The sequence below is a fragment of the Streptomyces paludis genome (assembly GCF_003344965.1).
GTDB classification, from domain to species: Bacteria; Actinomycetota; Actinomycetes; order Streptomycetales; family Streptomycetaceae; genus Streptomyces; species Streptomyces paludis.
On sequence record NZ_CP031194.1, the window covers coordinates 6,540,565 to 6,597,563 of the forward strand.

Annotated in this window: 50 protein-coding genes (2 of these 50 only partly in view); 23 read left to right on the forward strand and 27 right to left on the reverse strand. The window is 72.5% G+C overall.

Going from position 1 to position 56,999, the window contains the following annotated elements; genetic code table 11:
• Positions 1-846, reverse strand: partial view of a DUF2637 domain-containing protein gene (locus tag DVK44_RS28935; protein WP_114663550.1) — the 5' portion only. It extends 207 nt beyond the left edge of the window; the window shows 846 of its 1,053 coding nt (coding positions 1-846); it begins with the start codon at positions 844-846; its stop codon lies off the left edge, out of view.
• Positions 847-1,056: 210 nt separating this feature from the next.
• On the reverse strand, positions 1,057-1,905 hold the full coding sequence (locus tag DVK44_RS28940) for a (2Fe-2S)-binding protein (protein WP_114663552.1): 849 nt from the start codon (positions 1,903-1,905) through the stop codon (positions 1,057-1,059).
• 152 nt (positions 1,906-2,057) lie between these two features.
• On the opposite strand from DVK44_RS28940, the gene DVK44_RS28945 reads away from it, so the two are divergent.
• Positions 2,058-2,921: a GntR family transcriptional regulator gene (locus DVK44_RS28945; RefSeq protein WP_114663554.1), complete on the forward strand. Its 864-nt coding sequence runs from the start codon at positions 2,058-2,060 to the stop codon at positions 2,919-2,921.
• An 80-nt stretch (positions 2,922-3,001) separates the two neighbouring features.
• Here DVK44_RS28945 and DVK44_RS28950 read toward each other — a convergent pair whose 3' ends face one another.
• The 7 genes from DVK44_RS28950 to DVK44_RS28980 form a co-directional block, all read right to left on the reverse strand.
• On the reverse strand, positions 3,002-3,766 hold the full coding sequence (locus tag DVK44_RS28950) for an enoyl-CoA hydratase/isomerase family protein (RefSeq protein WP_114663556.1): 765 nt from the start codon (positions 3,764-3,766) through the stop codon (positions 3,002-3,004).
• Positions 3,767-3,844: 78 nt separating this feature from the next.
• On the reverse strand, positions 3,845-5,098 hold the full coding sequence (locus DVK44_RS28955) for a cytochrome P450 (RefSeq protein WP_114663558.1): 1,254 nt from the start codon (positions 5,096-5,098) through the stop codon (positions 3,845-3,847).
• Between the two features lie 99 nt (positions 5,099-5,197).
• On the reverse strand, positions 5,198-6,598 hold the full coding sequence (locus DVK44_RS28960) for a cytochrome P450 (protein WP_114663560.1): 1,401 nt from the start codon (positions 6,596-6,598) through the stop codon (positions 5,198-5,200).
• 11 nt (positions 6,599-6,609) lie between these two features.
• Positions 6,610-7,200 carry a GTP-binding protein gene (locus DVK44_RS28965; protein ID WP_114663562.1) on the reverse strand — a complete coding sequence of 197 codons (591 nt, stop codon included), beginning with the start codon at positions 7,198-7,200 and terminating at the stop codon, positions 6,610-6,612.
• Entirely contained in the window at positions 7,175-7,555 is a 381-nt protein-coding gene (locus tag DVK44_RS28970) for a DUF742 domain-containing protein (protein ID WP_114663564.1), read from the reverse strand. The genes DVK44_RS28965 and DVK44_RS28970 overlap by 26 nt, the downstream gene beginning before the upstream one ends.
• A complete protein-coding gene (locus DVK44_RS28975; protein ID WP_114663566.1) occupies positions 7,552-7,962 on the reverse strand; it encodes a roadblock/LC7 domain-containing protein in 411 nt (136 codons plus the stop codon). Before DVK44_RS28975 ends, DVK44_RS28970 begins: the two co-directional genes overlap by 4 nt.
• Positions 7,959-9,107: an ATP-binding protein gene (locus DVK44_RS28980; RefSeq protein ID WP_114663568.1), complete on the reverse strand. Its 1,149-nt coding sequence runs from the start codon at positions 9,105-9,107 to the stop codon at positions 7,959-7,961. Before DVK44_RS28980 ends, DVK44_RS28975 begins: the two co-directional genes overlap by 4 nt.
• 627 nt (positions 9,108-9,734) lie before the next feature.
• Here DVK44_RS28980 and DVK44_RS28985 point away from each other — a divergent pair.
• Complete coding sequence (locus DVK44_RS28985) at positions 9,735-11,471, forward strand: ABC transporter transmembrane domain-containing protein (protein ID WP_114663570.1); 1,737 nt, start codon at positions 9,735-9,737, stop codon at positions 11,469-11,471.
• Positions 11,468-13,396 (forward strand): ABC transporter ATP-binding protein, encoded by a 1,929-nt coding sequence (locus DVK44_RS28990; RefSeq protein WP_114663572.1) that lies wholly within the window; start codon positions 11,468-11,470, stop codon positions 13,394-13,396. Before DVK44_RS28985 ends, DVK44_RS28990 begins: the two co-directional genes overlap by 4 nt.
• Before the next feature lie 10 nt (positions 13,397-13,406).
• Here DVK44_RS28990 and DVK44_RS28995 read toward each other — a convergent pair whose 3' ends face one another.
• Both DVK44_RS28995 and DVK44_RS29000 read right to left on the reverse strand, forming a co-directional pair.
• Positions 13,407-14,189, reverse strand: coding sequence for a hypothetical protein (locus DVK44_RS28995; protein ID WP_114663582.1), 783 nt, complete (start codon positions 14,187-14,189; stop codon positions 13,407-13,409).
• Between the two features lie 358 nt (positions 14,190-14,547).
• Positions 14,548-16,335 carry a PucR family transcriptional regulator gene (locus DVK44_RS29000; RefSeq protein ID WP_114663584.1) on the reverse strand — a complete coding sequence of 596 codons (1,788 nt, stop codon included), beginning with the start codon at positions 16,333-16,335 and terminating at the stop codon, positions 14,548-14,550.
• A gap of 295 nt (positions 16,336-16,630) precedes the next feature.
• On the opposite strand from DVK44_RS29000, the gene DVK44_RS29005 reads away from it, so the two are divergent.
• Genes DVK44_RS29005 through DVK44_RS29020 form a run of 4 tightly spaced genes read left to right on the forward strand, consistent with a single transcriptional unit; the run spans position 16,631 to position 21,705 of the window.
• The gene (locus DVK44_RS29005; RefSeq protein WP_114663586.1) at positions 16,631-17,521 is read left to right on the forward strand and encodes an FAD binding domain-containing protein; all 891 of its coding nucleotides are present in this window, start codon (positions 16,631-16,633) and stop codon (positions 17,519-17,521) included.
• Between the two features lie 2 nt (positions 17,522-17,523).
• A complete protein-coding gene (locus DVK44_RS29010; RefSeq protein ID WP_114663588.1) occupies positions 17,524-18,069 on the forward strand; it encodes a (2Fe-2S)-binding protein in 546 nt (181 codons plus the stop codon).
• Positions 18,066-20,501: a xanthine dehydrogenase family protein molybdopterin-binding subunit gene (locus tag DVK44_RS29015; RefSeq protein ID WP_114663590.1), complete on the forward strand. Its 2,436-nt coding sequence runs from the start codon at positions 18,066-18,068 to the stop codon at positions 20,499-20,501. The genes DVK44_RS29010 and DVK44_RS29015 overlap by 4 nt, the downstream gene beginning before the upstream one ends.
• 58 nt (positions 20,502-20,559) lie before the next feature.
• Positions 20,560-21,705, forward strand: coding sequence for an XdhC family protein (locus tag DVK44_RS29020; protein ID WP_114663592.1), 1,146 nt, complete (start codon positions 20,560-20,562; stop codon positions 21,703-21,705).
• 578 nt (positions 21,706-22,283) lie between these two features.
• On the opposite strand, the gene DVK44_RS29025 is transcribed toward DVK44_RS29020, so the two are convergent.
• Complete coding sequence (locus tag DVK44_RS29025) at positions 22,284-23,330, reverse strand: LacI family DNA-binding transcriptional regulator (RefSeq protein ID WP_114663594.1); 1,047 nt, start codon at positions 23,328-23,330, stop codon at positions 22,284-22,286.
• 273 nt (positions 23,331-23,603) lie between these two features.
• Here DVK44_RS29025 and DVK44_RS29030 point away from each other — a divergent pair, with 273 nt between their 5' ends.
• Entirely contained in the window at positions 23,604-24,872 is a 1,269-nt protein-coding gene (locus tag DVK44_RS29030; protein ID WP_114663596.1) for a VWA domain-containing protein, read from the forward strand.
• Positions 24,872-25,720 carry a hypothetical protein gene (locus DVK44_RS29035; protein ID WP_114663598.1) on the forward strand — a complete coding sequence of 283 codons (849 nt, stop codon included), beginning with the start codon at positions 24,872-24,874 and terminating at the stop codon, positions 25,718-25,720. Before DVK44_RS29030 ends, DVK44_RS29035 begins: the two co-directional genes overlap by 1 nt.
• A gap of 141 nt (positions 25,721-25,861) precedes the next feature.
• On the opposite strand, the gene DVK44_RS29040 is transcribed toward DVK44_RS29035, so the two are convergent.
• A complete protein-coding gene (locus DVK44_RS29040; protein ID WP_114663600.1) occupies positions 25,862-26,374 on the reverse strand; it encodes an FBP domain-containing protein in 513 nt (170 codons plus the stop codon).
• Positions 26,375-26,688: 314 nt separating this feature from the next.
• On the opposite strand from DVK44_RS29040, the gene rsgA reads away from it, so the two are divergent.
• Together rsgA and DVK44_RS29050 are read left to right on the forward strand one after the other, a co-directional pair.
• Positions 26,689-27,819, forward strand: a complete 1,131-nt coding sequence (rsgA, locus tag DVK44_RS29045; protein WP_114663601.1) for a ribosome small subunit-dependent GTPase A — start codon at positions 26,689-26,691, stop codon at positions 27,817-27,819.
• Positions 27,820-27,860: 41 nt separating this feature from the next.
• Positions 27,861-29,192, forward strand: coding sequence for a bifunctional class I SAM-dependent methyltransferase/N-acetyltransferase (locus tag DVK44_RS29050; protein WP_114663602.1), 1,332 nt, complete (start codon positions 27,861-27,863; stop codon positions 29,190-29,192).
• 57 nt (positions 29,193-29,249) lie between these two features.
• On the opposite strand, the gene DVK44_RS29055 is transcribed toward DVK44_RS29050, so the two are convergent.
• Together DVK44_RS29055 and DVK44_RS29060 are read right to left on the reverse strand one after the other, a co-directional pair.
• Positions 29,250-29,801, reverse strand: coding sequence for a GNAT family N-acetyltransferase (locus DVK44_RS29055; protein WP_114663603.1), 552 nt, complete (start codon positions 29,799-29,801; stop codon positions 29,250-29,252).
• Positions 29,802-29,862: 61 nt separating this feature from the next.
• Positions 29,863-30,675, reverse strand: coding sequence for a hypothetical protein (locus DVK44_RS29060; protein WP_114663604.1), 813 nt, complete (start codon positions 30,673-30,675; stop codon positions 29,863-29,865).
• A gap of 196 nt (positions 30,676-30,871) precedes the next feature.
• Between DVK44_RS29060 and DVK44_RS29065 the strand changes: the two genes are divergently transcribed.
• A complete protein-coding gene (locus DVK44_RS29065) occupies positions 30,872-31,735 on the forward strand; it encodes an intradiol ring-cleavage dioxygenase (RefSeq protein WP_114663605.1) in 864 nt (287 codons plus the stop codon).
• A gap of 148 nt (positions 31,736-31,883) precedes the next feature.
• Entirely contained in the window at positions 31,884-32,447 is a 564-nt protein-coding gene (locus DVK44_RS29070) for an AMIN-like domain-containing (lipo)protein (protein ID WP_114663606.1), read from the forward strand.
• Between the two features lie 30 nt (positions 32,448-32,477).
• On the opposite strand, the gene DVK44_RS29075 is transcribed toward DVK44_RS29070, so the two are convergent.
• From DVK44_RS29075 to DVK44_RS29095, 5 genes are all read right to left on the reverse strand, one after another.
• A complete protein-coding gene (locus DVK44_RS29075) occupies positions 32,478-33,617 on the reverse strand; it encodes an aromatic ring-hydroxylating oxygenase subunit alpha (RefSeq protein WP_114663607.1) in 1,140 nt (379 codons plus the stop codon).
• A 100-nt stretch (positions 33,618-33,717) separates the two neighbouring features.
• The gene (locus DVK44_RS29080) at positions 33,718-36,234 is read right to left on the reverse strand and encodes a GcvT family protein (RefSeq protein ID WP_114663608.1); all 2,517 of its coding nucleotides are present in this window, start codon (positions 36,232-36,234) and stop codon (positions 33,718-33,720) included.
• 42 nt (positions 36,235-36,276) lie between these two features.
• Positions 36,277-37,377: an S-(hydroxymethyl)mycothiol dehydrogenase gene (locus DVK44_RS29085; protein ID WP_114663609.1), complete on the reverse strand. Its 1,101-nt coding sequence runs from the start codon at positions 37,375-37,377 to the stop codon at positions 36,277-36,279.
• Positions 37,378-37,749: 372 nt separating this feature from the next.
• The gene (locus DVK44_RS29090; RefSeq protein ID WP_162794090.1) at positions 37,750-38,124 is read right to left on the reverse strand and encodes a hypothetical protein; all 375 of its coding nucleotides are present in this window, start codon (positions 38,122-38,124) and stop codon (positions 37,750-37,752) included.
• A 282-nt stretch (positions 38,125-38,406) separates the two neighbouring features.
• Positions 38,407-39,150, reverse strand: coding sequence for an IclR family transcriptional regulator (locus tag DVK44_RS29095; RefSeq protein ID WP_114665510.1), 744 nt, complete (start codon positions 39,148-39,150; stop codon positions 38,407-38,409).
• Between the two features lie 288 nt (positions 39,151-39,438).
• Between DVK44_RS29095 and DVK44_RS29100 the strand changes: the two genes are divergently transcribed.
• Genes DVK44_RS29100 through DVK44_RS29115 form a run of 4 tightly spaced genes read left to right on the forward strand, consistent with a single transcriptional unit; the run spans position 39,439 to position 41,786 of the window.
• Entirely contained in the window at positions 39,439-39,759 is a 321-nt protein-coding gene (locus tag DVK44_RS29100) for a bifunctional 3-phenylpropionate/cinnamic acid dioxygenase ferredoxin subunit (protein ID WP_114663611.1), read from the forward strand.
• Between the two features lie 38 nt (positions 39,760-39,797).
• Positions 39,798-41,036, forward strand: a complete 1,239-nt coding sequence (locus tag DVK44_RS29105) for an NAD(P)/FAD-dependent oxidoreductase (RefSeq protein ID WP_114665511.1) — start codon at positions 39,798-39,800, stop codon at positions 41,034-41,036.
• A 58-nt stretch (positions 41,037-41,094) separates the two neighbouring features.
• Positions 41,095-41,385 carry a hypothetical protein gene (locus DVK44_RS29110; RefSeq protein ID WP_114663612.1) on the forward strand — a complete coding sequence of 97 codons (291 nt, stop codon included), beginning with the start codon at positions 41,095-41,097 and terminating at the stop codon, positions 41,383-41,385.
• Between the two features lie 53 nt (positions 41,386-41,438).
• Entirely contained in the window at positions 41,439-41,786 is a 348-nt protein-coding gene (locus DVK44_RS29115; protein ID WP_181957679.1) for a helix-turn-helix domain-containing protein, read from the forward strand.
• Positions 41,787-41,911: 125 nt separating this feature from the next.
• On the opposite strand, the gene DVK44_RS29120 is transcribed toward DVK44_RS29115, so the two are convergent.
• Positions 41,912-42,931 (reverse strand): LAETG motif-containing sortase-dependent surface protein, encoded by a 1,020-nt coding sequence (locus DVK44_RS29120; protein ID WP_114663614.1) that lies wholly within the window; start codon positions 42,929-42,931, stop codon positions 41,912-41,914.
• A 996-nt stretch (positions 42,932-43,927) separates the two neighbouring features.
• On the opposite strand from DVK44_RS29120, the gene uraD reads away from it, so the two are divergent.
• The 3 genes from uraD to DVK44_RS29135 are packed head-to-tail and all read left to right on the forward strand — an operon-like array spanning position 43,928 to position 47,329.
• Positions 43,928-44,935, forward strand: a complete 1,008-nt coding sequence (gene uraD / locus DVK44_RS29125) for a 2-oxo-4-hydroxy-4-carboxy-5-ureidoimidazoline decarboxylase (protein WP_228447414.1) — start codon at positions 43,928-43,930, stop codon at positions 44,933-44,935.
• A gap of 9 nt (positions 44,936-44,944) precedes the next feature.
• Positions 44,945-45,862 (forward strand): factor-independent urate hydroxylase, encoded by a 918-nt coding sequence (pucL, locus tag DVK44_RS29130; protein ID WP_114663615.1) that lies wholly within the window; start codon positions 44,945-44,947, stop codon positions 45,860-45,862.
• Positions 45,863-45,922: 60 nt separating this feature from the next.
• Positions 45,923-47,329, forward strand: a complete 1,407-nt coding sequence (locus DVK44_RS29135) for an 8-oxoguanine deaminase (protein ID WP_114663616.1) — start codon at positions 45,923-45,925, stop codon at positions 47,327-47,329.
• Between the two features lie 24 nt (positions 47,330-47,353).
• On the opposite strand, the gene DVK44_RS29140 is transcribed toward DVK44_RS29135, so the two are convergent.
• Positions 47,354-48,202, reverse strand: coding sequence for a chitosanase (locus tag DVK44_RS29140; protein WP_114663617.1), 849 nt, complete (start codon positions 48,200-48,202; stop codon positions 47,354-47,356).
• Between the two features lie 87 nt (positions 48,203-48,289).
• Here DVK44_RS29140 and DVK44_RS29145 point away from each other — a divergent pair, with 87 nt between their 5' ends.
• Complete coding sequence (locus DVK44_RS29145; RefSeq protein WP_114663618.1) at positions 48,290-48,973, forward strand: helix-turn-helix domain-containing protein; 684 nt, start codon at positions 48,290-48,292, stop codon at positions 48,971-48,973.
• Positions 48,974-49,019: 46 nt separating this feature from the next.
• Positions 49,020-51,203: a hypothetical protein gene (locus tag DVK44_RS29150; protein ID WP_114663619.1), complete on the forward strand. Its 2,184-nt coding sequence runs from the start codon at positions 49,020-49,022 to the stop codon at positions 51,201-51,203.
• Between the two features lie 25 nt (positions 51,204-51,228).
• Here DVK44_RS29150 and DVK44_RS29155 read toward each other — a convergent pair whose 3' ends face one another.
• The 4 genes from DVK44_RS29155 to DVK44_RS29170 form a co-directional block, all read right to left on the reverse strand.
• Positions 51,229-52,437 (reverse strand): glycosyltransferase, encoded by a 1,209-nt coding sequence (locus tag DVK44_RS29155; RefSeq protein ID WP_114663620.1) that lies wholly within the window; start codon positions 52,435-52,437, stop codon positions 51,229-51,231.
• Positions 52,434-53,234, reverse strand: a complete 801-nt coding sequence (locus tag DVK44_RS29160) for a MerR family transcriptional regulator (RefSeq protein WP_114663621.1) — start codon at positions 53,232-53,234, stop codon at positions 52,434-52,436. Before DVK44_RS29160 ends, DVK44_RS29155 begins: the two co-directional genes overlap by 4 nt.
• Before the next feature lie 60 nt (positions 53,235-53,294).
• Positions 53,295-54,929 (reverse strand): malate synthase A, encoded by a 1,635-nt coding sequence (aceB, locus tag DVK44_RS29165; protein WP_114663622.1) that lies wholly within the window; start codon positions 54,927-54,929, stop codon positions 53,295-53,297.
• Between the two features lie 114 nt (positions 54,930-55,043).
• A complete protein-coding gene (locus DVK44_RS29170; RefSeq protein WP_114663623.1) occupies positions 55,044-55,712 on the reverse strand; it encodes a nucleotidyltransferase family protein in 669 nt (222 codons plus the stop codon).
• 209 nt (positions 55,713-55,921) lie between these two features.
• Here DVK44_RS29170 and DVK44_RS29175 point away from each other — a divergent pair, with 209 nt between their 5' ends.
• Positions 55,922-56,242 carry a DUF5955 family protein gene (locus DVK44_RS29175; RefSeq protein WP_114663624.1) on the forward strand — a complete coding sequence of 107 codons (321 nt, stop codon included), beginning with the start codon at positions 55,922-55,924 and terminating at the stop codon, positions 56,240-56,242.
• A gap of 29 nt (positions 56,243-56,271) precedes the next feature.
• Here the strand turns inward: DVK44_RS29175 and DVK44_RS29180 are convergent, their stop codons facing one another.
• On the reverse strand, positions 56,272-56,999 hold the 3' portion of the coding sequence (locus DVK44_RS29180) for an IclR family transcriptional regulator (protein ID WP_114663625.1). The gene runs 67 nt beyond the window's last position; 728 of the gene's 795 nt are visible here — the last part of the coding sequence; its start codon lies beyond the right edge, outside the window; its stop codon occupies positions 56,272-56,274.

Consider the following 56,999-nt stretch of genomic DNA (forward strand, 5'->3'; position numbering starts at 1 on the left):
CGAACCTCCATTCATGGCAGGAGGAAGAGCGACCTGACGGCCGCCACGGCCCCAGGCCCGGTGCTGCCGGTTGAGCGCCTTGATCTGAGCGCGCTCCATCTTCTCCTGCTCGCGCATGGCGCGCCGGTTCTGCTCCTTCTGCCGCCGGTCGTCGCGGACTTCGTCGACCGCTTCGTCCAGCGTACGGACGCCCTCCAGCAGCATCAGCGACCAGGCGGCGAAGGTCTCGCGGGGAGCCCGGAGCCACCGTACGATCCGGATCTGCGGCAGCGGGCGGGGGACGAGCCCCTGCTCGCGCAGCGCCGCGACCCGGGTCTGCTTCAGCGCGCGGTCGAAGAGCACCGCGGCCGAGAGGGACATGCCGGCGAAGAAGTGCGGAGCGCCGTCGTGGCCCAGCCCCCTGGGCGCGTGCACCCAGTTGAACCAGGCGGCGGCACCCGCGAACGTCCACACGAGCAGACGCGAGCCGAGGGCCGCGTCGCCGTGGCTCGCCTCGCGCACGGCGAGGACGGAGCAGAACATGGCCGCGCCGTCGAGGCCGAACGGGACGAGGTACTCCCAGCCGTCCGAGAGGCCGAGGTTCTCCTGGCCGAAGCCGACCAGGCCGTGGAAGGAGAGCGCGGCCGCCACGGCGGCACAGCAGAACAGCAGGGCGTAGGAGGCGATGCCGTAGATCGCTTCCTTCCGTCTGCGGCGCTCCTCACTGCGTTCCCAGGAGTCCTCAACGGCCGAGGACTTCTGACTTGCGCGCTTGCCGCGCGCGAGCAGAGCCACCGCCACCAGGATTCCGACGATCAGCACGACGCCGGGAAGCAGCCAGTTCAGCGATATGTCGGTCAGTCGCATGCGGTGTTCCTTGCATCGCAGTAGGGCGTTTGGGACGCCATTTTGGCGGAAGTGCGGTGCCCGTCAGGTGCTTTCGGGACAAGAGAACACCAACGAGGCGGTGCGGCACACAAATATGCACGATCGGCTAGCGCTACCGTTCGGCAGGTGGCTGTCATGTTCGATTAATATCACCCCAGCGGGTGGCGTGGGATCCGTGGTGACGCGGGGTCAGGAGCGCGTGCTGAGCTTGCGAACCCGGTCGTCGTCGCAGGTACGCGGACAGGTGACGCAGGTGTCTTCGGGACGCAGGGTATAGAACAGACAGCAGCTCGCTCGGTCACGGGTCGGCAAAGATTCGCCGTCGGGTCCCGTCAGCTCACGGAAACCGGCCGTTCCCACATACGGCTTGGTGGTGCCGGGCAGCAGCAGCTCCAGCTCCGTCATCGCGCGCCGCTCCTCGCCGAGGAGATGGGCGACGTACCAGAGCCCCTCGACGATCTCGTCGGTCGCCATGCCCCACAGCGCCCGCCGGCCGCGCCGCATGCGCGGGGCGAATCCGTCCAGGATCGGTTCGAGGTGTTCGGCCACGGCCGTACGCACCTCGGCCCGCAGGGCCTCCTCGTCCGCCACGACCCGGGCCCCCGGCAGCGCCGCCGCGGGGTCGTCCGGCAGACAGGCGAACGTGCCCGGCCGTACGGCCATCCGGCCCAGCGCGCGCTGGAACGAGACCCCCTCGACCGGCATCCGCGGCACCCGGCGGAGCAGGAACCACGGCATGGTGATCAGCAGACAGGCCGGCCAGGCGTAGCGGTGCAGCGCGAAGCTGGCGATCACATCGGGGCGGCCCTGCTGCCCGTAGTCCCGGAGCACCTGCTCCTCGTCCCAGCCGAGGAACGCGTCGAGGGCGGGGCCCCCGGCCGCGAGATCGGCGGCGCCGACCCAGCCGCCGCCGAAGGGCGCGCGCTCGCCGTCGGTGAGCACATCGACGCTCAGTGACGGGAACACCTCGGTCAGCCGGGCGTACGCGTCCGACACCGGAGAGGTCCGGAGGCCGGTCAGCACAGTGGGGACGGTCATGCAGGGGACCACCGAATCGGGATCGTTTGCAGGTAAGCCTTACCTTACCGGATGTGATCGAGGTTTGAACTGCGGCCCGGTCGGCCTATCGTGCACGGGAGGGAGCGGGCACGACCGGCGCGGCACCGGCCTGACGGCGGAGGAGGACCCGAGTGGAGCAGGGCGGAGCGCGCGACACCGCCGCGGAGCGGCCGTCCCCCGGCGCGCCCGCGGCCGTACGGTACGGGGCGGCGCCCGGCCCGGCCGGGGCCGGACCCGCGGCCGACCGGGTGCCGGAGCAGCGTCCCGGCGCCGCGCCCGCGGCGGAGCGGGCGCGCGGGGAGCACACGCACAGTGAGCCCGCCGCGCCCCCGGTGCCGGGCGGGGCCGGTCCGTTCGGGGGGCCCGCGGCCCCCGTGCGCCGGCACTCCGTGCGCGGGCAGATCCTCGACGCGCTGCGCGACGCGCTCGTCGGCGGTGAGCTGGTGCCCGGTGAGATCTACTCGGCCCCCGCGCTCGGTGAGCGCTTCGGGGTCTCGGCCACCCCCGTACGGGAGGCGATGCAGCAGCTGGCGCTGGAGGGCGCCGTCCAGGTCGTGCCGAACCGGGGCTTCCGGGTCACCGAGCGCGGCGCCGGTGAACTGGCCGAGCTGGCCGAGGTGCGGGCCCTGATCGAGGTGCCGGTGCTGCTGCGGCTCGCCCGTACGGTCACGGCCGAACAGTGGGCGGCGCTGCGGCCGTTGGCGAAGGCGACGGAGGTGGCCGCCGCGGTGGGGGACCGGGCCGGGTACGCGGAGAGCGACCGCGCTTTCCACCGGGCGGTGCTCGCGCTCGCGGGCAATCAGCAGCTGGTCATGGTCGCCGATGATCTGCACCGCAGGTCCCAGTGGCCGTTGAGGGGCGCGCTCCTGCCGCGCCGGGCCGATCTGGCGGCGGACGCGGCGGAGCACACGGCGCTGCTGGACGCGCTGATCGCGCGTGACCGGGCGGCGGTCCAGTCCCTGGCGCGGGACCACTTCACGGGTACGGCGGGCTGACCCGCCCTCCGGCCGGCGACGGCGGCGGACGGAGGGGCGGGACACGGACGGGGTACGGTCGCGGGCCGGCGCCGAGCGGGTCAGCGGGCCCCGGCGGTCCGGGCCGAGGCCACGGCGGCGGTCATCAGCTCGGCGTCGAACAGCGGGGCGTCGGCCATACGGTGGGCTCCCGCGTAGGCGTTGAGCATGGCCTTCGTGGTGCGCAGGGCCGAGGGGGAGCGGTGGAGCAAGGGCTCGATCCAGCGGTCCACGGTGGCGTCGAGCTGGTCCTCCGGCACGACCTTGTGCAGGATGGCCAGCTCGGCGGCTCGGGCGGCGTCGAACTTCTCGGAGGTGAGGAGCAGTTCCCGGCTCCGGGCCGCTCCGGTCTCGTACAGCATGCGCGCCGTGATCCCGCCCCAGGCCGGCGGTACACCGACCTTCAGCTCCGGCAGCCGGTAGAGACTGTCCTCCGCTCCGGCGCGCAGATCGCAGAAGACCGCGAGCCCCAGCCCCGCCCCCACCACGGAGCCGTGCAGCCGGGCGATGGTGACGAGCCCGGTGTTCGCCAGCAGGTCACACATCCGGCGTGCCTTGTTGGCGAGCGCGCGCATGCCCGCGTGGCCGGTCTCCGGGGAGACCAGCGAGGAGAACTCGGCGAGGTCTCCGCCGAGGCAGAAGTCGGCGCCCTCTCCGGAGAGGACCAGCACCCGGAGGGTGGGGTGGTCGTCCAGCGCGCCGAGGACGGCGAGGAGTTCGTCGAGGAGCCGCCCGGAGATGGCGTTTCCGGTCTCCGGGCTGTTCAGACGGACCCTCACCACCGCGTCGTCGTGGACGACATGCAGGGCCTTGAGATCATCAATCATGTTTTTTCTTGTTCCTGACGGACGGTTCTGGACGCGGAAGCGATGCTGAAACGATTCGTCATTCTTGTTCGACCTGGGTCAGGCCGCTGACACCATAAGATGGTTGAGTCGGCGGAACGAGACCCGGGGCTCCCAGGAGGGCGCTTCGCTCAGCCGCAGCCGGGGCATCCGCCTGATCATCGAGGTGAGCAGCAGCTTCCCCTCCAGCCGGGCCAGCGGTGCGCCCAGGCAGTAGTGGATCCCGCTGCCGAAGCCGAAGTGGGACGGCCTGCGGCGCACATCGAAGGTCTCGGGACCGGTGAACCGCCGGGGATCGTGCTGGGCGGCTCCGACCATCAGCTGCACCATCTCCCCCTCGCGCACCAGGGTGTCGTCCAGCACGGTGTCGGCCGGCGCCGTCCGGCTGATCGCGTGGATCGCCGGGTCGTAGCGCAGGGTCTCGTCGACCACATGCGGGATGTACTCGGGGTGGGCGCGCAGCAGATCCAGCTGCTCGGGGTACGTCAGCAGCAGCCGGACCATGCTGGACAGCAGATGTTCCGTGGTCTCCAGCGCGGCGACGATCACGAAGACCGCCATGGAGTGGGCCTCCTCGTCGGCCCTCTCCCGGTCCGGCTCCAGTGTGTCCCAGGTCGCTATCCACGAGGAGATCGGATCGTCCCCCGGGGCCTCGCGACGCTCCCGCACCACCGCGGTGAAGTACTCCTGGAGGCCATGGGCCGCCGAGTCCGCCCGGGCCAGCTGGCTGGGGGTGGGGAAGAATTCCTGGCTCAGAGTCTGATCGTTGGTCAGGGAGCGCAGCAGCGAATAATCAGCAGCGGGCAGCTTCAGCCATTGCCCGATCGACATGACGGGCAACTGGTCGGCGACCACGGAATTGAAATCGGCCGGGCCATCGAGCAACTCTTTCTCGAAACGGTCGAGAACGTCCTCGATATTCCGCGAGATGGACTCTTTTACTTCCACCAGAGTCCTGCGGTCGAACATACTGCCCGCCGAACGCCGAACGCGCGTGTGAAGCGGCGGATTGAGCATGGGAAGGGATTTAGCGGTCTGTAGCGAGGCCGGTCTGTTCCAGCGGGCCGCATTGCCCTGGCTGATCCGCCACTGCGTGTCCGGCACTCTCCACTTTCTGCTTCTCAGCACCTCGTCGCACAGCTCGTACGAGGTGATGAGGTGTCCGCCCCAGGGAGAGGGGATGACATCGCCGAGATTTCTCAACTCCGCATAGAGGGGCAGCGGATTTGACTGGCCTTTCCTGGTGCGTAGCCGAGAAAAAAGCGAGGCCACAGTGCGGCGGTCGACGGCTGGGATGGTCAGGGTGGGTTCCACGAGAATCTTTCCCTCGGAGGATTACGTAGAGTCCCACCCTGACTACCCCTTGGGCGGAGCGCCCATGCCGCTGCGGCCCTTACTGTGGTGTTGCGGATGTCACCCCTTCCACCAGGAGAGGAATCCACTCCAGAAAGTCCCCTTTTGACGGCGCTGCTGCTGTTCGGACGTCGAAGATATCGGCGCGGAACGGGCATCGGCCGGGAATCGCGTATTCGCCGGATTTTCCCTTCTTACCGGGGTGAACCGGGCGGGAAGCGCGGTGAGCGCGCGGTGGAGCGGACCCGGCCGCCAGGTCAGGGACTCGACCGGCACGCTCAGTTCGACATCGGGCACCCGGTTGAGGAGCTTCTCGATCGTCAGGATGGAGATCAGTAGCGCGGGGTCCTTGGCGGGGCACGCGTGCGGGCCCGCGCCCCAGGCCAGATGGGCGCGCTTGCTGAGCGTCTGACGGCTCGTGGAGAGACTCGGATCGCTGTTGGCGGCGGCGAAACTGATCAGCACGGGGTCCCCGGCGGTCAGCTTCGTGCCCGAGAGATCCACGTCGTACAGCGGATAGTGGCCGGACCAGTTGGCGATGGGCGGGTTGTTCCAGAGCACGTCGTTGATGGCGTCCTCGACCAGCAGGCTCGCGCCGTGCTGGCCCCCCGAGTACTTCTCGTCGGAGAGCAGCAGCCGCAGCGCGTTGCCGATGAGGTTCTGGGTGGGCTCGGCGCCGCCGCCGATCAGGGTCATGATCTCGGAGATCAGCTCCTCGTCCGTCAGCCGGCTCTGGTGCTGGATCAGCCAGGAGGTGACATCGTCGCCGGGCTGGGCCCGCTTGAGGATGATCAGCTCCATGAGCGTCTCCACCAGAGACTCCATGGCCTTGTCCGCCTCGATGCCGTCCATGAGGCAGGAGATGCTGAAGACCAGCTGGTCACCCAGGTCCGCGGGGCAGCCGAAGAGTTCGTTGAAGACCAGCAGCGGCACCAGCTGGGCGTAGTCGGCGATCAGGTCCACCCGGCCCCGGCCGCTGAACTGGTTGATGAGATAGTCCGCGACCCGGTCGACATGCCGGCTCACCCGGTGCGTGTCGATCCTCGCGAATGTCTCCGTCACCGCCTGGCGGTGCCTCATGTGCTCGGCGCCGTCCGAGTAGAGGGCGTTCGGCCGGTAGAGCATCATGGGGACGATCGCGCTGTCCAGGGGGACCTCGCCCGCGTTCAGCGCGCGCCAGCGCCGCGCGTCCCGTACGAAGGTCTCCGGGTTCTGGAGGACGTGCAGCGCCGCCGCGTAGTCCGTGACGAGGGACGCCTCCACACCGGGCGACAGCTCGACGGGCGCGGCGGGGCCGAACTGCCGCAGATACTCGTAGAACGCGTGCGGATCGGCGGCGAACTCGGGGCCGTACAGAGGGACGCTCTTGCCGCTGCCGTGCGCCGGGCAGCCCGGTGGCGGCGCGGTGAACTCCGACGGTGACGCGGAGAACTCCGACGGGGACGGGGATGGGGATGTCATGGGCCGGGCTCCTAGGTGAGACGTGACTGGAGGTAGCGGACGAGAACGATCAGCGCGTTCGCCGAGGACCGCTGGTCACGCGCGTCGCAGCTCACGAGGGGTGTCTCGGGGAGCAGATCGAGCGCCTCCCGGATCTCGTCGTCCGCGTGGTTCGGCCGGTCGTCGAATCGGTTCACGGCGATGGCGTACGGAATGCCGTAGTGCTCGACCAGGTCCATCACGGGGAAGGACTCTTCGAGGCGCTCCGGATCCACCAGCACCAGGGCCCCGAGCGCACCCCGGGACATGTCCTCCCAGACCTGCACGAAGCGCTGCTGCCCGGGCGTTCCGAAGAGGTAGAGGACCAGCCGCTCGCTGAGGGTGAGCCGGCCGAAGTCCATCGCCACCGTCGTCGTGGTCTTGCCGGGCGTGCCCTTGAGGTCGTCGATCCCCTCGCCCGCCTGCGTCATGACCTCTTCGGTGCGCAGCGGCGGGATCTCCGACATCGTCCCGATGAATGTGGTCTTCCCTACGGCGAAATGCCCGACCACGAGGATCTTCGCCGCGGTCTGCACCGATTCGCGCAGATAGACACCATCATCCAAAGCGGGCTTGAAGGCCATGCAGCACCTCCTCCAATATGTTCCGGTCGACAAGCTTCGCGGCAGGTATCGGGGACCGCGTGACGAGGTACCCGCCCTGGGTGAGATCGGAGAGCAGAATCTTGACGACGCCCACCGGGAACTGGGTGTGCCCGGCGATTTCCGCGACCGAGAGATGACCCCCGGAGCAGAGTTCGAGAAGACGGCGCTTCTCCGGGTCGAGATGCTGGGTCGGCGGCGAGCCCTGCGCTGTGGTCACCAGGGTGATCAGCGAGAACTCGTCGTCGTCCAGCAGGCTGCGCCCGTTCGTGATGACATACGCCGGGACTAAGGGCGTGGTGGCCTGTTCCTGATCCGGTTCATCCGGTGTTGTCATGCCTTGGTGTCAGCAATCTCGCGAGGGGGGGCGGTCAGGGCTTTGCCGAGCTGGCCGACGAGCTGCTGCATACGGAACGTGATCTCGGCCATGTCGACGTCGGGCGTCGCGGAAACCGCGAGATAGGCGCCTTCGCCGGCGGAGATGAGGAAAACCCAGCCGTGATCGAATTCGACCAGGGTCTGGCGCCACTGCCGGCGGTGGTTTCCCGGTACGCCGCAGAAATCCACCACCGTCCGGCTCAGCGACTGGATTCCGCTCATGGCGGCGGCGACGGTGTCGGCCTGGTCCTTGCCGACGTCCTTGGACCGGGCCATGAGCAGACCGTCGGCGGAGACCAGGATCGCGTGCTGCGCCTCGGGCACTTCCAGAGCACTGTCAAGCATCCATGACAGGTCGTAATTCACTGAGTCTCATGCCCTTCGCTGCTTGCGTTGTGGGAACGACGGCCCGACTGGGTCCCGCGCTGGAACGCGCCCATGACAGAGGCGGCTTGTTCGCTGGAGCGGACCGGGGTGTCCGTCGTGTCGGCGGTCGGAACGATGGATATCGCTCCTCTGCGCCGTCGTTTCGGGAGGCCGCCGAACGTGGTGGAGGGGGCCACCGGGGTCTCCTCGGGCGGCATCGGGGAGGACGCTGCCACCGTGGGGAACTCCTTGGGTGTGGGCTTGGGCTCGGGCTCGGGGGCCGGCATCGTCGTGAGGAGTTCCTCCGGGAGCAGCACGACCGCGCGCACCCCGCCGTACGGGGAGGTGGAGTCCACGGACACGGTGAAGCCGTACCTCGCGGCGAGGACACCGATCACGGTGAACCCGAACTGCGGCGGATTGCCCAGTCCGGAGACGCCGGGGGCGCGCTCGCTCGACAGGAGCTTCGCGGCCCGGCTCTTCTCCTCCTCGTTCATGCCGACACCGGCGTCGTCGACGATGATGCAGACGCCCTTGGGCACGGGCCGGATATTGATCTCGATCATCGTCTCCGGCGCGGAGTAACTCGTCGCGTTGTCCAGCAGCTCGGCGAGCGTGAGCGCGACCGGCTCGACCGCCCGGCTGACAATGGCGAAGTTGCTCTGTGCGCGGATCTCGACCCGGGTGAAGTACCGGATACGGCCCTTGGCGCTCCGGACCACGTCGTAGAGCGACGCGGCGGCGCGCTGCCGGCCGAGCCAGCCGTCGCAGAGCACGGCGATCGACTGGGCGCGCCGGGCGAACTGCGAATTCATGTGGTCGATGTCGAGGAGGTCCTGGAGAATCTGGAGTTCTCCGTATTTGTCCTGCAACTTCGTGATGGCCAGCTGCTGTTCGCTGGCGAGACCCTGAAGCGTACGCATGGCGGACTTCAGAGCGGTCTTGGTCGCTTCCTCGGCCCGGTCCTTGGCCTCTTCCACGGCCTCGGCGTAATGGTCCTCAAGGTTGGTGTAATGAGCCCTGAGTTCCTCCTTCTCCTTCCGTAGCTGGACAATGGATTTACGGCTGCGCACAATCGCGGCCGCGGCGACAGGAGTACCAGCGATCAGACCCCAAAGCGCTGGATCCTGGAGATATTGCGTCATAAGGCTCTCTTCGGGCGACTGGGCCGCCGGGTGCTGAATGTCTGGCGGACGGTGGTGAACGCGTCCGAAGGTACAGACATCTCGCGGCCGCAGATGTGTGGGATCGGCCGCGCATACTCACCTGGCCGGACAGCCTGTAATGGCCCGGCTGATGGCATAGTTCTCCCCCGGGGTGGCGGATTTCTGGGCCGATGCGCTGACTTTCCTGTATGCCATAGCGGGTTCGGCACCGCTTGGCAAGCTACGCGATCTTATCACCACGGGGTCGTCCGAAGGTGGGGCGATCTGCTCCCTTTCGGGCGTCTGACGGTAATTCAGCGAAGCTTACCTTTTGGGGTTGTTGGTGATCGTTGCGGGCCCCCGCGCGGTGGTCCGGGTCCGGTGGCGTTGCCTATTTTTCGGACGAATCATCCCCTCCGGTTGGCCGGTTGGCACGTGCCATGGGCACAGTCGTGATGAGGTCGTGATGAGGTCGTGCGGGGCCGGTGGGGATGTGGCGGGGGAAGACGGCCGAAGTCGCGGGAGAAAACGGGCGTTAACCGTGGGGGACACCCGATGGTACGGGGACCGGACGGCCGGCGAATATTGCCGCGCGGCACCGGGGACCCGGTCGTTAGGGTGCGGAGAATGGGCGACTTGTACATGGATCCAGGTATTCCCGACCGGCGCGGTGCCCCGCGGTATCTGTGGTGGCTGGTGACCAGCCAGCGGGGCCGGGTGGCCGCCGGAGCCGGCTGGGGCACGGTGTGGATGGTCGGACTGACACTGCCGCCGTATCTGCTGGCGCGCGCCGTCGACGACGGACTGGCGCCCGGCGACCGCGCGGCGTTCCTCGGCTGGACCGGACTGCTGCTCGCCGCCGGGACCCTGAACGCGTGGATCGGCATGATGCGGCACCGGACCATGACCAGGGTCCGGATGGACGCCCGGTTCCGTACGGTACGGGTCGTGATCCGCCAGGCGGCCCGGCTCGGCGCCACGCTGCCCCGCCGGGTCACCGCAGGCGAGGTCGTCACCATCGGCATCGGCGACGTCCAGGCCATCAGCCAGGTGCTGACCATCGCGGGCCCCGGCGTCGGCGCGGTCGCGGCGTACGCCGTCGTGGCCGTACTGCTGCTGTCCGTCTCGCCGCTCCTCGCGGCGGTCGTCCTGGTCGGAGTGCCGCTGCTGGTCGGGGTGGTGGGTCCGCTGCTCGGCCGGCTGCAACGGGTCGAGACGGTCTACCGCGAGCGGCAGGGCGCCCTCGCCGCCCGCTTCGTGGACATCGCGGGCGGGCTGCGGGTGCTGAGCGGACTCGGCGGCAAGGACGTGTACGCGGCACGCTACCGGCGGGATTCGGCCGCGCTGCGGGCGGAGGGCTACCGGGTCGGCGCGGTGAGCAGCTGGATCGACGCCCTGGCGGTCGGCCTGCCCGCGCTGTTCCTCGCCGCCGTGACCTGGCTGGCCGCCCGGCTGGCCGCGCAGGGCACCATCTCGCTGGGCGAACTGGTGGCCGTGTACGGCTATGTCGCCGTGCTCACCGTCCCCGTCTGGTTCTTCATCGAGGGCGGGTACGACCTGAGCCGCGGCCTGGTGTGCGCGCGCCGGGTGGTCCGCTTCCTGGAGCTGGAGCCCGAACTCAGCGACGAGGACGGGGTGGACGAGGGCGTGGTGGCCGGGGGCGTGCTGCGCGACCCCGCCTCCGGCGTCGAGATCGAGCCCGGCCTCTTCACCGCGCTGGTCAGCGCCCGTCCGGCGGAGGCCGCCGCGGTCGCCGACCGGCTCGGCCGGTTCACCGCCTCGGACGCGACCTGGGGCGGTGTACGCCTCGACACGATCGCCCTGCCGGTGCTCCGCGACCGTATCCTCGTCGCCGACAACGAGGCCGACCTCTTCGCCGGGACACTGCGCGAGACCGTCTCCGGCCGCGCCGGCCGCGACCCGGACGCCGTCGCCCGGGCGGTGCACACGGCGGCGGCCCAGGACATCGTGCTCGGGCTGCGCGACGGACTCGACTCCCCGGTGCTCGCCCAGGGACGCAACCTCTCCGGCGGCCAGCGCCAGCGCGTCCGGCTCGTCCGGGCGCTCCTCGCCGAGCCCGAGGTCCTCATCGCGCTCGAACCCACCTCGGCGGTCGACGCCCACACCGAGGCGGCCCTCGCGGCCCGGCTGCGTACCGCCCGGGCCGGCCGGACCACGGTCGTCACGAGCACCTCGCCGCTGATGCTGGAACAGGCGGACCGGGTCTGCTTCCTGGTCGACGGGCGGACGGCGGCGGTCGGCACCCACCGGGAGCTGCTGACCGGACGGAGCGGCTACCGCGACCTCGTGGCGCGCGGAGCGGCGGAGGACGAGCGGGACCGGTACGAGGAGGCGGCACGATGACGGCGGACCCGGCGACGACAGACCCGGAGACGGCAGCCCCGACGGTGACGGACGCGGCAGGGACGGACCGGGCAGGGACGGACCGGGCAGGGACGGACCCGGCTCCGGTGGACCCGGCTTCGGCGGATTTCGGTGCGTCCGCCCGGCTCCCGGTGGCCGGGCCGCGCCAAGTGCGTTCGGCAGCACGGGACTTGGTGCGCGGCGGCGGACGCACGCTCGTCGCGGCCGTTCTCCTCAGTGTGCTCGCGACGGTGGCCGGGCTCGTCGGCCCCTGGCTGGTCGGCCGCATCATCAACACCGTCCGGGCCGGCGGCGGGGTCGCGGACGTCGACCGCTACGCGCTCACCATCCTCGTGTGCGTACTCGCCCAGTTCCTGCTCACGCGGTACGCCCGGCTCCTCGCGTACCGCGTCGGCGAACGCGCCTCGGCCCGGATCCGGGAACGGCTCGTCGACCGGGCGCTCGCCCTGCCCACCGCGACCGTGGAGCGGGCGGGCGCGGGCGATCTGACCGCGCGGGGCACCACCGATGTCGCCGCGGTCGGCACGACACTGCGGGACGCCGGTCCGGCGATCTTCATCGCGGGCCTGGAGGTGCTGTTCATCGTCGGCGCGGTCCTTGTGCTCGCGCCGCCGCTCGGGGTCGTCGGTCTGCTGGGCCTGACGGGCATCTGGTTCGCCGCCCGCTGGTATCTGCGCCGCGCGCGCACCGCCTATCTGGCCCAGGGCGACGCGGACTCGGTCCTCGCCGAGGTTCTGTCCGCGACGGCGACGGGCGCCCGTACGGTCGAGGCGTTCGGCCTCCAGGAGCGCCGGATCGCGGTGTGCGAGGAGGCCGTCGAGGAGAGCCGGCGCACCCGTATCCGGACGCTGTTCCTGCGCAGTGTCCTCTTCCCGGCCGTGGACGTGTCGTACGTCGTGCCGGTGGTTGGGGTCCTGCTGGCCGGCAGTCTTCTCCACGGTCACGGCGCGGTGAGCCTCGGCACGGTGGTCACCTGCGCGCTCTACATGCGGCAACTGTCCCAGCCGCTCGACGAGATATTGCAGTACCTGGACCAACTCCAGGGCACCGGGGCGTCGTTCGCGCGTGTCGAGGGCGTGGGCGCCGGTGACACGGGCCCGGTGGACGGCGCCGCCGGGCCCGTACCGGCCGACGACCGGATCGAGGTCTCCGGTGTGCGGTACGCGTACGACGGCGGGCGCGATGTGCTGCGCGGCGTCGATCTGGCCGTACGGCCGGGCGAACGGCTGGCCGTCGTCGGCCCGTCCGGCGCCGGGAAGTCCACCCTCGGCCGGCTGCTCGCGGGCATCGACCGGCCGCGCGAGGGCGCGGTGACGGTGGGACGGGTGCCGATCGCCGAGCTGGGTCCCGACGAACTGCGCCGCCAGGTCGTGCTGGTCACCCAGGAGCACCACGTCTTCATCGACACCGTCCGCGACAACCTGCTGATCGCCGCGCCCGGCGCGAGCGACGACGAGGTGCGCGCGGCGCTGGCCGCCGTGGGCGCGGACTGGGTGGACGGCCTGCCGGCCGGGCTCGACACCTTACTGGGCGCCGGAGAGGAGGCCGTGGACGGTGCGCGGGCCCAGCAACTGGCCCTGGCCCGGGTGGTGTTGGCCGACCCGCACACCATCGTCCTGGACGAGGCGACGGCGCTCCTCGACCCCGCCTCCGCCCGCCACGCGGAGCGCGCGCTCGCCGCCGTCCTGGCGGGCCGTACGGTCATCGCCATCGCCCACCGCCTGCACACCGCCCGCGACGCGGACCGGGTGGCGGTGATGGACGACGGCCGTCTGACGGAGCTGGGCACGCACGACGCGCTGGTGGCCCGCGGCGGCGCGTATGTCGAGCTGTGGCACACCTGGCACGGCCCGCCGTCGCCGCCGTCCCGGGAGCCGTCCCCGCCGCCGTCCCCGGCGGGGTGACGGCGGCGCGCTACACGACGGGCGCCGCCGGCGGTGTCAGCTGGTGCGCCAGCCAGGTGGGGACGCCGCCCAGCAGGCGGAAGAGCCGGGCGGCCTCCGCGCGCAGCCGGGTGGCCTCCGGCTCCGGCTCGGCCTCGGCCAGGGCCGCCAGGGCCGGCGCCGTACCGACCAGATAGCCCAGCTCCTCGCGGATCCGGAGGGACTCGCCGAAGCCGTGCCGGGCCTCGGCGAGTTCGCCCTCGCGCAGCGCGAGACCGGCCAGATGGCGCCAGGTGAAGGAGAGCAGCAGCGTCTCGCCGTGCGCCGTGGCGGCGGCGTGGGCGCGGCGGTAGGCGGCCCGGGCCGACTGGGGCGAGTCCGAGAGGTGTTCGGCGATCAGCCCGCGCCGGAAGTCGAGCAGCGCCCGGCCGCGCGCCGTCGGGTCGAGCAGGGCCGCCGCCCGGCCCAGCGCGGCGCGCGCCTCGTCCGCGCGGTCCCGTACGCCGAGGACGGTCGAGGCGTACGCGAGATGACCGCGCTCGCAGGCGGCGGCGCCGCGTTCGTCGTCCGAGCGGGCCACGGCCTCCGCCTCCCGGAGGGCCTTGTCCGCCTCGGGCCAGCCGACGCCGGTGAACAGACAGCGCTCGACGAGCAGCGCGGCGCACTGGAGCGCCGGGGCGGGAGCGGCGGCGTGCGGGGCGAGCAGGGCCGCGGCCTCCGTCCAACAGCCGCGCGAGCGCAGCCGCCATATGGCTGTCTGGAGAGGATCGTCACCAGAGATGGTTCCGGAACCAGACATGGCGGAATGCGCCACATTGCCCTCCCCGAGCGCGCCATTGTGCTGTTGGGTGTGGACGCATCTCAGCATGGATCGGCACGCGGGGCCAGTGGCTCAGGTGAAAAAATTCACAATCACCCGGTGTCCGGGGGCGGTTGTGCGAGGCGTGTACGGGAAATGAGGGAGCCCCTTGTGCGTCGGCGGTACGGCCGCCACCTGCGCCGACGGTTCCTCGACGGTCCGTGGCGGGCGCGTCGCGCACGGTGTCCCGGGCGCCGTGGACCTTGGCGCGAATATTCCGGGTGACGGTGGTCAACGGCGCGCGACGGCGGTCCACCGCGCGCGACGGCGACGCCACCGGCGCCCCCGGCGCGCGCTCCGGTTCAACAACCCCTCAGCTCATCCTCAGCGCCAGGAAGAAGTCGAGCTTGTCCTCCAGCCGTGACAGATCACGGCCCGTCAGCTGTTCGATCCTGCCCACCCGGTACCGCAGCGTGTTCACATGCAGATGCAGCCGCGCGGCGCAGCGGGTCCACGAGCCGTCGCAGTCGAGGAACGCCTCCAGGGTCGGGATCAGCTCGGCGCGGTGGCGCCGGTCGTACGCGCGCAGCGGGTCCAGCAGCCGCGCGGTGAAGGCCCGGCGCACGTCGTCCGGCACGAACGGCAGCAGCAGGACGTGCGAGGCCAGCTCGTGGTGGTCCGCCGCGCAGACCCGGCCGGGCCGGGCCGCCGCGACCCGCCGGGCGTGCCGGGCCTCCTCCAGGGCGCCGCGCAGCCCCTCCGCCGAGTGGACCGCCGCGCTGACGCCCAGGGTCAGCCGGCCGTCGTCGGCGAGACCGGCGGTCAGCGGGGCCCGTACGGCGGCGAGGAGCGCGTCCGCGCGCAGGGCGGGGGACTCCTCGGCCTCCGGCGCGGGCGCCGCGCCGCTGCCGTCCGGGGCGTGAGCCGTGCCCGGGCCCGCGTCCGGCTGAGCCGGAGCCGGCAGCGGTACGAGCGCGATCGCCTCGTCACCCGACCGGGCCACCGCGATCCGCTCGGAGTCCACACCGGCCCCCGTACCGGCCGCGCCGAGCAGGATCTCCTCCAGCAGCGCCTGCGCCACCGGACCGTCCCCGGCCGTCGTCCCGTCCGCCACGGCGGAGTCGCTCGCGGGACCGGTCCAGTCGACCCTGGCCACGACCACCTGCCACAGCGGCGTCGGCGCCGCGCCCGGCGCCAGCACCGGCGCCGCCGCCCGCAGCCGCGCGGCGATCTCGGCGGCGGCCGCACCCGCCCGTACCAGCTCCACGACCTCCTGGGCGAGCCGGCGCCGTACCGTACGGGACGCCTCCCGGCGGTCCTGCTCGACCGCGATGAGCTGGGTGACGCCCCGGAGCAGATCGAGCCGCTCCGTCGGCCAGTCCGCCGCGTCCGCCTCCACCGCGAGCAGCCAGCCGGCCAGCGCGGCGGCGCGCCCCGCCGGGACACCGCCCCGGCCGCCCGCCGTACCGCCCGCCGTACCGCCCGGCGCGGCGTCCTGCCCGCCGACCGGGAACAGCGAGTAGACCGTCCCCTCCACCGCCGTGCGGTACGGGCTGGGGCGGCCCGCGCGTACGGCGGCCAGCCGCTCGCCCGCGAGCGCGGCGGCCCGCGCGGCCGGCAGCGGCTCCCCGGCGCCCGCGATCCGGCGGCCGGTGGCGGAGAGCACCCACGCCCGCAGATCGAGATCGGAGCCGAGCAGGTCGAGAACGGCCTCCGGGCCGCCGCCCGCCGGGCCCGGGGACATCAGCCTGCGGTGCCGGTCGACGACCGCCGCGAGATCCCCGGCCCGCTCCCCGGACACCTGGCGCACCACATGCTCGGTGATCGTCGCGAAGGCCACGTCCGCGTCGACCGCGAAGAGCGGCAGCCGGTGGCGCGCGCACGCCTCGACCAGATCGTCGGGGATCCGGGCCAGCTCCGCCTCGCCCGCCGCGAGCCCGGCCACCCCGGCGCCCGCGAGGATCCGGACGAACGGCTCGGACTCCTCGGCGGCCCGCCGCCAGGCGAGCCCGGTGAGCACCAGCTCGCCGCCCGAGAGATAACGGCTCGGATCGCGTAGATCGGTGGTCATCACCCCGTGCACGGTCCGGTCCAGTTCGTCCGCGCCGCCGAGCAGCCGCAGCCCCAGCGCGTCGGTCTCCAGCAGTGCGCGCAGCCGCATTTCTCGCCTCGTCGATCTCTTCGTGGTTTCCGGGCCCCGGCGGGCCCACCGGGGCGTGGGAACGCCGCGTGTTTCGGGCGGAAGACCGTTCGGTTACCGGGGCTTCGCCTTTCGTTCGAATCTACAAGACTCGGATGGCGGCCAGCCAATTCCTTCATGGTTTCGGTGACTGCACCAGGCGGAAGCACTGCTTGTGTACTGGGAGGCACCGGCCGTTCTCGGGCTCTCGGCGATCGGAACAGCGATCCAAGAAGAGATCAAAGAAGCAGAATCAATCAAATGAAGAGGGCCACTCATGGACTTCCTTCGCCCCGCCAGCTGGGGGGAAGCGCTCGCCGCCAAGGCCGAGCACCCCACCGCTGTGCCCCTCGCGGGTGGCACGGACGTCATGGTCGAGATCAACTTTGATCACCGGCGGCCGGAGTATCTGCTCGATCTGACCAGGATCGAAGAGCTGTACGAGTGGACGGTCGGCGAGGAGTATGTCCGGCTCGGCGCGTCCGTCCCGTACACCCGCATCATGGAGCACCTCAGGACCCCGCTCCCCGGGCTCGCGCTCGCCTCGCACACCGTCGCCTCGCCCCAGATCCGCAACCGCGGCGGCGTCGGCGGCAATCTCGGCACCGCCTCGCCGGCCGGGGACGCGCACCCGGCGCTGCTCGCCGCGGGCGCCGAGGTCGAGGCCGAGTCCGTACGGGGCAGCCGCCGTATCCCGATCGACGACTTCTACACCGGGGTGAAGCGCAACGCGCTCGCCGCCGACGAACTGATCAGGGCCGTCCACATCAAGAAGGCGGACGGACCGCAGCAGTACTCGAAGGTCGGCACGCGCAACGCGATGGTCATCGCCGTCTGCGCCTTCGGCCTCGCCCTGCACCCCGCCACCCGGACCGTACGCACCGGTATCGGCTCCGCCGCGCCCACCCCCGTCCGGGCCCGGGACGCCGAGTCGTTCCTGAACGCGGCGCTCGACGAGGGCGGATTCTGGGACAACGGCAAGGTCATCACCCCCTCGGTCGTCAAGGAGTTCGCCACCCTCACCGCCGCCGCCTGCAACCCCATCGACGACGTACGCGGTACGGCGGCCTACCGCCGCCACGCGGTCGGCGTCATGGCCCGCCGCCAGCTCGGCTGGGTCTGGGAGCAGTACCGCGGCGCCCGGCGCACTCTCGAAGGAGCTGCCTGAACATGCGGGTCACATTCACGGTCAACGGGCGCCGGCAGGAGGCCGACGACGTCTGGGAGGGCGAGAGCCTGCTCTACGTCCTGCGCGAGCGCCTGGGCCTCCCCGGTTCCAAGAACGCCTGCGAGCAGGGCGAGTGCGGGTCCTGCACCGTACGGCTCGACGGCGTCCCGGTCTGCTCCTGTCTCGTGGCCGCCGGGCAGGCCGAGGGACGCGACGTCCTCACGGTCGAGGGGCTCGCGGACCACGCGCGGCGGCGCGACGGCGCGGCGGCGGGGGACGACGCGCTCTCCCCGGTCCAGCGGGCGTTCATCGACGCGGGCGCCGTGCAGTGCGGCTTCTGCACCCCCGGACTCCTCGTCGCCGCCGACGAGATGCTCGAACACCATCCCTCGCCCACCGACGACGACATCCGCGAGGCGCTCTCCGGCAACCTCTGCCGCTGTACGGGGTACGAGAAGATCCTCGACGCGGTCCGGCTCGCCGCGGCCCGCCAGGAGAGCCGCGCGGACACGGGCGGGGCACACGAAGGCGGGGCGATTGCGTCATGACCACGACCGGTCCCGTCGGCGCCCCCGGCCGTCTCACCCAGGGCGCCACCACCCAGGGCACCACCAAGGGCGGCATCGGGGAGTCCACCCTCCGCCCCGACGGCCTGCTCAAGGTCACCGGCGAGTTCGCGTACGGCTCCGACATGTGGCACGAGGACATGCTCTGGGGCCACACCCTGCGCTCCACCGTCGCGCACGCCGAGATCCGCTCCCTCGACATCGCCGAGGCCCTCGCCGTCCCCGGCGTCCACGCCGTCCTCACGTACGACGACCTCCCCACCGGCGTCAAGAACTACGGCCTGGAGCTGAAGGACACCCCGGTCCTCGCGCACGGCAAGGTCCGCCACCACGGCGAGCCGGTCGCCCTCGTCGCGGCCGACCACCCCGAGACCGCGCGCCGCGCCGCCGCCAGGATCCGGATCGAGTACGCGGAGCTGCCCGTCGTCACCGACGAGGCGTCCGCCACCGCGCCCGGCGCGCCGCTGATCCACGAGGGCCGCGACGACCACCACTACGGCCTCGTGCCGCCCCCCGGGGGCCGCCATGTCCCGCATCCGAACATCGTCCACCGCCAGCCCATCGTCCGCGGCGACGCGGCGAAGGCCGCCGAGCGCGCCGATGTGATCGTCACCGGCGACTATGTCTTCGGCATGCAGGACCAGGCGTTCCTGGGCCCGGAGTCCGGTCTCGCCGTACCCGCCGAGGACGGCGGCGTCGAGCTGTACGTCGCCACCCAGTGGCTCCACTCCGACCTCTGGCAGATCGCCCCCGTCCTCGGCCTGCCCGAGGACAAGGTCCGGATGACGCTCTCCGGCGTCGGCGGTGCGTTCGGCGGCCGGGAGGATCTGTCGATGCAGATCCACGCCTGTCTGCTCGCGCTGCGCACCGGCAGGCCCGTCAAGATGGTCTACAACCGCTTCGAGTCCTTCTTCGGCCATGTCCACCGCCACCCCGCGAAGCTCCACTACGAGCACGGCGCGACCCGCGACGGCCGGCTCACCCACATGAAGTGCCGGATCGTGCTGGACGGCGGCGCGTACGCGTCCTCCACCCCGGCCGTCGTCGGCAACGCCGCGTCCCTGTCGGCCGGACCGTACGTCGTCGACCACGTCGACATCGAGGCGGTCGGCCTCTACACCAACAACCCGCCCTGCGGCGCGATGCGCGGCTTCGGCGCGGTCCAGGCGTGCTTCGCGTACGAGGCCCAGATGGACAAGCTGGCGGCGGCGCTGGACATGGACCCGGTGGAGTTCCGGCGGCTCAACGCCATGGAGCAGGGCTCCGTACTGCCCACGGGCCAGGTGGTCGACTCACCGGCGCCCGTCGCCGAGCTGCTGCGCCGGGTCAAGGCCCGGCCGCTGCCGCCCGAGCGGCAGTGGCTCGCGGCGGGGGAGGCGGCGGACGTCCGGGCGCTGCCGGGCGGGCTGTCGAACACCACCCACGGCGAAGGCGTCGTACGGGGCGTCGGCTACGCGGTCGGCATCAAGAACGTCGGCTTCTCCGAGGGCTTCGACGACTACTCGACCGCGCGCGTACGGCTCGAAGTGGTGGGCGGGGACGCGGTCGCCACCGTCCACACCGCGATGGCCGAGGTCGGCCAGGGCGGCGTCACCGTCCACGCGCAGATCGCCCGGACCGAACTCGGCGTCGCGCAGGTCACCATCCACCCGGCGGACACCCGGGTCGGCTCGGCCGGCTCGACCTCCGCCTCCCGCCAGACCTATGTGACGGGCGGCGCGGTCAAGCACACCTGCGAGAACGTCCGGGCGAAGGTGCTGGAGCTGGGCCGGCGCAAGTTCGGCACGTACCACCCGGCCTGGGCGACCGCCGAACTCCTGCTGGAGAACGGCAAGGTCGTCACCGACGGCGGCGAGGTGCTGGCCGCGCTGGCGGACGTCCTGGGGGACGAGGCGGTGGACCTGGAGCTGGAGTGGCGCCACCGGCCGACCGAGGCGTTCGACCTCCGTACGGGACAGGGCAACGGCCATGTCCAGTACTCCTTCGCCGCGCACCGGGCCGTCGTGGAGGTCGACACGGATCTGGGCCTGGTCAAGGTCGTCGAGCTGGCCGTCGCGCAGGACGTCGGCAAGGCGCTCAACCCGCTCTCCGTCGTCGGCCAGATCCAGGGCGGCAGTACGCAGGGGCTCGGGGTGGCGGTCATGGAGGAGATCGTGGTGGACCCGGTGACCGCGAAGGTGCGCAACCCGTCGTTCACGGACTATCTGATCCCGACGATCCTCGACACCCCGACCATCCCCGTCGATGTGCTCGAACTGGCCGACCAGCACGCGCCGTACGGGCTGCGCGGGGTCGGTGAGGCGCCCACGCTCTCGTCCACCCCCGCCGTCCTCGCGGCCATCAGGGCGGCGACCGGGCTGGAGCTGACGAGGACGCCGGTACGGCCGGAGCACCTGACCGGCACGGGCTCATGAAGAGGGGGCGCGGGATCGGGCGCGGGGCCGGGCGCGGGCTCATGAGGAGGGGGTGCGCATGCTGGACATCGCCGACGAGCTGAACCGCTGGCTCGCCGAGGGCCGTGACACCGCCGTCGCCACCGTCGTGTCCGTCAGCGGCAGCGCGCCCCGGCGCCCGGGCGCCGCGCTCGCCGTGGACGGCGCGGGCGCGGCCGTCGGCTCGGTCTCCGGCGGGTGCGTGGAGGCGGCGGTGTACGAGCTGTGCCGGGAGGCCCTGCGGGACGGCCGCAGCGTCGTGGAGCGGTTCGGGTACAGCGACGACGACGCCTTCGCCGTGGGGCTGACCTGCGGCGGCACGATCGACATCCTGGTGACGCCGGTACGGGCCGACGCGCCCCAGCGCCCCGTCCTCGCCGCCGCGCTCGCCGCCGCCGCGCGCGGTGAGGCGGCGGCGCTCGCCCGGGTCGTCGAGGGCCCGGACACCCTGCGCGGCCGGGCGCTGCTGGCGCGCCCGGACGGTACGTACGAGGGCGCCCTCGGCGGCCACCCCGAGCTGGACCGTACGGCGGCGGCGGAGGCCCGCGCCCTGCTGGCCGCCGGCCGTACGGACACGGTCACCATCGGCGCGCGCGGCGCCCGCTGCGGCCGGCCGGTGACGCTGCTGGTCGAGTCGAGCGCACCGCCCCCGCGCATGATCGTCTTCGGCGCCGTCGACTTCGCCGCCGCGCTCGCCCGCGCGGGCAAGTTCCTCGGCTACCACGTGACGGTCTGCGACGCGCGCCCCGTCTTCGCCACCCGCGCGCGCTTCCCGGACGCCGACGAGGTCGTGGTCGACTGGCCGCACCGCTATCTGGAGTCCACCGAGGTCGACGGCCGTACGGTGCTGTGCGTGCTCACGCACGACGCCAAGTTCGATGTGCCGCTGCTGAAGCGGGCGTTGCGGCTGCCGGTGGCGTTCGTCGGCGCGATGGGGTCGCGCCGTACGCACGAGGACCGCGGCAGACGGCTGCGCGAGACCGGGGTCACCGAGGCCGAACTCGCCCGGCTCCACTCGCCGATCGGGCTGGACCTCGGCGCCCGTACCCCCGAGGAGACCGCCCTGTCCATCGCGGCGGAGATCGTCGCCACCCGGCACGGCGGCACCGGCGTCTCGCTGACCGGCGCCCACACCCCGATCCACCACGACACCTCCCGGCCCCGCCGCTTCGGCTCGGTCGCCTGAGGGCCGGCGGGCGGGCCCGGCGCCCGACGGTCCGCGGGCGGGTCCCGAACCGGTACGCGCCCGCGCACTCCGCCCGGGGCGCGGGCGCGCACCGGCGTCATGGGGCGCCGTCCGGTGCCGTGTCCCCCACGGATGCGGCACCGGACGGAGCCCGGGTCTGTGCTGTCGGAGCGCCAACAGCACAGACCCTCCCGCTAAGTGCCCCTCCCGGCAAGCTTTGCCCCGTCGCGCCGCCCAGCACGCACGCTCGCCGCGTTGGCCGAAAGCCCAGGTAGCTCCGCTACCAGAACTTCCGGCCGCCTTGCGATCGCACGCACCGGACGACGCTCCTTCCGGGCAAACATTGCCGGTCACGGCACTGTAGGCAGGGGCCGGGCAGCGCTCCCGCGCCGGGTTGCGGCAGCCCGAGCGGGGCGGCATTGGAGGAGCCGCCTCCTCCGGTGTGGGAGCGCTCCCATGAGTCTTGTCGAGCGGCCCGCCCCACGTCAAGGGCGGGTACGGGAGTCGAACTCGCTTGGCCGAAAAGGCAGTCGGCCCGCCTCGCCCCGTTCCTGCTCCGGGTCGCCCCGGCCGGCCCGTCAGCCCGAGGCGCGCCGCACCAGCTCCGTACGGAGCACCACGTGCTGCCACGCCGCCGAGGAGTCGTTGAGCGTCTCCAGCAGGACCCGGGCCATCGTGCGGCCCATCTCCTCCACGGGCTGGCGCACGGTGGTCAGCTGCGGGTCGGTGTGGCGGGAGATGGGGGAGTCGTCGAACCCCACCACCGCCACGTCCTCCGGGACCCGGCGGCCCAGCGCCCGCAAGGTGTGCAGGGCGCCCACCGCCATCACGTCGGAGGCGGCGAACACCGCGTCCAGGTCCGGCTCGCGGGCCAGCAGCTCGGCCATCGCGCGCCGCCCGCTCTCCTCCGTGAAGTCGCCGTGGGCGACCAGGAGGCCGTCGGGGCCCCGGCCGCCGGAGCCCGGGGCGGCCCGTACGGCCTCCTCGTAGCCGCGCAGCCGGCACTGGGCCACGTACATGTCCAGCGGCCCGGTGATGGTGCCGATCGTGCGGCGGCCGGATTCCGCCAGATGCCGGACCGCCGCCCGCGCGCCGCCCACGTTGTCCGAGTCGACGTACGAGACGGACTCGTCCCCCGAGCGCCGGCCGCTCAGCACGGTCGGCAGCTCCATCCCGGCCAGCAGATCGGGCAGCGGGTCGTCACCGTGGACGGAGACGAGCAGGACGCCGTCGATCCGGCGGGCGCGGGCGTACTGGAGGAAGCGCTGCCGCTCGTTCTCCGTACGGACCAGGGTCAGCAGGAGCTGGAGATCGGTGTCGGCGAGCGCGTCGCCCACGCCGTGCACGATGTCGGAGAAGTACGGCTCGGCGAAGAACCGTTTCTCGGTCTCCGGTATCACCAGCGCCACCGCGTCCGTACGGCTCCCCGCCAGCGCGCGGGCGGCCCGGTTCGGTATGTAGCCGAGCTGGGCGATCGCCTGTTCCACCAGGTGTCTGGTGGTGTCCTTGACCCGGGGCGAGTTGTTGATGACCCGCGACACCGTGCCCCGGCCGACACCCGCGAGCGCGGCGACCTCCTCCAGGGTGGGCTGGCCCGTACGCGCCTTCGTCACCTTCGTCACCATCCTGCGACCTCCCTCGGCCCGATCCCCGGCCCGGTCGGCGAGCGGTGTACAGGGTGGGGCTCTCTGCCATCCAACCACTGGGAGCGCTCCCATGCACAGAAAAGGCCGGTCAAGAGGGGCGCGAGGCGCCCGGAAGGGCGTTCCGGGCCCGACGCGCGCCCCCGGGTGGCCTGTTGCGTACGGTCAGTGCCGCTGCCCGTTTGACAGAAAGGCAGTTGACGGTGCGTCATCTTTCGTTTGTTCCCGTGGGGGCGTTCTCATTATCATCCGGCGATGATCATAAGTAGACGGTCGGCAGCCGCCGTATGCGGTCTGGTGGCCACCCTGGCCGTAGGACTCTTCCCTCCCGCAGCTGCCGCCGCCGATGAACCCGCCGGAAAGCCGGTGCCGAAGGTCGATCTCGTCCTCGATGTCAGCGGGTCCATGCGGACCCGGGACATCGACGGCAAGTCCCGGATGGCGGCGGCCAAGCTCGCGTTCAACGATGTGCTGGACGCGGTGCCGGAGGAGGTGGAGCTGGGCATCCGCACCCTCGGGGCCGACTATCCGGGCAAGGACACCAAGGTCGGCTGCAAGGACACCCGGCAGCTCTACCCGGTGGGGCCGCTGGACCGTACGGAGGCGAAGACCGCCGTCGCCACGCTCGTGCCCACCGGCTGGACGCCGATCGGCCCGGCCCTCCTCGGCGCGGCCGAGGACCTCGGCGAGGACGGCGACGCCACCCGCCGGATCGTTCTCATCACCGACGGCGAGGACACCTGCGCACCGCTCGACCCCTGCGAGGTGGCCCGCGAGATCGCCGCCAAGGGCATTCACCTCACCATCGACACCCTCGGCCTCGTACCCGACGAGAAGACCCGGCGGCAGCTCACCTGTATCGCCGAGGCCACCGGCGGCACCTTCACCGCCATCCAGCACACCGAGGAACTCTCGCGCCGGGTAACCCAGTTGGTGGACCGCGCCGCCGACCCCGTCGTCAACCCCGTTGCCACCGAAGGCGCGGCGAGCTGCGCCAACGCCCCGCAGATCAAGCCCGGTCTCTACAGCGACCGCGAGAAGTTCTCCGAGCACCGCTGGTACCGCGTGGACGTCCTGCCGGGCCAGGAGCTGCGTGCCTCGGTCAGCGTCGGCGCCGACCGCGCCGTCGACAAGGACTACGGCGTGCTGCTGCGCGCCGTCACCGTGCACGGCCGTGAACTCGTGCGCGGCGCCGAGTCCGGCGACGGACGCACCGATGTGATCTCCTCGGGACTCCGCTACCCCAAGGCGGACGTGGACGATGACGAGGCGAAGGAGACCCCGGAGACCGTCTGCCTCCAGATCAGCAACTCCTTCTCCGCGCCCGCCTCCGTCCAGACCACCCCGGGCCTGCCCGTCGAGCTGACCGTCGACCTGGTCGACGCGCCCAGCACGGCGTCCGACGTGGCCGCGTTCGGTCTGGGCCGCGGCTGGTGGCTGCTCGGCACGATGGTCCTCACCGGGCTGATCGCCGGACTGCTGTGGGGCTGGATCTCCCGCCTGCGTCTCGTCTGGAGCAACTGATGCGTATCACCGGCAAGTTCACCGGCGGAGTGACGGGCACCCTGCTCGCCGCCGTCCTGCTCCTCGGTACGGCGGGCAGCGCGGTGGCCGACGAGACCCCGACCCCGGCCGGCTCGGCGTCCTCCGGCTCCTCCGACAGCGCCGAGGCGCCGACGGAGGCCGGCACCTCGTTCCGTACGGCCACCGCCTTCCGGCCCGGCCAGCGGGCCACGGCCGGCGGCTCCACGGGCGACTACCTGTACTGGGTGTTCCCCGTCGACGCGGGCCAGCGCGCCACGGTCAAGGCGAAGGTCACCCTGCCCGACTCGGCCGCCGCGCGGAAGGGCCCGGTCACCTGGCAGGTCGACGTCTACGACGGACTGCGCCGCCGCCAGCCGTGTGTGTACGGCACCCAGACCAAGTCGCTCGCGGCGGACAAGGCGTCGGTCGAGCTGCGCTGTGTGCTCCGTACGGTACGGGCGTGGGCCGAGCCGTGGGCCAACGACCCCCTGCCGGGCAGCTACTTCGTCCGGCTGACCGTCCTCGACGCGAAGCAGGAGGACCTCGGTCTGCCCGTGCTGACGGAGATCGAGGCCGAGACCCCCGGCCAGGGCGGCGCCCACGCGGTCGGCGGCAGCCTGACCACCCCGCTCACCCCGGGCCGTACGACGGTCTCGCAGAGCGGCGGCGGCGCGTCGAGCGCCGGGGCCCAGCTGGCCGCGTCCGGCGTCGAGCCGGAGGGCGGCTGGGCCTCCGGCTGGTGGACGGACCGCTGGCTGTGGACCGTGGCCGGCGGTGTGCTCGGCGCGCTCGCGGGTATCGCGGGCTACACCCTGGCGCGGCCGGCCCGGCGCAACGCGGCGGTGTAGCGCGGCCGTTGGCGCGCGGCGGCAGGCACGTACATACGCGCACACGTGGACGGGCCGGTGGTACGGGAGCTTCCCGGACCGCCGGCCCGTCGGCGTATCGGCCTGTGGCTCGGCGCAGGGCGGCGGGCGCCGGGACGCGCGTCAGGCCGCCGTGGCGTCCTCGTACAGCTTGTCCAGGAACGCGTCGAGGTGCCTGCGGGTCCTGGCGATGCGCTCCTCCTCGGTGAGGGACTCCTCCATCCGGCGGCTGAACACGGGCTTGCGCCGGCCCCGTACGTACAGCGAGCACGCCAGATCGGCGCACATGTACATCCCCACGGAGTTGCCCTGCCGGCCCGCGGCGCCGGTCTTCGGCGCGGTCATCAGATCGATGCCCGAGGCGTTGTGGGGTGTCACGCAGATCGAGCAGATGCTCGACTTGAGCAGGCTCCGGCGGCCGGACGCCGTGCCGCGCAGCGCGAAGCCGGTCCACACTCCGTCGCGCTCGGTGACGAGATAACCGCGCTCGGGCGCCCCGGGGTCGCGCCAGCCGAGGAAGTCGAGATCCGCCCAGGGAAGATCCGCCAGATCCCGGGGGAGCCCCAGCCGGCGGGCCTCGCCCTTGGAACAGTTGACGAACGATCCACGGATCTCTTGCTCGGTGAGGGCCTTCATCCCCGGAAACTAACAAGCGCGGGGGCAGTGTGTCGCCGGATTTTCCGTGCGGGCCCTGGCCTCGGCCGGCACAGGGCGGACGGGGGCGTGTTACCGTTTTCGGAGCAGAGACAACTGGGTCGGCTGCGTGACCGGAATGGGGAGGTGAGTTGATGACTGCCGCAAAGGCCACTGCCGTGCGCAGTGCCGTACAGACCATCCTCACGTCCCGGATCCCGGTCTGATCCAACGCTCCTTTTATTCGGCCGTCCCTCGCGACGGCTCAAGGGGCAGAGCTGTGCGCTCACCGGGGTCCTTGTTCAAAGGTCTCTGCGTTGTCTCAACTTTCTTCCTTCCCTGACCAGCCCTGTTCCCTCGCGGACTACGGCTGGGACGAGGCGTGTGAGCACGCCTTCACACCTCATCGCGCCGCCGGGCTGATCCCGGCCCGTATCGTGCGCGCCGAACGCGGCTCGTGCGAGGCGGTCACCGATGACGGCATCCTCCGTGTGAGGATTCCCGCCACCGACGATCACGGGGACGCGCTGCCGTCGCCGTGCACGGGCGACTGGGCGGCCCTGCGCCCCGCCGGCACTGCCACCGGCACCGGCACTGGCACCGGAGGCGCCGGTGACGGACCGGTGCTGCATACGGTGCTGGAGCGGCGTACCGCTCTGGTGCGCTCGACGGCTTCGCGCACCTCGCACGGCCAGGTCCTGGCCGCCAACGTCGACACGGTCGTGGTGACGGTGTCACTGGCTGCCCCGCTCAAGCACGACCGGACCGAACGCATGCTCGCCCTGGCCTGGGAGAGCGGCGCCCAGCCGGTCGTGGTGCTCACCAAGGCCGACCAGTGCGCCGACGCCGAACGGGCCGCGGCCGAGGTGGCCGAGGTGGCACCGGGCGTGGATGTGCTGGTCACCAGCGCCGTGACCGGGCAGGGCCTGGACACCCTGACCGCGTTCCTGCACGGCACCGTCGCGCTGCTGGGCCCCTCCGGAGCGGGCAAGTCCACCCTGGGCAACCGGCTGTTGGGCGAGGACCGGCTGGCCACCGGCTCCGTCCGCGACGTGGACGGCAAGGGCCGGCACACCACCGCCTGGCGGGAGCTGCTGCCGCTGCCCGGCGGCGGGGTCCTGCTGGACACCCCCGGTCTGCGCGCGATCGGTCTGCACGACACCCAGGACGGGCTGGAGCAGACCTTCACCGAGATCGAACGCCTCGCCCAGGACTGCCGGTTCACGGACTGCGCCCATGTCGGCGAACCCGGCTGCGCGGTCCTGGCGGCGGTCGCGGCGGACGAGGTGCCCCAGCGCCGGCTGGACAGCTACCACCGGCTGCTGCGGGAGAGCGCCTACGCCGCCTCGCGCACCGACGCGCGGCTGCGCGCCGGACGCGACTCCGTCAAGAAGGACATCACCCGGCATCTGCGCGCCACCTACGAGTTCCGGGAGCGCCAGCTGTGAGCCGCACCACGCCACCGCCGGGAGCCCGTACGACCCCGCCGGTGGCCGATCCGGTGACGGCGGCGTTCTTCGCCCTGCACCACAACCTGCCCAGGCAGGGCCCCGGTTCGGACGCCACCACCCGGCACCTGCTGGCGACGGCCGGGCCGCTGCCGGAGCACCCACGGGTGCTGGACGCGGGCTGCGGCCCCGGCCGCTCCGCCCTGCTGCTGGCCGAGGAGGCCGGCGCCCGGGTGACGGCGGTCGATCTGCACCAGCCCTTCCTGGACGACCTCGCGGCCGAGGCGGCACGCCGGGGCCTCGGTGACCGGGTCACGGTCGTCAACCGCTCGATGGACCAACTGCCGTACCCCGATCGCAGCTTCGACCTGATCTGGGCCGAGGGATCCGTCTACACGGTCGGCTTCGACGTCGCCCTGAACGCCTGGCGCCGGCTGCTCGCGCCCGGCGGCATCGTCGTCGTCACCGAGATCGAGTGGACGGTGACCGCTCCCGCGGCGGCGGCCCGCGCCTACTGGGACGCGGCCTATCCGCTGCGTACCCGCGCCGCTAACACCGACGCCGCACAGGCCGCCGGCTACCGGCTGCTCGCGCACCGGCCGCTGCCGGAGAGCGACTGGTGGGACGGGTACTACACCCCGCTCTCCCGGCGGATCGTCCGGGCGGACCCGCGCCGGCCCGGTATGCCGCAGGCGCTCGCCGCCGCCCGTGCGGAGATCGCCATGCGGCGGGAGTACGGCAGCGACTACAACTACGCCGCCTACCTCCTCCGGCACCTCCACGACAACACCCAGCACACTCCGCGCACCACGCACACTCCGCGCACCTCTCGCACCCCTCACACTCCCGAGAACGGAACCGCCATGACCGCTTGGACCGCCCGCCCGGAGACCAACGACGACATCGCCGCCATCCGCGCCATCCACCTCGGCGCCTTCCCCACCGCCGGGGAGGCCGACATCGTCGACCTCCTGCGCGCCGACCCGAAGGCGTGGATCGACGGTCTGTCCTTTGTCGCGGAGGCGGCCGACGGCACCCCGGTCGGCCACGCCCTCCTCACCCGCTGCCACGTCGACGGCGCGCCCGCTCTCGCGCTGGCGCCGTGCGGCGTGCTGCCCTCGGCCCAGCGCACCGGCGCCGGCTCCGCCGCCATCCGCGCCGCGCTGACGGCGGCCCGGGCCATGGGTGAGAACCTCGTGCTGGTCCTCGGACACGCCGACTACTACCCGCGGTTCGGCTTCACCCGGGCCTCCGGCTTCGGTATCCGCGCGCCCTTCGACGTGCCCGACGAGGCGATGATGGCCATGGCCCTGGACGACACCTGCCCGGTGCCCGCCGGCACCATCGAGTACCCCGCCGCGTTCGGCGTCTGATCCCTCAGGTGGTGCCCCGGGGTCAGGACTCCCCGGGGCACCACCGCCCCTTCCCGGTCACCCGTCCGTCAAGTGGGCTGCGGGAGAAGGGAGTTGCGGGCGCGGGAGCGCGCGTCGCATACAGACGCGCGGCCACCGGTCGAGTCCGTCCCCGCTCTCCGTGCGGCGGATCTCCCGCAGCCCGTCGGTGAGTTCACCGTCCGCGAGCACCCGGAAGCCGAGCCGCTCGTAGTACGGCGCGTTCCACGGCACCTCGGCGAAGGTGGTCAGGGTGAGGGCGTCCAGCCCCGCGCGCACGGAACGCTCGGCGAGATGCTCGATCAGCGCGCGCCCGAGGCCGCGCCGGGCCATGTCCGGATGGACGGAGACCTGTTCGATGTGCGCGGCGCCGTCCACCGTGTCGTGGAGGAGGTACGCGACGGGCCGGCCGGTGCCGTCGTCCGTCACCCATGCGCGGCCCACGGCGCGGTACCGCTCCAGCAGATCGAGGCCGGGCGGCTCGTCATCCGCGATCGCGGCCATTCCGAGCGCGCGGAAGGGCCGGCCGGCCGCTCTTTCGATGTCCTGGAGGACGGGGAGTTCGGCGGGGACCGCGGGGCGTATCGGCATGGGGACAGTGTGACGGGCGGACGGGTGGGCGGGCACACCTTTTCGCCGGGTGCGCGCGGCGTCAGGCACCGGTCCGCAGCAGGTCCCGCGCCGGGCCGTTGACCGGTCGCGGGGTGCCGGTGAGGTCGAGGACGAAGAGGGGGATCCCCAGTTCGTCGGCCCGGGCGCGGGCGTCCTCGGCGTATCCGGCCAGTGCGAAGTGGATGCCCGCGGCCGACGCGTTGAGGCCGTTGAGCCAGAGACACTCGACGGACCGTACGGACGCGGGGGTGGTCGTCGGGTCGACCTGCGCGACGACATCGGGGCCGCGCAGCTCCACACCGGGGTCCGTGGGGCTCCCGGGGCCGTCGGTGGCCGGGGGTTCGCCGGTGCGGACGACGCTCTTGAAGCCCAGCCAGCGCAGATAGAGCGCCGCGGTCGCCACCGCGTCGTGGGACGTACGGATCGTCATCGGCAGGAACGACGGCCGGGGAGTTTCCGGCGGCGGGAGTTGGCCGGATCCGGGGGAGTCGGGAGAGACGGGGGAGCCGGGGGAGTCCGGCGCGGCGGACGCGGTGGGCGTCGCGGTCGTCGGGGCCGGGGCGTCCGGCGGCGGCGCCGCCTCCGTACCACCGGCCGGGCGTACGGGGAGCCGTAGCACCGTGCCGCACGGGCAGCCCAGTTCGGGCCGCGGCCAGTCGCCGTCGCACCCGCAGGCCGCGCAGCGGACCGTCACCCACTCGTCGGCCCAGGCACGGCGGGTGACGGCTGCCACGGGGGCGTGCCCGAGCAGCGGCGGCACCACGGGCGCTCCGCACGGGCACGGGTAGGCCGCCGCGGTAGCGGTGTGGGAGCTGCCGCAGGAGGGACAGCACACCGAAACGCTCTCTGTCATCGCAGGTCCTCTCGTCGCCCCCATCGTCCCTCAGGGACGGGGTCGGCGGCCGGTGCTTCCCCGCGCGGCGACCTGATGACACATCACATGGCTTTTACATCAGGCAAGTTGGAGTAAACGGGCTTTGCTCATTCGTTATCGGACACACAGTCTACTGATATGTGCATGACAGACTTCTCCCGCACGCTCGCCCGTCATGACAGAAGAGAGCGCGACCCCCACAGGCGCTACCCCCACCGGCGAGACCTCCGCGCACGCGGACCCCGCCTCCCCCACCTCCCCCGTCACCCGCCGGAACGTCGTCGTCGGCGGCGCCGCACTCGCCGCCACGGCGGCGTTAGCAGCCACCGGAGTCGCCGCGGCCACCCGAGGGACGGCGAGCGGCGACGGCACCACCGGCGCGAACGGCACCACGGCCCTCGCCCCGGTCGCCGCCGCCGCGGTGTGCTCGCTCACGGCCCGGGTGACCGAGGGACCGTACTCGCTCCCGGGCGCGCTGGTGCGCGTCGACAACCGCGAGAACAAGGCGGGCTTCGAGGTCCGGTTCGTACTCACCGTGGTCGACCTCGCCAACTCCTGCGCCCCGCTCGCGGGCGCGCTGCTGGAGATCTGGCACTGCGACGCGCTCGGTGAGTACTCCGGCTTCGTCGGCAACAACGGCCACCCGGGCGCGGACAACGGCACCTTCCTGCGCGGCGCCCAGCTCACCGGCGGTGACGGTGTGGTGCGGCTGACCTCCATCTGGCCCGGCCACTACCGGGGCCGGGCCGTCCACACCCATCTGCGCGTTCACACCAATGTCACCCTCACCAACAACTCGTACACCGGCGGCAATCTCGTCCACACCGGCCAGCTCTTCTACGATCCGACCGTCAACAGCAGGATCCAGGCGCTGTCCCCGTACAGCGCCAACACCACCCCCGAGACCCAGCTGGGCAACGACTCCATCTACGACGGCGGCGGCGCGACCTCCGGGCTGATGACACTGACCGCGCTCGGCACCACCCCGTCGGCCGGCTACACCGGGACGCTGACACTGGGGGTGAACTCGCGCGCCTGAGAACGGCGCAGGCCCCACCGGGCGGCGGCGGCCCCACCCGCCGCCGCCCGTTCGGGTTCTCCTGATCCATCCGTGCAACCAAAGCGGTATCCCGCCTGTCTTCGGTGGTGTGGCCAACAAGCCACCATAAAAAGGGGGTTGTCCGCACATGAAACGCTGGGGAATCGTACTGACCGCACTCGGGCTGGCCGTCACGGCGGGGGGAGTGGCACCGACCGTCGCCGCCGCCGCGCCGAGCGCCGCCGTCGCCTGCGAGGCGGGCTGGGGCAGCCTGGACAAGGCGCTGGCCACCCACTCGGAGGAGCCGCTGACGAACGTCAGGACCGGCCGGCACGACTGCTACGACCGGATGGTCTTCGATGTGCCGGGGATGACCACGGCCAACCCCGCCGGGCACCGGGTGGGGTACGTCGACAAGATCACCCATGTCTCCGAGACACCGATCCCGGTCAGCGGCGGCGCCATCCTCGCGATCCGGATCGCCACGCCCGTGTTCCTGCCCGGCACCACCACCCCGGCGTACCCGGTGAGCGCGCTCGCCGCGCCGCTCCCCGGGGTGAACCTCACCGGCTACGAGACGTTCCGCGACGCCCGCTACGCCGGTTACTACCACGGCGAGACCACCGTCGGTCTCGGCGTCCGCGCCCGGCTGCCCTTCCGGGTGCTGACCCTGCCGGACCGGGTGGTCGTGGACGTGGCCCACACCTGGTAGCCGGTCCGGCCGCCGCCCGTACGGCCCGGCTCAGGCGTCGTCGCCCAGCCGGGCCGTCACCCACTGGTGGAAGGCGCCGATGTGGTGCTCGCTGGGCACCAGCACGCCCCCCGCCCGGTACGCGCGCGAGTCCATCCCCGGCTGTGTCCGCTCGCACGCTTCAAAGTCCTGGGCGTTGACCCGGTGGAACAGCTCCACGGACTTCGACACGTCCGCGCCCGACGCCACGACCTCGGGCGCGTACAGCCAGTCGCACTCCACGACCGTACGGTCCACCGCGAGCGGGAACATCCGGTGCACGATCACATGGTCGGGCACGAGATTGATGAAGACCTGCGGCTTCACCGTGATCGCGTAGTAGCGGCGGTCCTGGTCGTCGGAGACCTCGGGGAGCCGGCCGAAGCCCTCGCTGCCGTCCACGGTGAAGCCGCGCGCCTCCTCGGCGAACTCGGCGCCGTGCCCCACGTAGTACTGCGCGGCGAACCCCTCCGCGAACTCCGGCAGCACATCGGTGAGTTCGGGATGGATCGTGGCGCAGTGGTAGCACTCCATGAAGTTCTCGACGATCAGCTTCCAGTTGGCCCGGACGTCGTAGCTGATCCGCCGGCCCAGCGCCAGCCCTTCGGTGCGGTAGCGCTCGATCGACGCGGCGTCGCCGAGCCGCTCGACCGCCGCGCCCATGACCTGCTCCTCGAACGAGGGCGGGTCCTCGGCGAGACAGAGCCAGGCGTAGCCGAGCCACTCCCGCAGCCGCACCGGGATCAGCCCGTACGCCACCCGATCGACGTCCGGCATCTTCACCAGGTTGGGCGCCGCGACCAGCTTGCCGTCCAGGTCGTACGTCCAGGCGTGGTACGGGCACTGGAGGTTGCGCCGGACCTGCCCGGACTCCTCGGTGCACAGCCGGGCGCCCCGGTGCCGGCAGACGTTGAGGAAGGCCCGTAGCGCGCCCGTACGGGAACGGGTGACAAGCACGCTCTCCCGGCCGATCCGGACCGTACGGAACGCGCCGGGGGCGGCCAGATCGGCCGAGCGGACGGCGCAGAACCAGAGCGACTCGAAGATCCTCTCCTGCTCCCGCCGGAAGACTTCCGGGTCGGTGTAGGCGGATCCGGGGAGGGTGGGGATGAGGGAGGGGACGGGCACGGGGGACGGGGGTGTGATGGTCACGGCGGGGTGCTCCTCACGGCACGGCGGGGTGGGGGCAACTGCGGTGGCGGCAGCGGGTGGCAGTGGCGGCGGCGGTGGCAGTGGCGGGTGACCCGGGCTCTCAGCTGCGGATCCTGGTCATGCGCGGGTCGTACAGCGGCTCCTCGGCGACCGTCGCCGCGAGCCGGTCACCGAAGTAGTCGATCCGCACCCCGGTCCCGGGCGTCAGTCCGCCCGGCAGCCAGGCGTAGGCCACACAGCGCCCCACCGTGTATCCGTAGGCGGCGCTGGTGACGTATCCGGCGACCGCCCCGTCCACCCGTACGGGCTCCTTGCCCAGCACCACGGCGGCCGGGTCGTCCAGTGTCAGACAGGTCAGCCGGCGCTCCGGCCGCCCGGCCCGGTCACCGAGCGCGGCCAGCGCCGCCCGGCCGGTGAACTCGCCCTTGTCCATCCGTACGGCGAAGCCGAGACCGGCCTCGTAGGGAGTGTGTTCGGTGGTCATGTCGTGACCCCAGGCGCGGTAACCCTTCTCCAGCCGAAGGCTGTTGAAGGCGGAGCGGCCGGCCGCCACCACACCGTGCCGCTGCCCGGCCTCCCACAGCGTGTCCCAGAGCCGGGCGCCCAGATCGGCGGTGGTGTACAGCTCCCAGCCCAGCTCCCCGACGTAGCTCAGCCGCATCGCCGTCACCGGGACATAGCCGATATGGGTGCTCTTGGCGCGGAAGTAGCCGAAGCCTTGGTGCGAGAAGTCGTCCCGGGTCAGCGGTCGCACCAGCGCCCTGGCCAGTGGTCCCCAGACGCCGACACAGCAGGTGCCCGAGGTGATGTCCCTGATCTCCACCGGATCGCCCGCGTCGCGCGCGTGGCGCAGCAACCACCCCAGGTCCGCAGGCGAGTTGGCGCCGATCTGGAAGTGGTCGGGGCCCAGCCGGGCCACCGTGAGATCGGAGCGGATGCCGCCCGCCTCGTCCAGCAGGAGTGTGTAGGTGACGGCGCCGGGCTTCTTGGCGAGGTTGTTCGTCGTCATCCGCTGGAGAAAGGCGAGCGCGCCGGGCCCGGTGACCTCCAGTCGGCGCAGCGGGGTCATGTCGTACAGCGCGACGCGCTCACGGGTCGCCCGCGCCTCGGCGGCGGCGGTCGGTGACCAGTGGCGGGCCGACCAGGTGTCCCGCCCGGGCAGCGAAATGCCTTCGGTGAGCGGCGCGTTGGCCTCGTACCAGTGGGGCCGCTCCCAGCCGCCGCCCTCCAGGAAGTACGCGCCCAGCTCCCGCTGCCGGGTGTGGAAGGGGCTGGTGCGCAGCGGGCGCGGGCGTTCCATGGGCTGGAGCGGATGGATGATGTCGTACACCTCGACGAAGTTCCGCGCGCCGCGCTCCTCGACGTACGCGGGGGTGCGCTGGACGTCCTCGAAGCGGTCGGTGTCGCATTCGTGGAGGTCGGTGGCGGACCGGCCCTCGGTCATCAGCTCGGCGACGGCCCGCGCGGCCCCGGCGGAGTGGGTCACCCACACCGCCTCGGCCAGCCAGAACCCGGTCAGTTCACGGCTCTCGCCGAGCAGGGGCATCCCGTCCGGGGTGAAGGAGAAGACGCCGTTGAACCCCTCCTCGACCCGGCTCGCGGCGAGCGCCGGCAGCAGCTCGGTGGCGTCGCGCCAACTGGGCGCGAAATCCTCCTCGGTGAAGGGCAGCGAGGACGGCATCACGGGCGCGTCGTCGTACGCCGGGACGGTGAACGGGTCGACGGGCAGCGGGCGGTGGGCGTACGAACCGATGCCGATCCGGTCGGTGTGCTCCCGGAAGTAGAGGTCCCGGTCCTGGTGGCGCAGGACGGGCCGGCCCGCCTCGGCGCGGGGGCCGGCCGGCCCGTACAGCTCGGGCAGCGGGCCGGTCCGCGCGTACTGGTGGGCGAGCGGCAGCAGTGGTACGGGCACTCCCGCGAGCCGTCCGATCACCGGCCCCCAGAAGCCGGCCGCCGAGACGACATGGTCGGCGGGGAAGCCGCCCCGGTCGGTGACGACACCGGTCACCCGGCCGCCCCGAGTGTCGATCCCGGTGACGGTGTGCCGCCCCAGGAAGCGGGCGCCGCGCGCGGTGGCGCGCTCCCGCTGCGCGCGGCAGGCGAGCAGGGCGCGGGCCAGCCCGTCGCCGGGGGTGTGGAAGCCGCCGAGGACGCGTTCCTCGTTCAGCGACGGCCAGAGTTTCAGGCACTCCTGAGGGGTGATCAGCTCGCCCGGCACTCCCCAGGAGGCGGCGAAGCCCGCCCTGCGGTGGAGTTCGGCCCAGCGCTCGCCGGTGGTGGCGACCTCCAGACCGCCGACCGGGTGGAAGCAGGAGACCCCGTCCACGGAGAGCGATCCCAGCTTCTCCACGGTGTACTGGGCGAACGCGGTCAGTGTTCTGGAGGGGCTGGTACGGAAGACCAGCCCGGGGGCGTGCGAGGTGGAACCGCCGGGCGCGTCCAGCGGACCCTGGTCGAGGACGGTGACATCGGTCCAGCCGCGCGCGGTGAGTTCGTCGGCCAGCGAGCAGCCGACGATTCCGGCACCGATGATGACAACGCGGGGAACGGCGCGGGGAACGACACGGTGCGTTGCGCGGGGATCAACGCCGGCGATTTCTCTGCGACTCGCGGACATACCACTCCTCGTTCGGACCGAAGGGGCACCAGGGCTGAGCGTTCAGGGCGTGACCACGGAGCGCGGCGCGTCGCCGCCGTCGCCCGCGCGCATCCGGGCGAGGGCGTCCTCCACCTCGTGCAGCGAGAGGGTCTCGGAGACGAGGGCGCCCAGGTCGAACTTGCCGCGCAGATAGAGGTCGACGAGCACCGGGAAGTCGCGGCTGGGCAGCGCGTCCCCGTACCAGGAGGAGGTGAGCGACCCGCCGCGCGAGAACACCTCCAGCAGCGGCAGGGTGACCGTGGCGCCCGGGTCCGGCACCCCGGCCAGCACCAGCACCCCCGCGAGATCCCGCATGGCGAAGCCCTGCCGGTAGGTCTCCGGCCGGCCCACCGCGTCGATCACCGCGTCCGCCCCGCACCCGCCGGTGAGTTCACGGACGGCCAGGACCGGGTCCGTACCGAGGGAGTTGACGGTGTGGGTGGCGCCGAAGCGGAGCGCGCCGTCGAGCCGGGTGTCGTCGGTGTCGACGGCGATGATCCGCCGGGCCCCGGCGAGCGAGGCCCCGGCGATGGCCGCGCCGCCCACCCCGCCGCAGCCGATCACGGCGACGGTGTCGCCGCCGCGCACCCCCGCGGTGTGCACGGCCGCGCCGTACCCCGTCATCACCCCGCAGCCGATCAGCCCGGCGGCCTCGGGCCGGGCGGCGGGGTCGACCTTCACGGCCTGCCCGGCGGCGACCAGGGTCAGTTCGGCGAAGCCGCCGATACCGAGGGCGGCGGTGAGCGGGGTGCCGTCGAGCAGGGTCATGGACCGCTGGGCGCCCCGGCTGTCGAAGCAGTACCACGGACGGCCCCGGCGGCAGGAGCGGCACCGGCCGCAGGGCGCCCGCCAGGCCAGCACGACGGAGTCGCCGGGGACAAGACCGGTGACCCCCTCGCCCACGGACTCGACGGTGCCGGCGGCCTCGTGCCCGAGCAGATAGGGGAACCCGTCGCCGCCGCCGACCGCGCCCTCCCGGTAGCGCAGATCGGTGCGGCATACCCCGCAGGACTGGACGGAGACCAGCACCTCACCGGGGCCCGGGTCCGGGACCAGGATCGTCGTCACCTCGACGGGTGCGTCCTTCTTCATCGCGACAACCGCGCGGACCTCGTGTGACACGGCCTGACTCCTCCGCGGTAGCCCTGCGTAGCCCAGCACAGCACCCACACACCCACAGACCACATGCCCTGTTGCGTATCGCACTATCGATTGCGCGATGAGAGACATCTTGGGAACGGGCCGACGCAGCGTCAAGAGCGCCGAGTTAACCTCCGGTAAAAGGGCGGTGGGTACGCGGGGCGCGCCGGGTGCGTGGGATGCGCCGGGGCGGGCCGGGCGGGGGCCGGCCGCCGGGGCCGCCTTCGCCGAATGGCCCGCCGGGAAACCCGACGGGCCATCAACAAGAATTCAATCAATAGAGCATGGGCTGGAATTGGTTATTCACGACCAGCTGGACGGATTTATGAAAGGGTGTCCGAATTTACCGTACGGTTACTTCCAGTTCCAGGAGACCGCGTTGTAGGTTCCCGAAGTGTTCACGGTGATGCTCTTGTTGCTGTCGTAACTGAAACCGGCGAAGGTGTACGACGTGTTGTTGGACACGTTGATTGCGATGAGGCTGACGGTCTCGTTGCTCTTTCCGGTCCTCGTGGTGTGGGAGCAGACCCCGCGCGGGGGTACTTCGGGAGTTGTCTTGCCGTCGGAGAATTTCGCGGACACCCAGAAGCCCGAGGTGGACGAGTTGCAGAGGGTGAAGGTGCTGGTGGCGGCCTGGGCGTTGGCAGCCGTGCCCATCATGGTGGCCGTGGCGGCAATCGTGATGGCTGCCGTACGGATCGACCACGTCTTGAGAGCAATTTTAGGCAAGGCTGTTTTCTCCTCCGTGCGTACGCAGCAGGACCGGCTGCGAGAAAAAGGGATATTCCCGACCGTCAACAGGACTGACAACAGGACTGTCAACGGGGCTCGGGATTCGTACGGCCCAAGCGTGCCACTTCCGCCACTGGTATCGCAAGCACCAATATCCACTGGGGAGTTGGCCGAATCGCACGGCCCGAAGACAGGCCCGCGAGCGGCCCGTCCGGGCGAGCGAAGCGGCTCAAGTCATGGCTCACGTCGTGTTTCGATCCGGTGGAACAGAGAAATGCTTCACAAGGCGTACCCCATACGCCGCGACAGCTCCGCCGCCGCCCCGAGTGTGCGTTCCGCCAGGACGGGCAGCCGCTCCTCGCCCAGCCGGTACGCCGGACCCGAGACGCTGATCGTGCCGATCACCGACCCGTCGTGCGCCCGTACCGGCGCGGCCACCGCGTTCAGCCCGATCTCCAGCTCCTCCACCGTGCAGGCGTAGCCGCGCTCCACGGCCAGCTGCAACTGCGCGCGCAGCTCACCTATGTCGGTCACCGTCCGCTGGGTGAAGCGCGCCAACTTCCTTGCCAGTACGTGCTCCTGGCCGGAGGGCGGCAGATGGGCCAGCAGGATCTTGCCGCTGGACGTGGCGTGCAACGGGGTGCGCCGGCCCAGCCAGTTGTGCGCGGTGACCGAGGCGGCGCCGCGCGCCTGCATGATGTTGACCGCCGCGTCGTCGTCCAGCACCGCGATATTGACCGTCTCGCCCACCTCGTCGGCGAGTTCCCGGCAGAGCGGCGCGCTCTCCTGCGAGATGTCGAGCCGTACGGCGGCGGCGCCCGCGAGCCGCAACACCCCCGCGCCCAGGTAGTACTTGCCGCGCTCCTTCGCCTGCCCGACCAGCCCGCGGTTCTCCAGCACCCCGAGCAGCCGGAACGCGGTCGACTTGTGGACGCCCAGCTCATCGGCGATCCCGGTGACGCCCACCTCGCCGTGGCGGGCGAGGATCTCCAGCACACTCACCGCGCGGTCGACGGACTGCACCGCGCTCGCGGCGCCCCTGGGCTGCGCCTTTGACTCGTCGTCCGCCGCGGCGACGCCGTCCTTCCGCTGATTCCCGTGCGCCCTGCCCGTTCTGCCGGCCTTCTCGGTTCTGTTGGTCATCGGGTCTCTCTCACCCACCTGGCGGCCTGGTCCCGGCCGTCGTCGTCGGGGGAGGTCTTGACGAGTCAGCCCCCCATTGCCGATTCTGTTGCGCATCACGCTCCCTGTACGCGCGATACGGAACACCGATATGGAACACAAGGATACCGATGAGTGAGAGGGGGGCCAGTGATCCCCGTCTGCCGCCTTGAGGACCTCCCCGAGGGCGAGGCCGTACGCATCGACACCACCCAGCCACCGATCGCCGTCTTCCACGCCGAGGGCGCGCTCTACGCCATCGACGACACCTGCACCCACCAGGACGCCTCCCTCGCGGAGGGCTGGCTGGAGGGCTGTCTGGTCGAATGCCCGCTCCACGCCGCTTCATTCGATCTCCGTACGGGGCGGCCGACCTGTCTGCCGGCGCGCCGTCCCGTGCGCGTCCACCGGGTCACCGTCGACGACGGCATCATCCATGTGCACCCGGCCGCCGAGGAGGACGCCGCGTGAGCGGCACCGGCGCAGCCCCGGGCGGTGGTGCCGTCACCCTGTCGACGGTCACCGTGGTCGGCGCCTCGCTCGCCGGGCTGTACGCGGCGCGGGCGCTGCGCGGCCAGGGGTACGCGGGCCGGCTCGTCATCGTCGGCGACGAGCCCCATCGCCCGTACGACCGGCCGCCGTTGTCGAAGGGCTTCCTCACCGGCGCCGCCGACCGGGCCGCGCTGGAGCTGGCCGACCCGGAGGAGGAGCGCGCACTCGACGCGACCTGGCTCCTCGGCGTACGGGCGACCGGGCTGGACCCGGGCGGGCGCGCGGTGCGGCTCGCCGACGGCCGGGAGCTGCGTACGGACGCGGTGGTGATCGCCACCGGCGCGACTCCTCGCACCCTGGGCGGAGTTGACCTCGCCGGTGTCCACACCCTGCGCACCCTGGACGACGCCGAGGCGCTGCGCGCGGACCTGTCCGGCGGGCCGGTGCGGGTGGTGGTGATCGGCGCGGGCTTCATCGGCGCCGAAGTCGCCTCCTCCTGCCGCTCCTTGGGCCACGAGGTGACCGTCGTGGAGGCCGCGGCCGTACCGCTGGTCCCGCAACTCGGCCCGGAGATGGGGGCGTTCTGCGCCGGACTGCACGCCGCGCACGGCACGGCACTCCTCGCGGGTACCGGCGTGACCGCCTTCCACGGCACGGCCGGCCGGGTGCGCGGGGTGGAGCTGACGGACGGCCGGGTGCTGCCGGCCGAGGTCGTCGTGGTCGGCGTCGGGGTCCGCCCCCGTACCGGCTGGCTGGCGGGCAGCGGGCTGCCGCTCGACGACGGCGTACGGTGCGACGCGGGCGGCGCGACCCCGCTGCCGAACGTGGTGGCGGTGGGCGATGTCGCCCGCCTCGACGGCCACCGCGCCGAGCACTGGACCAGCGCCGCCGAACAGCCCGCCGTCGCGGTCCGCAACCTGCTGGCGGGCCGTACGGTCGCGACGGGCACCGGCCTGCCGTACTTCTGGTCCGACCAGTACGGCGTACGGCTCCAGTTCGCGGGGCGCACCCGGTCGGGCGACACGGTCCGGATCGTCGACGGCGCGCTGACGGAGGGCGCTTTCGCGGCGGGCGACGGCTTCCTGGCCGTCTACGAACGCGCGGGCCGCCCGGTCGCGGCCCTCGCCGCCAACCGGCCGCGCCCCTTCACCCGGCTCCGCCGCGAGCTGGCCCGTACGGTACGCGGTGATCCCGCGGACGGAGCGGACCGGGCGGACCGGGCGGACGGGGCGGACCGGGCGAGGGCGGTCCGTTAAGGTCGGGTGACGGTGGACGGGGCGGTCCGGCGGTGGCGCGCCCCGCGATGGAGGCACAGTGCGACTGAGAGTCGAGTTCACGACCGAACCCTTCGACCTCGACGAGGCGCCCGCGCACGCGGTGGTCGCCCGGGAGGTCATCCGGGGGGCCGAGCTGGACGCCGTCGACGTCGGCCCGTTCGGCAATACGGCGGAGGGCGGCGCGGACGCGGTGCTCGCCGCGGTGGGCGCGATGCTGCGGGAGACGCTGGCGGTCGGCGCCACCCGGATCTCGCTCCAGGTCAATGTGATCGAGGACGACGGGGACAAGGCTGTCGATACCGGTAGCGGCGTCGGCGGTGCCCGGTGACCGTACCGCTGGAGCACCCCTTCGTCGTGGCCGTGAAGCCGCTCGTCGACGCCATGGGCGGCGAGCTGCTGGCCCCGGCCGCCGCCGAGCCCGACGATGTCGTGCTGACCTGGGAGGGCGAGGAGCTGCTCGCCGTACGGCTGCCGCAGCTCTCGGAGTCCCTCGACCACATCCTGGCGGCCCTGGAACGCCGCTACGGCAGGCCGCTCGCCGAACTGGACCGCCGCACCAAGCAGTCGGTCGTCCAGGGGCTGGAGGCGCGCGGCGCGTTCTCCGTACGGCACGGTGTCGAGACGGTGGCGAGCGCCCTGGGGGTCAGCCGCTTCACCGTCTACAACTACATCAACTACGCCAACGAGCAGCGCGCCAGGTCCCTGGACGGCGACACCACCACCGGCTGAGAGCCGGGCACCGGCTGACAGCGCCTCACCGGCCCCGAACGCGGAAACACCTCGCGCGGCCGGCATCCTCGGAGGAGGGGCGCCGGCCGCGCGAGGCGGTCTTCAGTCTGTGCGGTGCGGCCCGGTCAGGCGCCCGTGACGGCCTTGCGGCGACGGGTCATGATCACGACCGCGCCACCGGCGGCCAGCAGCACGGCCGCGCCCGCGGCGATCGGGACGACATTGCCGCCACCGGTCTCCGCCAGGTCACCGCCGCCACCGGTACCACCGGTGGATGCCTCGGTCGGCGTGTTGGGCGGCGTCGAGGACGCCTCGTCGGTCGGCTCGGACGCGGTGGGCGTCGGCTCCGACGTGGCCGGGGTGGGCTCGCTCGTGGAGGGCTCCGGGCTCTCCGGAGTCGACTCCTCGGGCGTGGGCGGCTCGGACGGCTCCTCGGTCGAAGGAGTCTCCGCGGCCGGCGGCGGCTCCTCGGACGGCGTCTCGGTGGAGGGCTCCGGCGCGGGCGGGATCTCCTGCGTCGTGCAGTTCTTCGTACCGCCGTTCCAGGCGGCGATCAGCTTGTCCTTGATGACCGGACGGCTGGGCCCGATCGGCAGGTCGCCGTGCTCGAAGCCGTCGTTCGCGTCCTTGAGACCGTCGTACTTGATCTTGCCCCGGTAGAGGTCGACCTGCGCGTAGCAGCCGACGTCGGGGAAGGCCACGTCGAGCGTGTCCTGGCCGCCGTGCTTGATCTCGACGCTGTCGAAGTCGTGGAAGACCTGCTCACCGGAGGTGTTCCAGGTGGGGCCGTGGGTACGGTACGAGGCGAGCGACACCGTGCACTTCGCGGAGTCGGACGCGGTGCGGACCTTGACGTGGACCTTGCCGTCGTCGGCCGGCTTGAGATTGATGTCGTCGACCTTGATCTGGGAGTACCAGTCACGGCCGTCCAGGGAGAACTCGCACTTGTCGGTCGTGGTGACCGGGGTGACCGGCGTACCGGCACCCGTACCGGGCTTGTAACCCCCGTGGTTGCCCTTGTCCCAGCCCTTGCCGCCGGGGCAGTCGCCCGCCCAGGCGGAGCCCGCCGCGGCGGTGGTGAAGGCCAGGGCGGCAGCGCCGATCCCGAGCAGACGCAACGCCGTGACACGTCTCGATATGGCCATGCGTTTCCCATCTTTGCTGTGCCCGGTCCGTTCCGCGCCTGGTGTGCGACACAGATCGCACAACTCGACGCCGCCCGCCGCGCGCTGGTAACGGGGCAGGCCGAACAGGGCCGGGCTGAAGTGATTGGTTGCGCGCCGGGCGGTTGGGCCCTCGGCGGCATGACGCATCGTGCTGGCGGCGCCACCCCCATGTCAATCTGCCACGGTGGCTGGAAATGGATGCTCCATCAGGTGGGGCAGATCCCGCATACGGGCGTGTGCGGTCCACATGGGAGACCGTGACGACATCGGCCACTATGTCCACTCTCTCTCCGCGTGCCACCCACTCCCCATCCACACTCTCCACATCTGCATCACAACCGGTTGGACAGGCTCCGCTCGGCCCGGCGGGTGCGGCGGCGGGCCGTTCCGGACGGCCGGTCCCGCGTGGCCCGCTCCGGGCCGGCACCCGCCCCGTACGCCGCCGGGGGTGGCGTCGGCCGGGGGGCTCACGCCGGCCGCCGCCCTCGCGCCCGGCCTGGTGACGCCGCAGGTCAGGCGCTTGGCGGTGTCGTGCGGGCGAGTCGGGAGGAGGTGCCGCGCGGGGCGCGGTCCGGACCCCCGGTCGCGGGCGGCGGGAGCGTCGCGCGCCGCCGGTCCGGGCCGCGCCGGGCGGTCGTACGGCCGTACGGGGCGCCCGGGTCGGCCTCGCGCGGGGGTACTGGCCAGTACGGTTCGGCCGGGTGCGGGTGACGATGTGCCGCGCGACGGCGGTCGGCGGCGCCGAGCCCCATGATCAACGCGATGCCCGAAGGTTGCGGTGAAGTCCAGCCGAGTGGCGAGGGGTTGTGGTCTTACCGCATTCGGGAAGGTGTCCGGGGCCGGACCCGGGCCCCGACTCCGTGCCGGGCCGGGGAAGGCCGGGGCGGGCCAGGGAATTCAACAAACTGTTGACGTCGTGTCGCGCAGGGCGTTAGCTAAGGCACAGCCCCGCCCAGCGCAACCACGGAGGCTCCCGTGCCGTCGCCACCCTCTGATACGTCCGCCCCGCGCGATTCGCTCACCCCGCGGCCGGGTCTGGCCCGTCTCAACGCGGCCCCCGACGACGAGGCCCTGGCCGCGCTGCGCGAGGTGTGCGCCAGCACGGCGTGGGCGCACGCGCTGCTCGCCCGCCGCCCGTACGCCACGGCGGACGACCTCCTCGCCGCGGGTGACTCCGCGACGGGCGAGCTGGACGGCGCGGATCTCGACGAGGCCATGGCCGGGCATCCGCCGATCGGCCGCCCCCGGCCCGGCGACCCGGCCTCCGCCCGCGAGCAGCGCGGGATGGCGGACGCGTCCGACGCGCTCAGGGCCGAGATGCTCGATCTGAACCTCGCCTACCAGGAGCGGTTCGGGCATGTCTTCCTGATCTGTGCCACGGGCGCGAGCGCCGAGGACATGCGCGACGCGCTGCGCACTCGCCTCGGCCACCCGCCCGAGCGGGAGCGGGAGATCGCGCGCGCCGAACTCGGCAGGATCAACCGCATCCGGCTGGCGCGTCTCGCGACGATCGTGACGGACGGGACCGGGCACGAGCCGGAGGAGGAAGAGGCCGTGCAAGAGCCCGAGCCGCTGACGGAAGCGACCGGGCAGGAGCAGTCGGCAGCGGCCCCCGCCTCCGTCTCCACGCACATCCTCGACACCAGCCTCGGCCGCCCCGCCGCCGGTGTCCCCGTCACCCTCGCGGCCCTGGGCGAGGGCCCCGGCGCGCGCTGGACGGCTCTCGGCGGTGCGCGGACCGACGGCGACGGCCGGTGCAAGGAGCTGCCCGCGCTGCCGGCCGGCACCGTACGCGTACGCCTGGACTTCGAGACCGACCCGTATCTCACCGCCAAGAACGCCGACGGCGACGACGGCAGCGACGACGGCGGTGCGCCGTTCTTCCCGGAGGTGACGGTCGCGTTCCGCGTCCGCCCCGGCCGGCACTACCACGTACCGCTGCTCCTGAACCCGTTCGGCTACTCCGTATACCGAGGGAGCTAGAGCACCGACATGCCCACGATTCTTGGTCAGAACCAGTACGGCAAGGCGGAGACGCGTGTCGTCAAGGTCGTCCGGGACGGCGACACCCACCACCTCAAGGACCTCAGTGTCTCCGTCGCGCTCTCGGGCGACATGGACGCCGTCCACTACTCCGGCGACAACGCCAACGTCCTGCCGACCGACACCACCAAGAACACGGTGTACGCGTTCGCCAAGGAGCGCGGCGTGGAGTCGGCCGAGCACTTCGGCATCGAGCTGGCCCGGCACTTCGTGGCCAGCCAGGAGTCGATCCACCGGGCCCGTGTCCGGATCGAGGAGTACGCCTGGGAGCGGCTGGCCGGCCACTCCTTCGCCCGCAAGGGCCAGGAGACGCGCGTCGCCGAGATCACCTACGACGGCGCGCGGTGGCAGGTCGTCGCCGGGCTCAAGGACCTGACCGTACTGAACTCCACGAACTCCGAGTTCTGGGGATACGCCAAGGACCGGTACACCACGCTCCAGGAGGCGTACGACCGGATACTGGCCACCGATGTGTCGGCCAGGTGGCGCTACGGCTGGGACGGCGCCGCCGCCGACGGGTCCGCCGCCGCTGCCTCCGCCCCCGCGCCGGACTGGAACCGGTCGTACGAGGAGACCCGGCGCCACATACTCGCGGCCTTCGCCGGCACCTACTCCCGCTCGCTCCAGCAGACCCTGTACGCGATGGGCACGCGGGTCGTCGAGCACCGCGACGAGATCGAGGAGATCCGCTTCTCGCTGCCCAACAAGCACCACTTCCTCGTCGATCTGGAGCCCTTCGGGCTGACGAACGACGTCGCCGACGGAGCCGTCTACTTCGCGGCCGACCGCCCGTACGGACTGATCGAGGCCACCGTGCTGCGGGACGGGGCCGACGCGCGTATCCCGGTCGACACGACCACGCTCTGACCGTCCGACCGTCCGACCGCGAAGAAAAATCTGACCGCGAAGAAAAAGAGGAAGACCGCCATGACGGCTCCGCGCACCCCCGCGCGACCTCCCGCCCGCATCGTCATAGAGAACTGCGCCATAGCCACGGTCGACGCGCGCGACACCGAGTACGCCTCGGGCCATGTCGTCGTCGCGGACCGGCTGATCGAGTCCGTCGGCGCGGGCCCCGCCCCGGCCGGACTGGAGAACGTGGTCCGCCGGATCGACGGCACCGGCCATCTCGTGACCCCCGGACTGGTCAACACGCACCACCACTTCTACCAGTGGATCACCCGCGGACTCGCCACCGACCACCATCTCTTCGACTGGCTCGTCGCGCTCTATCCGACCTGGGCGCGGATCGACGAGCCCATGGTCCGGGCGGCGGCCGGCGGCTCGCTCGCGATGATGGCCCGCGGCGGTGTCACCACCGCCATGGACCACCACTACGTCTATCCGCGCGGCACGGGCGATCTGTCGGGCGCGATCATCGGGGCGGCGGCGGAGACGGGCGTACGGTTCACCCTGGCCCGCGGGTCCATGGACCGCGGCGCGTCGGACGGCGGGCTGCCGCCGGACTTCGCGGTCGAGTCGCTCGACGGCGCGCTGGCCGCCACCGAGGAGACCATCGACACCCACCACGACGCCTCGCCCGACGCGATGACCCAGATCGCCGTCGCGCCGTGCTCACCGTTCTCCGTCTCCACCGAACTGATGCGTCAGGGCGCGGAGCTGGCCCGGCGCAGGGGAGTGCGGCTGCACACGCACGGCAGCGAGACGGTGGAGGAGGAACAGTTCTGCAAGGAGCTGTTCGGCATGGGCCCCACCGACTACTTCGAGTCCACCGGCTGGCTCGGCTCCGATGTGTGGATGGCCCACTGCGTCCACATGAACGACTCCGACCTCGCCGCCTTCGGCCGTACAGGCACCGGCGTCGCCCACTGCCCGTCCTCCAACGCCCGCCTGGCGGCCGGGATCGCGCGCGTCCCGGACATGCTGGCGGCGGGCATCCCGGTCGGCCTCGGCGTGGACGGCACCGCCTCCAACGAGTCGGGCGAGCTGCATACCGAACTGCGCAACGCGCTGCTGGTCAACCGCCTCGGCACACACCGGGAGACGGCCCTGACCGTACGCCAGGCGCTGCGCCTCGGTACGTACGGCGGTGCCCAGGTGCTCGGCAGGGCCGACCGGATCGGTTCGATCGAGGCCGGGAAGCTCGCCGACCTGGTGCTCTGGAAAATGGACACCCTGGCCCACGCGTCCATCGCCGACCCGGTCGCCGCGCTGGTCCTGGGGGCCGCGGCGCCCATCACGCTCTCCCTGGTCAACGGCAGGACGGTGGTCGAGGAGGGCAGGCTGACGACGGTGGACGAGGACGCCCTCGCCCGGGCGACCCGGAGCGAGGCACGGCGGCTGGCACGGATCACGGCGGACGGCCGTCCGTAGGGCTCCGGCCGGACCGGGCGGGGCTCAGCCTATGTGGTACGAGTCGCCGTACGTCTTCCAGTCGAGCGGCGGATCGAGGTCCAGATTGCCCCGGTCGAGGAAGACCCGCTGCTGGGTGTCGACCCGGCTGGTGTTCCTGTGGGACGGCTCGCGGCGCATCGCGGCCACGCGCGCGTCGAGGAACGCGTCGAGATACGCGCTCTCGTCGCCGCCCCGCTCGGGCGACTTGGCCTCGCGCAGGGCGTTCTCGCGGATCGTACGGAAGCCGATCGAGCCCCGCGCGTCGCCGTAACCGTGCATCACATAGGCGTCGTAGTAGATGAACTGCCCCAGCGCGCCGAGCCCGTCGGCCTTCGCCCGGGAGACCGCCGGGGTGAAGTAGATACGGTCGCGCTCCGCGTCCTGCGCCGCGCGCAGCGCCTTGTCCTCGGCCGCCTTCCGCCACGCGGAGGTGAAGGCGCTGCCGAGCCCCTGGTGGGAGTCGCTGCCCTTGACGGCCCGCAGGGCGGGCAGGAAACGCGCCAGCTCGTTGTCCGGCCGGGCCTTGGTGTAGCGCTCGACGACATGCAGCAGATCGCCGCAGCCGGTGCAGAAGCCGATGATGCCGGCGGTGTAGCCGCGGCCGTCGCCGATGTCCTCGATGTAGCCGTACTGGGCCCGCCAGTCCAGCGACGAGTTCTCCGCGCTGGAGACCAGCCGCATGGCGATGTCCTTCTTCGCGGGATCGTCCAGCCCGGCGGACCCGGCCCCCGAAGCCGAGGACGTGCAGCCCGCGGTGAGGGCGAGCACCGGCGGCAGCAGGAACAGCAGCAGTCGGCGGAGCGCGTGGATCACGTATCGGCCCTTTCCCCGTGGTATGCACCGGCCTGACATGACATTACGCGAGGCGGTGGCGGCCCGGGCCGGCCTGTGGACAGACCCTCGCTTGACAAACGGTGTTGCCGATACGGCAATGGAGGGATGGCGGACAAGAGAACAGGCACGGGCGCGGGAACGAGTGCGGGCGCGGGCAGGGGCGTAGGCGGGGGAACGGGCGCGGCCGATCATCCGGAGCCGGACGACGCCGGCTTCACGACCGTACTGACCGGGGTCGGCCCGCGGCTGCGAGCCATCCGACGGGACCGCGGCACGACCCTGAGCCGGCTCAGCGAGGTGACCGGGATCTCCCTCAGCACGCTCTCGCGGCTGGAGTCCGGACAGCGCAAACCCACGCTGGAACTGCTGCTGCCGCTGGCCAAGGCGTACGGAGTGCAGCTGGACGAGCTGGTGAACGCGCCGCGCACCGGCGACCCCCGGGTCCACTTCCGCCCCTTCACCCGGCACGGCATGACCTTCCTGCCGCTGACCCGCCACCTCGGCGGCGTACAGGCGTACAAACTGATCATCCCCGCCGGGCGGCAGCTCCAGAGCGAGCCGGAGCAGAAGGTGCACGAGGGATACGAGTGGATGTACGTACTCGCCGGCCGGCTGCGGCTGTTCCTCGGCGAGCACGATCTGATCCTCACCCCGGGCGAGGTGGTCGAGTTCGACACCCGTACCCCGCACGCGTGGACCAGTGCCGGACCGGAAGCGGTCGAAGTCCTCAGCCTGTTCGGACCGCAGGGCGAACGGATGCACGCCCGCGCGCGCCCCGCCGGGCAGTGAAGCCGCGCGAGGGGCGTTGTCAGACCCTCATGGCAGTATCCGGGACATGGATCTCACACAGAGTGACCGCCAGTCCCTTGCCCGCGTCCTCGAAGACCTGGACGACCACCCGTGGTCCGAGCTGGAGCACGCGTACGGCGAGGCCGACGATGTGCCGGACCTGCTGCGGGCGGCGGCGGGCGAGGACGAGGAGGAGGCGGAGGAGGCCCTCGGCGAGCTGTACGGCAGCATCCTCCACCAGGGGTCGGTGTACAGCGCGTCGGCGTGCGCCGTGCCGTATCTCGCCGGGCTGGCCGCGGCCGGTGTCCGCACCGCCGAGCTGATCGTCTTCGTCGGCGGCATAGCCGAGGGCGACGGTGTGTACGACGGGACGCCCCCCGGCGACTGCCAGGCGGCGGCCGTGGCACAACTCCCGCTGATTCTGCCGCTGATCGAGTCCGACGACCCGGAGGTACGGCAGGCGGCGGCCTGGGCGGCGGCGTGCACGGGCGCGGCGGGGGCGGTCTTCCCCGCGCTGGCCGGCCGCTGGCCACGGGAGAAGGAGCCGCTCGTACGGGCGGAGCTGCTGGCCGGGCTGGTGCGGCTGGCCGACGCGGACGAGGCCGCGGCGGAGACCGCGCGGACGCTCGCGACGGCGTCGCTCGACGGCGAGGAGCCCGCCGAGCTGCGGATCGCCGCGGCCCTCGGCTGCCTCGACCTCGGCCTCCCGTGGACCGGCGCGCACCACGACACGGTCCTGGCGGTGCTCCCCGCCGACCGGCTGGTCGCCGGCCGGCTCGACATGGAGCGCAGGGAACCGCTCCAGTGCGTCACCGACGCCCTGCTGCGCCGCGATACGCCCGCCGACCGCGAGGCGGCCCTCGCCCTGCTCGACGCCGCGCTGAGGATGACGGACACCGAGACGCGCGCGGAGGCGCTGTGGGCGGCCGAGCAGGCGTGCCTGATCTCGCGGGCCGCCCCGGCGCGGCTCGCGGACGCGGTGATCGCGCTGCTGGCGGACCGGGCCTCGGCGCGGTCGGCGCTGGGTGTCCTCGACAAACTCGGCCCGCTCGCCGGCCCGGCCGTGCCCGAACTGGTCGCGCTCACCTCCCACGAAGGCGTGTTGGCGGATCTCGCCCTCAAGGCCCTGACCGGACTCGCTCCCGCACAGGCCGCGCCGCTGCTCGCCCGGGACTTGGGGGAGCGCCCGCACGCCCTCGGCGCGGCGGCCGGATCTCCCGGCGGCCGGACATCGGCCCCGGCCCCGCCTCCGTTCGACGAAGACCTCCTGGCGGCCGTACGCGCCCGGCTGACCACGCCGGATCTCGACGGCAACGAGCCGATCCACCTCGCGCTCCTGCTCACCCCCTGGGGCGAGCGGGCCGCGGCGGCGGCGCCCGAACTGGCGCCGTATCTCGACAGGTTCGCCCTCTCGGTGGCCCCCGCGCTGGCGGCCCTCAGCCCCGTGTGGGCGGTGGGCCCGCTGACCGGGACCGCCGTCGACGGCCCCGAGGAGGCCCGGCTCCCCGCGGCCCGCGCGCTCTTCGGCCTCACCGGCGCCCCCGGCCCGCTGCTCGCGGCCATCACGGCCGGCCTCGCCTCCGGCGACACCTACCGCGTCCGGCAGGCGGCGGAGGCCACCGAGGCGCTGGGCCGGGCCGGGGGCGAGTCCGCCGCCGTACCGCTGCCGCGTCTGCGGGCTGCTCTGGGCACGGCGGAGGACCGCACCACCCATCCCCGGATGGAGGCCGACCTCGCCATATCCCTGGCACTCCACCGCCTCACCGGCGACCCGGCCGAGGCGCTGCCGGTCATCGCGAGCGTCCTGGAACGCGTCGACGACGAGTGGATCCGCTGGCCGGCCGTCCACGCGGCCCGCGCCGCCGCCCTCCTCGGCCCGGCCGCCGCGTCACTGCGCCCCCTGCTGGCACGCGGCCTCTCCCGCCCCGACCTGGCCCCTGCCATGGCCCTGGCCCTTCTGGCCACGACCCCGCCCGAGGACGGGCACCACCCCGGCCTGGCCGACGCGCTCCTGACCTCGGCCGAGACCGACGCCGACCCCATGGGCGCCCTGGAGGCCCTGACCGCCCTGGGCGCCGACGCCCTCACCCCGGCCGAACTCCACCGCCTCACCGCCCTCGCCACCCGCGACCGCCGCGTCCTGATCACCGCCTCGGAACCCCGCCCGGCCCACGCCGACACCCGCTTCCGCGAGACGGCGCGGGCCCTCCTGCGCACCAGGACCGCCTGAGGCGGCGTTCCGCCGCCGCTCCCGCTCAGCGGGCGTGGGCCGATACCGCCTCGATCACCCGCGCCGCGCCGTCCTCCGCCGCGAGCAGCGCGGCGACCTCGGCAGCCCGCCGCCGGCAGGACGGGTCGGCCAGGACGCGCCGGATCGCGTCGGCGAGCCGTTCGGCGGTCAGTTCGCGGAAGGGGATCGGGGCGGTGGCCGCGCCCAGCTCTGTGAGGCGGCGGGCCCAGAACGGCTGATCGGCCGTGACCGGTACGGGGACCGCGGGCACCCCGGACCGCAGACCGGCGGCGGCCGTGCCGGCCCCCGCGTGGTGCACGACCGCCGCCGTACGCGGGAAGAGCAGCGCGTGCGGCACCTCCCCGATGGTCAGCAGGTCCGCGCCGGAGACCGACAGCTCCGCCCAGCCGGCCTGCACCACGCCCCGTACGCCCGCCAGCCGCAGCGCCTCGGCGGCCAGTTCGCTGATCCGCTCACCGGCGGAGCCGGCCATACTGCCGAAGCCGAGGAACACCGGCGGCGGCCCGGCCCGCAGGAAGTCCTCCAGCTCTACGGGGAGGGTGCGGTCCGCGGGGACGTGGGGCCACCAGTTGCCGACCACGTCCAGCCCGGCACGCCAGTCCGCGGGGCGCGGGACCACGGTCGGGCTGAAGCCGTGCAGGATCCGCCGGCCGGCGGCCTCCTGGCGGCGGCGGGCCGCGCGCGGGCCGAGGGCGGGCAGGTCCAGGCGGGCCCGCAACTGCCGTACCGCGTCGGCGTGCAGCCGGTCCACCACCCGGAGACCGAGCTTCCCGGCGGCCCGGTTCCCCCGGCCGCCGAGCGACCGCCGGGCGCCGACGACCGGTGGGAACGCGCGCGTGGGTGCCACGGGCTGCAGATAGACGCCCAGGCTCGGGATCGCCAGCGCCTCGGCGACATGCAGGCCCAGCGGGTCGGTGGTGGTCGAGAGCAGCAGGAGGTCCGCACCCGGCGCGGCCGCTTCGGCGACCCCGCGCGCGAGCTGCTGGACGAACGCGGCGGCCCGGCCCATCAGGGACCCGCCGCCCCCGGCGGACCGGGTGCGCGGATCGGCGGGCAGCGGGCGGAAGTCCAGGCCGCACCCGGTGACCAGGGCGGCGAACGTCTCGGGCGCGGCGAGCGCCACCTCGTGCCCGGCGTCCCGCAGCCGTACGCCGAGACCGGTGTACGGCGCGACATCGCCGTAGGATCCCGCGGCCATGATCAGGATCCTCATGACGCGTCCCGGAGCCGGGGGCGCGCGGCGTTGGAGTGCGTGGCGTTGGCGTGCGCGGCGGCACGGAGAAACCCGGCCAGCCCCGGGCGCTGCTCGGCCGCCGGTACGACCAGCGCGAAGGCACGGGGGTCCTCGACGTAGTCGTCGGCGATCCGGCGGTGCGTCTCGGGCGAGCAGGGGGTGAACCACCGGCCGATGTGCTGCCGGTGCTCCTCGGCGAGTGCCCGGGACCGCTCGCCGTCGGCGGGTTCTCGCTCGTCGAAGGCCGCGATCAGCCGTCGCCGCCACGCGGCGGACTCGGCCATCAGCTGCCGCCAGTCCTCCTTGGTGTGCGCGGCGGCCCGCGCCATCGACCGTCGCTGGCCCTCCAGATGCCCCCACTTGAGGTCGGTGTCCGTGGCGTAACTGAGGTCGGCCTCGATGTCCCCGAAGACCTCGACCCGCTCCTCCGGGGACAGCCGCACCCCGGCCTGCCGCACCTCGATGGCGCTCTCGGCCATCGTGATCAGCCTCTGTAGCCGGGCGACCTGCTCGGTCAGCTGCCGGGACCGCTCACGCAGCCGGTCCAGCACGCTGTCGCCCGGATCGTCCAGGATGGCCTCGATCTCCTCCAGCGGGAATCCCAGCTCCCGGTAGAACAGGATCCTCCGCAGCCGGGCCAGATCCGCGTCGCCGTACAGCCGGTAGCCCGCCGGGCTGCGCTCGCCGGGCGTCAGCAGCCCGGACCGGTCGTAGAAATGCAGCGTACGCACCGTGACACCCGTGAAGCCGGCGATCTGCCCGACCGAGTAGCTCATCGAAACCACCTCTCGTCACGTCGAGTCTCCGGCCTGACGTGACGTCAGGGTCAAGGGCGGTCAGCCGCGGAGCTGTTCGTACGCCGGGAGGGTCAGGAAGTCGGCGTAGGTGTCGTCCAGGGCCACGGTCAGCAGGAGGTCGTGGGCCTGCTGCCAGCGGCCCGCGGCGAAGGCTTCCTCGCCCAGGGTGGTGCGCAGGGCGGCGAGTTCGGCGGTGGCGAGTTCGCGGGTGAGGGCGGCGGTGGCGCGTACGCGGTGGCCGTCCGGGGCGTCGAACTCGACGCCGGCGTTGATCCACTGCCAGATCTGGGAGCGGGAGATCTCGGCGGTCGCCGCGTCCTCCATCAGGTTGAAGATCGCGACGGCGCCCGTACCGCGCAGCCATGCCTCGATGTAGCGGATGCCGACCTGGACGGCGTTGCGCAGGCCCTCGTAGGTGGGGCGGGCGTCGAGGGAGTCGATGGCGGTGAGGTCGCCGGGGGCCACGGAGACCTCCTCGCGCAGGCGGTCCTTCTGGTGCGGGCGGTCGCCGAGGACCGCGTCGAAGGAGGCCATCGCGACCGGTACGAGGCCGGGGTGGGCGACCCAGGAGCCGTCGAAGCCGTCGGCGGCCTCGCGGTCCTTGTCAGCCTTGACCTTCTCGAAGGCGACCCGGTTGGCCTCGGCGTCGTGCCGGGACGGGATGAAGGCCGCCATGCCGCCGATCGCGTGCGCGCCGCGCTTGTGGCAGGTGCGGACGAGGAGTTCGGTGTAGGCGCGCATGAACGGGGCAGTCATCGTCACCGCGTTGCGGTCCGGCAGGACGAACTTGGGGCCGCCGTCACGGAAGTTCTTCACGATCGAGAAGAGATAGTCCCAGCGGCCCGCGTTCAGCCCGGACGCGTGGTCGCGCAGCTCGTAGAGGATCTCGTCCATCTCGTACGCGGCGGTGATCGTCTCGATCAGCACCGTCGCGCGGACGGTGCCGTGCGGGATGCCCACGTACTCCTGGGCGAAGACGAAGACATCGTTCCAGAGGCGGGCCTCCAGATGCGATTCCGTCTTCGGCAGATAGAAGTACGGGCCCTTGCCCAGCTCGATCAGCTTCTTGGCGTTGTGGAAGAAGTACAGCCCGAAGTCGACCAGCGCGCCCGGCACCTGCTCGCCGTCCAGCTGGAGATGGCGCTCCGCCAGATGCCAGCCGCGCGGGCGCATCACGACGGTCGCCAGCGCGTCCGCGTCCTTGAGCGCGTACGACTTGCCGGAGTCCGGGTCGGTGAAGTCGATACGGCGGTGGTAGGCGTCCCGCAGGCTGAGCTGGCCGCCGATCACGTTCTGCCAGGTGGGGGCGGAGGCGTCCTCGAAGTCGGCCAGCCAGATCCGCGCGCCCGAGTTGAGGGCGTTGACGGTCATCTTGCGGTCGGTGGGGCCGGTGATCTCGACGCGGCGGTCGTTCAGCGCGGCGGGCGCGGGCGCCACGCGCCAGCTGTCGTCGTCCCGTACGGCGGCGGTCTCCGGCAGGAAGTCCAGCGCGCCGGTACGGGCGATCTCGGCGCGGCGCCCGGCGCGGCGGGCCAGCAGCTCGTCACGGCGGGGGGTGAACCGCCGGTGCAGCTCCGCCACGAAGGCGAGCGCGGCCTCGGTGAGTACCTCGTCCTGCCGGGGCAGGGGCTCGGCGTCGACGATGGCCAGCGGGGTGGGCGCCGGTGCGGACATGAGCGGTCACTCCTTCAGGGACACTTCTGACCCGTGGATAGTAGTTTCCTCATGGTGGAAGTTCAATGCTTTGTTGAAGGGGAGGGAGGGGCGAAGGAGGGGCGAGGGAGAGGTCTAGGGAGAGGTCGTGGGGGAGGCCGGGGGAGGGGGCGAGGGCGGCTCCAGGCGCCACAGATCCTCCGCCGTGTCGATGTCGAACGCCTCCGCGACATCCCCGCACTCCACCGCGGTGATCTCCGCCTCCCGCGCCCCCAGATAGTCCCGCGCCCCCCGGTCCCCGGCCGCCGCCGCCGCGATCCCGGCCCAGTGCCCCGCGCCGAACAGCACCGGATGGCCGCGCCGGCCGCCGTACGCCGCCGATACCAGCGAATACGGGCCGCGGTACGCCGCCACGACCCGGGCCACCGCCGCCGCGCCGATCCCCGGCTGGTCGACCAGGAGGACGAGCGCCGCCCCCGCGCCCGTACCGGCCAGCGAGTCCAGCCCCGCGCGGAGCGAGCCGCCCATGCCCTCCGGCCAGCGCGGATTGTCGACCAGGACGCAGCCGGGCAGCGCGGCCCGCTCCCGTACCTCGTCCGCCGCCGCCCCGAGCACCACATGCACCGGGCCGCAGCCCCCCGCCCGCAGCACCCGCGCCGCGTGCTCGACCAGCGGGCGTCCCCGGTACGTCAGAAGCGCCTTCGGGCGTCCGCCCAGCCTGCGGCCACCGCCCGCCGCCAGCAGCAGCCCGGCCACGGGCGGGGAGGGTGAGGGGGACACGGGCGTCGCCGGAGTGCCGTTCATGCGCCCTGCTTACCACCCGCCGTGCCACCCCGCCCCGCCGCCCGGCCTTGCCGCCCGGGCACGCGGAGTGGCGCGTGCCAACCGGAATGGCGTTAACTTGCCCGCGAACCTTGGCGCTTGACCATCGTCCAAGGGGGAATCGCTATATCTGCACGGAGTCGTACCCCGGCACAACGGCGTGTCCGGGGCGAAGGGCGAGGGGGAGACCTGTGTTGCGGAGCGTGGGGCAGACGTCGGTGACCGAACAGGGCATGGACCCGAGAACCGTGGAACTGGGCACCGCCGTGTCCCGGCTCCGGCGTGAACTGGCCGGGTATCAGAACGAGTTCAGGGACCGGGCGATCGCCGAGGACGAACTCGCGGCGCTCGCCGCGATGGTGGCGGCCGGTGCGCCGGAGACCGCCAGGATGCGCCGCTCGCTGCTGCTGATCGTGGGCTCGATCGGCTCCGTCAGCGCGCTCGCTCAGCCGCTGATGAACGTACGGAACGCGGTCGACCTCTTCGGGGAGCACCAGCCGCCGTCCCGGTAGCCGCGCCGGCGGAATCGCGGGTCCGGGCCTCAGGCCGTCGTGTTCGCCAGCGCCGCCGACAGCTCCCGCGCCACCTCCTGGAGCACGGGCACGATCCGCTCTGTCGCCTCCTCCGTCACCCGCCCCGCCGGGCCCGAGATGGAGATCGCCGCGGCCGTGGGGGAGTCGGGGACCGGGACCGCCAGACAGCGGACACCGATCTCCTGCTCGTTGTCGTCGATCGCGTATCCCGACCCGCGCACCAGCTCCAGCGCCGCCAGAAAGCCGTCGGGCGTCGTGATCGTCTTCTCGGTGGCGGCCGGCATGCCTGTCCGGGCGAGCAGCGCGCGCACCTCCTCCGGCGGCGTATGGGCGAGCAGCGCCTTGCCCACCCCCGTCGAGTGCGGCAGCACCCGCCGGCCGACCTCGGTGAACATCCGCATCGAGTGCTTGGACGGGACCTGCGCGACATAGACGACCTCGTCGCCGTCGAGCAGCGCCATGTTCGCCGTCTCGCCGGTCTCCTCGACCAGCCGCGCCAGATACGGCTTCGCCCAGGTGCCCAGCAGCCGCGACGCCGACTCGCCGAGCCGGATCAGCCGCGGCCCGAGCGCGTACCGCCGGTTGGCCTGCTGGCGTACGTACCCGCAGACGACCAGGGTGCGCATCAGCCGGTGGATGGTGGGCAGCGGCAGTCCGCTGCTGGCCGACAGCTCGCTCAGCCCGACCTCGCCGCCCGCGTCCGCCATCCGTTCCAGCAGGTCGAAGGCGCGCTCCA

Bases quoted from the DNA above. Each gene is read 5' to 3' on its own strand.
- DVK44_RS28940 (WP_114663552.1), bottom strand. From the start codon at position 1,905: ATGACCGTCCCCACTGTGCTGACCGGCCTCCGGACCTCTCCGGTGTCG.
- DVK44_RS28965 (WP_114663562.1), bottom strand. From the start codon at position 7,200: ATGGCCTTCAAGCCCGCTTTGGATGATGGTGTCTATCTGCGCGAATCG.
- DVK44_RS28950 (WP_114663556.1), bottom strand. From the start codon at position 3,766: ATGATTGATGATCTCAAGGCCCTGCATGTCGTCCACGACGACGCGGTG.
- pucL (WP_114663615.1), top strand. From the start codon at position 44,945: ATGCCCACGATTCTTGGTCAGAACCAGTACGGCAAGGCGGAGACGCGT.
- DVK44_RS29135 (WP_114663616.1), top strand. From the start codon at position 45,923: ATGACGGCTCCGCGCACCCCCGCGCGACCTCCCGCCCGCATCGTCATA.
- aceB (WP_114663622.1), bottom strand. From the start codon at position 54,929: ATGTCCGCACCGGCGCCCACCCCGCTGGCCATCGTCGACGCCGAGCCC.
- DVK44_RS29080 (WP_114663608.1), bottom strand. From the start codon at position 36,234: ATGTCCGCGAGTCGCAGAGAAATCGCCGGCGTTGATCCCCGCGCAACG.
- DVK44_RS29160 (WP_114663621.1), bottom strand. From the start codon at position 53,234: ATGAGCTACTCGGTCGGGCAGATCGCCGGCTTCACGGGTGTCACGGTG.
- DVK44_RS29060 (WP_114663604.1), bottom strand. From the start codon at position 30,675: ATGACAGAGAGCGTTTCGGTGTGCTGTCCCTCCTGCGGCAGCTCCCAC.
- DVK44_RS29065 (WP_114663605.1), top strand. From the start codon at position 30,872: ATGACAGAAGAGAGCGCGACCCCCACAGGCGCTACCCCCACCGGCGAG.
- DVK44_RS29035 (WP_114663598.1), top strand. From the start codon at position 24,872: ATGCGTATCACCGGCAAGTTCACCGGCGGAGTGACGGGCACCCTGCTC.
- DVK44_RS29015 (WP_114663590.1), top strand. From the start codon at position 18,066: ATGACCACGACCGGTCCCGTCGGCGCCCCCGGCCGTCTCACCCAGGGC.
- DVK44_RS29000 (WP_114663584.1), bottom strand. From the start codon at position 16,335: ATGCGGCTGCGCGCACTGCTGGAGACCGACGCGCTGGGGCTGCGGCTG.
- DVK44_RS29010 (WP_114663588.1), top strand. From the start codon at position 17,524: ATGCGGGTCACATTCACGGTCAACGGGCGCCGGCAGGAGGCCGACGAC.
- DVK44_RS29055 (WP_114663603.1), bottom strand. From the start codon at position 29,801: ATGCCGATACGCCCCGCGGTCCCCGCCGAACTCCCCGTCCTCCAGGAC.
- DVK44_RS29030 (WP_114663596.1), top strand. From the start codon at position 23,604: ATGATCATAAGTAGACGGTCGGCAGCCGCCGTATGCGGTCTGGTGGCC.
- DVK44_RS29145 (WP_114663618.1), top strand. From the start codon at position 48,290: ATGGCGGACAAGAGAACAGGCACGGGCGCGGGAACGAGTGCGGGCGCG.
- DVK44_RS29140 (WP_114663617.1), bottom strand. From the start codon at position 48,202: ATGTCAGGCCGGTGCATACCACGGGGAAAGGGCCGATACGTGATCCAC.
- DVK44_RS29025 (WP_114663594.1), bottom strand. From the start codon at position 23,330: ATGGTGACGAAGGTGACGAAGGCGCGTACGGGCCAGCCCACCCTGGAG.
- DVK44_RS29070 (WP_114663606.1), top strand. From the start codon at position 31,884: ATGAAACGCTGGGGAATCGTACTGACCGCACTCGGGCTGGCCGTCACG.
- DVK44_RS29040 (WP_114663600.1), bottom strand. From the start codon at position 26,374: ATGAAGGCCCTCACCGAGCAAGAGATCCGTGGATCGTTCGTCAACTGT.
- DVK44_RS29115 (WP_181957679.1), top strand. From the start codon at position 41,439: ATGGGCGGCGAGCTGCTGGCCCCGGCCGCCGCCGAGCCCGACGATGTC.
- DVK44_RS28970 (WP_114663564.1), bottom strand. From the start codon at position 7,555: ATGACAACACCGGATGAACCGGATCAGGAACAGGCCACCACGCCCTTA.
- DVK44_RS29155 (WP_114663620.1), bottom strand. From the start codon at position 52,437: ATGAGGATCCTGATCATGGCCGCGGGATCCTACGGCGATGTCGCGCCG.
- DVK44_RS28985 (WP_114663570.1), top strand. From the start codon at position 9,735: ATGGGCGACTTGTACATGGATCCAGGTATTCCCGACCGGCGCGGTGCC.
- DVK44_RS28990 (WP_114663572.1), top strand. From the start codon at position 11,468: ATGACGGCGGACCCGGCGACGACAGACCCGGAGACGGCAGCCCCGACG.
- DVK44_RS29150 (WP_114663619.1), top strand. From the start codon at position 49,020: ATGGATCTCACACAGAGTGACCGCCAGTCCCTTGCCCGCGTCCTCGAA.
- DVK44_RS28980 (WP_114663568.1), bottom strand. From the start codon at position 9,107: ATGACGCAATATCTCCAGGATCCAGCGCTTTGGGGTCTGATCGCTGGT.
- DVK44_RS29020 (WP_114663592.1), top strand. From the start codon at position 20,560: ATGCTGGACATCGCCGACGAGCTGAACCGCTGGCTCGCCGAGGGCCGT.
- DVK44_RS29120 (WP_114663614.1), bottom strand. From the start codon at position 42,931: ATGGCCATATCGAGACGTGTCACGGCGTTGCGTCTGCTCGGGATCGGC.
- DVK44_RS28960 (WP_114663560.1), bottom strand. From the start codon at position 6,598: ATGACATCCCCATCCCCGTCCCCGTCGGAGTTCTCCGCGTCACCGTCG.
- DVK44_RS29170 (WP_114663623.1), bottom strand. From the start codon at position 55,712: ATGAACGGCACTCCGGCGACGCCCGTGTCCCCCTCACCCTCCCCGCCC.
- DVK44_RS29005 (WP_114663586.1), top strand. From the start codon at position 16,631: ATGGACTTCCTTCGCCCCGCCAGCTGGGGGGAAGCGCTCGCCGCCAAG.